At 44.4% G+C, this 57,671-nt stretch carries 52 protein-coding genes, 2 pseudogenes and 2 riboswitches (2 of these 56 running past the window's edge); of the genes and pseudogenes, 14 read left to right on the top strand and 40 right to left on the bottom strand.

Annotated features, from left to right (window positions below):
- Positions 1–770 carry the 5' end (the start) of a bifunctional GNAT family N-acetyltransferase/carbon-nitrogen hydrolase family protein gene (locus BCOA_RS25990; protein ID WP_014096991.1) on the bottom strand. Its footprint begins 772 nt before the window's first position, so 770 of the gene's 1,542 nt are visible here — the first part of the coding sequence; its start codon is at positions 768–770; its stop codon lies beyond the left edge, outside the window.
- A 484-nt stretch (positions 771–1,254) separates the two neighbouring features.
- Positions 1,255–1,361, top strand: a riboswitch (SAM riboswitch).
- A 115-nt stretch (positions 1,362–1,476) separates the two neighbouring features.
- Between BCOA_RS25990 and BCOA_RS25985 the strand changes: the two genes are divergently transcribed.
- Positions 1,477–1,656 carry a YezD family protein gene (locus BCOA_RS25985; RefSeq protein ID WP_014096990.1) on the top strand — a complete coding sequence of 60 codons (180 nt, stop codon included), beginning with the start codon at positions 1,477–1,479 and terminating at the stop codon, positions 1,654–1,656.
- A gap of 88 nt (positions 1,657–1,744) precedes the next feature.
- Here BCOA_RS25985 and ssuE read toward each other — a convergent pair whose 3' ends face one another.
- Genes ssuE through BCOA_RS25960 form a run of 5 tightly spaced genes read right to left on the bottom strand, consistent with a single transcriptional unit; the run spans position 1,745 to position 5,984 of the window.
- Positions 1,745–2,284, bottom strand: coding sequence for an NADPH-dependent FMN reductase (gene ssuE / locus BCOA_RS25980; RefSeq protein WP_014096989.1), 540 nt, complete (start codon positions 2,282–2,284; stop codon positions 1,745–1,747).
- 20 nt (positions 2,285–2,304) lie between these two features.
- Complete coding sequence (locus BCOA_RS25975; RefSeq protein ID WP_014096988.1) at positions 2,305–3,063, bottom strand: ATP-binding cassette domain-containing protein; 759 nt, start codon at positions 3,061–3,063, stop codon at positions 2,305–2,307.
- Positions 3,064–3,077: 14 nt separating this feature from the next.
- A complete protein-coding gene (ssuC, locus tag BCOA_RS25970; protein WP_014096987.1) occupies positions 3,078–3,836 on the bottom strand; it encodes an aliphatic sulfonate ABC transporter permease SsuC in 759 nt (252 codons plus the stop codon).
- A 13-nt stretch (positions 3,837–3,849) separates the two neighbouring features.
- A complete protein-coding gene (ssuD, locus tag BCOA_RS25965; protein WP_014096986.1) occupies positions 3,850–4,983 on the bottom strand; it encodes an FMNH2-dependent alkanesulfonate monooxygenase in 1,134 nt (377 codons plus the stop codon).
- Positions 4,984–4,997: 14 nt separating this feature from the next.
- The gene (locus tag BCOA_RS25960) at positions 4,998–5,984 is read right to left on the bottom strand and encodes a sulfonate ABC transporter substrate-binding protein (RefSeq protein WP_014096985.1); all 987 of its coding nucleotides are present in this window, start codon (positions 5,982–5,984) and stop codon (positions 4,998–5,000) included.
- A 408-nt stretch (positions 5,985–6,392) separates the two neighbouring features.
- On the opposite strand from BCOA_RS25960, the gene guaC reads away from it, so the two are divergent.
- Positions 6,393–7,376 carry a GMP reductase gene (guaC, locus tag BCOA_RS25955; RefSeq protein WP_014096984.1) on the top strand — a complete coding sequence of 328 codons (984 nt, stop codon included), beginning with the start codon at positions 6,393–6,395 and terminating at the stop codon, positions 7,374–7,376.
- 116 nt (positions 7,377–7,492) lie between these two features.
- Here guaC and BCOA_RS35330 read toward each other — a convergent pair whose 3' ends face one another.
- The 9 genes from BCOA_RS35330 to BCOA_RS25910 form a co-directional block, all read right to left on the bottom strand.
- Entirely contained in the window at positions 7,493–7,747 is a 255-nt protein-coding gene (locus tag BCOA_RS35330) for a hypothetical protein (RefSeq protein WP_017552292.1), read from the bottom strand.
- A gap of 294 nt (positions 7,748–8,041) precedes the next feature.
- Positions 8,042–8,428 (bottom strand): hypothetical protein, encoded by a 387-nt coding sequence (locus BCOA_RS25945; RefSeq protein WP_014096983.1) that lies wholly within the window; start codon positions 8,426–8,428, stop codon positions 8,042–8,044.
- A gap of 91 nt (positions 8,429–8,519) precedes the next feature.
- Positions 8,520–8,990 carry an SMI1/KNR4 family protein gene (locus BCOA_RS25940; protein WP_014096982.1) on the bottom strand — a complete coding sequence of 157 codons (471 nt, stop codon included), beginning with the start codon at positions 8,988–8,990 and terminating at the stop codon, positions 8,520–8,522.
- A gap of 953 nt (positions 8,991–9,943) precedes the next feature.
- Positions 9,944–12,241, bottom strand: a complete 2,298-nt coding sequence (gene metE / locus BCOA_RS25935; RefSeq protein WP_014096981.1) for a 5-methyltetrahydropteroyltriglutamate--homocysteine S-methyltransferase — start codon at positions 12,239–12,241, stop codon at positions 9,944–9,946.
- 329 nt (positions 12,242–12,570) lie between these two features.
- Complete coding sequence (locus tag BCOA_RS25930) at positions 12,571–12,963, bottom strand: cytidine deaminase (RefSeq protein WP_014096980.1); 393 nt, start codon at positions 12,961–12,963, stop codon at positions 12,571–12,573.
- A 70-nt stretch (positions 12,964–13,033) separates the two neighbouring features.
- Positions 13,034–13,681 (bottom strand): deoxyribose-phosphate aldolase, encoded by a 648-nt coding sequence (gene deoC, locus BCOA_RS25925; protein WP_014096979.1) that lies wholly within the window; start codon positions 13,679–13,681, stop codon positions 13,034–13,036.
- Between the two features lie 26 nt (positions 13,682–13,707).
- The gene (locus BCOA_RS25920; protein ID WP_041818016.1) at positions 13,708–15,009 is read right to left on the bottom strand and encodes a pyrimidine-nucleoside phosphorylase; all 1,302 of its coding nucleotides are present in this window, start codon (positions 15,007–15,009) and stop codon (positions 13,708–13,710) included.
- 18 nt (positions 15,010–15,027) lie between these two features.
- Positions 15,028–16,221, bottom strand: a complete 1,194-nt coding sequence (locus BCOA_RS25915) for a phosphopentomutase (RefSeq protein ID WP_014096977.1) — start codon at positions 16,219–16,221, stop codon at positions 15,028–15,030.
- A gap of 453 nt (positions 16,222–16,674) precedes the next feature.
- Positions 16,675–17,628, bottom strand: a complete 954-nt coding sequence (locus tag BCOA_RS25910; protein ID WP_014096976.1) for a sugar-binding transcriptional regulator — start codon at positions 17,626–17,628, stop codon at positions 16,675–16,677.
- Between the two features lie 328 nt (positions 17,629–17,956).
- Here BCOA_RS25910 and deoD point away from each other — a divergent pair, with 328 nt between their 5' ends.
- The 3 genes from deoD to BCOA_RS25895 all read left to right on the top strand — a co-directional run bounded on the left by deoD (position 17,957) and on the right by BCOA_RS25895 (position 21,835).
- Positions 17,957–18,658, top strand: coding sequence for a purine-nucleoside phosphorylase (deoD, locus tag BCOA_RS25905; protein WP_014096975.1), 702 nt, complete (start codon positions 17,957–17,959; stop codon positions 18,656–18,658).
- A 317-nt stretch (positions 18,659–18,975) separates the two neighbouring features.
- The gene (locus BCOA_RS25900; protein WP_014096974.1) at positions 18,976–20,175 is read left to right on the top strand and encodes a nucleoside transporter C-terminal domain-containing protein; all 1,200 of its coding nucleotides are present in this window, start codon (positions 18,976–18,978) and stop codon (positions 20,173–20,175) included.
- A gap of 337 nt (positions 20,176–20,512) precedes the next feature.
- Positions 20,513–21,835, top strand: coding sequence for an NCS2 family permease (locus tag BCOA_RS25895; RefSeq protein ID WP_014096973.1), 1,323 nt, complete (start codon positions 20,513–20,515; stop codon positions 21,833–21,835).
- A 332-nt stretch (positions 21,836–22,167) separates the two neighbouring features.
- Here the strand turns inward: BCOA_RS25895 and pcp are convergent, their stop codons facing one another.
- The 6 genes from pcp to pxpB form a co-directional block, all read right to left on the bottom strand.
- Positions 22,168–22,815, bottom strand: coding sequence for a pyroglutamyl-peptidase I (gene pcp, locus BCOA_RS25890; RefSeq protein WP_014096972.1), 648 nt, complete (start codon positions 22,813–22,815; stop codon positions 22,168–22,170).
- Positions 22,816–22,905: 90 nt separating this feature from the next.
- Positions 22,906–23,859 carry a DUF979 domain-containing protein gene (locus tag BCOA_RS25885; RefSeq protein ID WP_014096971.1) on the bottom strand — a complete coding sequence of 318 codons (954 nt, stop codon included), beginning with the start codon at positions 23,857–23,859 and terminating at the stop codon, positions 22,906–22,908.
- Positions 23,856–24,545, bottom strand: coding sequence for a DUF969 domain-containing protein (locus tag BCOA_RS25880; RefSeq protein WP_014096970.1), 690 nt, complete (start codon positions 24,543–24,545; stop codon positions 23,856–23,858). The genes BCOA_RS25885 and BCOA_RS25880 overlap by 4 nt, the downstream gene beginning before the upstream one ends.
- A gap of 367 nt (positions 24,546–24,912) precedes the next feature.
- Positions 24,913–25,680 (bottom strand): LamB/YcsF family protein, encoded by a 768-nt coding sequence (locus tag BCOA_RS25875; protein ID WP_014096969.1) that lies wholly within the window; start codon positions 25,678–25,680, stop codon positions 24,913–24,915.
- Complete coding sequence (locus BCOA_RS25870) at positions 25,667–26,668, bottom strand: 5-oxoprolinase subunit C family protein (RefSeq protein WP_014096968.1); 1,002 nt, start codon at positions 26,666–26,668, stop codon at positions 25,667–25,669. Before BCOA_RS25870 ends, BCOA_RS25875 begins: the two co-directional genes overlap by 14 nt.
- Positions 26,665–27,372, bottom strand: a complete 708-nt coding sequence (gene pxpB, locus BCOA_RS25865) for a 5-oxoprolinase subunit PxpB (RefSeq protein WP_014096967.1) — start codon at positions 27,370–27,372, stop codon at positions 26,665–26,667. The genes BCOA_RS25870 and pxpB overlap by 4 nt, the downstream gene beginning before the upstream one ends.
- Before the next feature lie 748 nt (positions 27,373–28,120).
- On the opposite strand from pxpB, the gene BCOA_RS25860 reads away from it, so the two are divergent.
- The gene (locus BCOA_RS25860) at positions 28,121–29,326 is read left to right on the top strand and encodes an MFS transporter (RefSeq protein ID WP_014096966.1); all 1,206 of its coding nucleotides are present in this window, start codon (positions 28,121–28,123) and stop codon (positions 29,324–29,326) included.
- A gap of 15 nt (positions 29,327–29,341) precedes the next feature.
- Positions 29,342–29,791, top strand: coding sequence for an OsmC family protein (locus BCOA_RS25855; RefSeq protein WP_014096965.1), 450 nt, complete (start codon positions 29,342–29,344; stop codon positions 29,789–29,791).
- A 668-nt stretch (positions 29,792–30,459) separates the two neighbouring features.
- On the opposite strand, the gene BCOA_RS25850 is transcribed toward BCOA_RS25855, so the two are convergent.
- The 5 genes from BCOA_RS25850 to htpG form a co-directional block, all read right to left on the bottom strand.
- The gene (locus tag BCOA_RS25850) at positions 30,460–31,182 is read right to left on the bottom strand and encodes an amino acid ABC transporter ATP-binding protein (RefSeq protein ID WP_014096964.1); all 723 of its coding nucleotides are present in this window, start codon (positions 31,180–31,182) and stop codon (positions 30,460–30,462) included.
- The gene (locus BCOA_RS25845; RefSeq protein ID WP_014096963.1) at positions 31,175–31,834 is read right to left on the bottom strand and encodes an amino acid ABC transporter permease; all 660 of its coding nucleotides are present in this window, start codon (positions 31,832–31,834) and stop codon (positions 31,175–31,177) included. Before BCOA_RS25845 ends, BCOA_RS25850 begins: the two co-directional genes overlap by 8 nt.
- Positions 31,835–31,899: 65 nt before the next feature.
- A complete protein-coding gene (locus BCOA_RS25840) occupies positions 31,900–32,667 on the bottom strand; it encodes a transporter substrate-binding domain-containing protein (RefSeq protein ID WP_014096962.1) in 768 nt (255 codons plus the stop codon).
- Positions 32,668–32,784: 117 nt separating this feature from the next.
- The gene (locus tag BCOA_RS25835; RefSeq protein ID WP_014096961.1) at positions 32,785–33,966 is read right to left on the bottom strand and encodes a M20 family metallopeptidase; all 1,182 of its coding nucleotides are present in this window, start codon (positions 33,964–33,966) and stop codon (positions 32,785–32,787) included.
- Positions 33,967–34,270: 304 nt separating this feature from the next.
- On the bottom strand, positions 34,271–36,148 hold the full coding sequence (gene htpG, locus BCOA_RS25830; RefSeq protein ID WP_014096960.1) for a molecular chaperone HtpG: 1,878 nt from the start codon (positions 36,146–36,148) through the stop codon (positions 34,271–34,273).
- 165 nt (positions 36,149–36,313) lie between these two features.
- A riboswitch (adenosylcobalamin (AdoCbl) riboswitch) is annotated at positions 36,314–36,461 on the top strand.
- 101 nt (positions 36,462–36,562) lie between these two features.
- Here htpG and BCOA_RS25825 point away from each other — a divergent pair.
- The 3 genes from BCOA_RS25825 to BCOA_RS25815 are packed head-to-tail and all read left to right on the top strand — an operon-like array spanning position 36,563 to position 39,279.
- Positions 36,563–37,942 (top strand): terpene cyclase, encoded by a 1,380-nt coding sequence (locus tag BCOA_RS25825; protein ID WP_258434435.1) that lies wholly within the window; start codon positions 36,563–36,565, stop codon positions 37,940–37,942.
- 6 nt (positions 37,943–37,948) lie between these two features.
- A complete protein-coding gene (locus tag BCOA_RS25820; RefSeq protein WP_014096958.1) occupies positions 37,949–38,704 on the top strand; it encodes a DUF4430 domain-containing protein in 756 nt (251 codons plus the stop codon).
- Positions 38,705–38,715: 11 nt separating this feature from the next.
- Complete coding sequence (locus tag BCOA_RS25815; protein ID WP_014096957.1) at positions 38,716–39,279, top strand: ECF transporter S component; 564 nt, start codon at positions 38,716–38,718, stop codon at positions 39,277–39,279.
- A 249-nt stretch (positions 39,280–39,528) separates the two neighbouring features.
- Here the strand turns inward: BCOA_RS25815 and BCOA_RS25810 are convergent, their stop codons facing one another.
- The 6 genes and pseudogenes from BCOA_RS25810 to adhP all read right to left on the bottom strand — a co-directional run bounded on the left by BCOA_RS25810 (position 39,529) and on the right by adhP (position 44,496).
- The gene (locus BCOA_RS25810) at positions 39,529–40,146 is read right to left on the bottom strand and encodes a bifunctional 2-keto-4-hydroxyglutarate aldolase/2-keto-3-deoxy-6-phosphogluconate aldolase (protein WP_014096956.1); all 618 of its coding nucleotides are present in this window, start codon (positions 40,144–40,146) and stop codon (positions 39,529–39,531) included.
- Positions 40,147–40,775: 629 nt separating this feature from the next.
- Positions 40,776–41,381 (bottom strand): class I SAM-dependent methyltransferase, encoded by a 606-nt coding sequence (locus BCOA_RS25805; protein WP_014096955.1) that lies wholly within the window; start codon positions 41,379–41,381, stop codon positions 40,776–40,778.
- Positions 41,382–41,423: 42 nt separating this feature from the next.
- On the bottom strand, positions 41,424–42,545 hold the full coding sequence (locus tag BCOA_RS25800) for an NAD(P)/FAD-dependent oxidoreductase (protein WP_014096954.1): 1,122 nt from the start codon (positions 42,543–42,545) through the stop codon (positions 41,424–41,426).
- A gap of 3 nt (positions 42,546–42,548) precedes the next feature.
- Positions 42,549–42,965, bottom strand: a pseudogene (gene hepT / locus BCOA_RS25795) (type VII toxin-antitoxin system HepT family RNase toxin).
- Positions 42,955–43,350 carry a type VII toxin-antitoxin system MntA family adenylyltransferase antitoxin gene (gene mntA / locus BCOA_RS25790; protein ID WP_014096952.1) on the bottom strand — a complete coding sequence of 132 codons (396 nt, stop codon included), beginning with the start codon at positions 43,348–43,350 and terminating at the stop codon, positions 42,955–42,957. The pseudogene hepT and the gene mntA overlap by 11 nt, the downstream one beginning before the upstream one ends.
- 123 nt (positions 43,351–43,473) lie before the next feature.
- Positions 43,474–44,496: an alcohol dehydrogenase AdhP gene (gene adhP / locus BCOA_RS25785; protein WP_014096951.1), complete on the bottom strand. Its 1,023-nt coding sequence runs from the start codon at positions 44,494–44,496 to the stop codon at positions 43,474–43,476.
- Between the two features lie 200 nt (positions 44,497–44,696).
- Here adhP and BCOA_RS25780 point away from each other — a divergent pair, with 200 nt between their 5' ends.
- Positions 44,697–45,062, top strand: a complete 366-nt coding sequence (locus BCOA_RS25780) for a hypothetical protein (protein WP_014096950.1) — start codon at positions 44,697–44,699, stop codon at positions 45,060–45,062.
- 1,132 nt (positions 45,063–46,194) lie between these two features.
- Here the strand turns inward: BCOA_RS25780 and BCOA_RS25775 are convergent.
- Positions 46,195–46,567 (bottom strand): annotated as a pseudogene (locus BCOA_RS25775) (DUF2750 domain-containing protein).
- Between the two features lie 480 nt (positions 46,568–47,047).
- On the opposite strand from BCOA_RS25775, the gene BCOA_RS25770 reads away from it, so the two are divergent.
- The gene (locus BCOA_RS25770; RefSeq protein WP_014096948.1) at positions 47,048–47,821 is read left to right on the top strand and encodes an acetoin reductase; all 774 of its coding nucleotides are present in this window, start codon (positions 47,048–47,050) and stop codon (positions 47,819–47,821) included.
- A 521-nt stretch (positions 47,822–48,342) separates the two neighbouring features.
- Entirely contained in the window at positions 48,343–49,173 is an 831-nt protein-coding gene (locus BCOA_RS25765) for a DUF1835 domain-containing protein (protein WP_014096947.1), read from the top strand.
- A gap of 270 nt (positions 49,174–49,443) precedes the next feature.
- Here the strand turns inward: BCOA_RS25765 and BCOA_RS25760 are convergent, their stop codons facing one another.
- Complete coding sequence (locus BCOA_RS25760; RefSeq protein ID WP_014096946.1) at positions 49,444–50,148, bottom strand: glycoside hydrolase family 172 protein; 705 nt, start codon at positions 50,146–50,148, stop codon at positions 49,444–49,446.
- An 82-nt stretch (positions 50,149–50,230) separates the two neighbouring features.
- On the opposite strand from BCOA_RS25760, the gene BCOA_RS25755 reads away from it, so the two are divergent.
- The gene (locus tag BCOA_RS25755; protein WP_014096945.1) at positions 50,231–51,916 is read left to right on the top strand and encodes an IS1634 family transposase; all 1,686 of its coding nucleotides are present in this window, start codon (positions 50,231–50,233) and stop codon (positions 51,914–51,916) included.
- A gap of 111 nt (positions 51,917–52,027) precedes the next feature.
- On the opposite strand, the gene BCOA_RS25750 is transcribed toward BCOA_RS25755, so the two are convergent.
- From BCOA_RS25750 to BCOA_RS25725, 6 genes are all read right to left on the bottom strand, one after another.
- On the bottom strand, positions 52,028–52,519 hold the full coding sequence (locus tag BCOA_RS25750; RefSeq protein WP_225620946.1) for a DUF2961 domain-containing protein: 492 nt from the start codon (positions 52,517–52,519) through the stop codon (positions 52,028–52,030).
- A 44-nt stretch (positions 52,520–52,563) separates the two neighbouring features.
- Positions 52,564–54,183 (bottom strand): hypothetical protein, encoded by a 1,620-nt coding sequence (locus BCOA_RS25745; protein WP_014096943.1) that lies wholly within the window; start codon positions 54,181–54,183, stop codon positions 52,564–52,566.
- Between the two features lie 174 nt (positions 54,184–54,357).
- Positions 54,358–55,668 (bottom strand): transposase family protein, encoded by a 1,311-nt coding sequence (locus tag BCOA_RS25740; RefSeq protein ID WP_014096942.1) that lies wholly within the window; start codon positions 55,666–55,668, stop codon positions 54,358–54,360.
- Between the two features lie 185 nt (positions 55,669–55,853).
- Positions 55,854–56,531, bottom strand: a complete 678-nt coding sequence (locus BCOA_RS25735; protein ID WP_014096941.1) for a hypothetical protein — start codon at positions 56,529–56,531, stop codon at positions 55,854–55,856.
- Positions 56,532–56,552: 21 nt separating this feature from the next.
- Complete coding sequence (locus BCOA_RS25730; protein WP_014096940.1) at positions 56,553–57,374, bottom strand: PTS system mannose/fructose/sorbose family transporter subunit IID; 822 nt, start codon at positions 57,372–57,374, stop codon at positions 56,553–56,555.
- Positions 57,371–57,671, bottom strand: the end of a protein-coding gene (locus BCOA_RS25725) for a PTS mannose/fructose/sorbose/N-acetylgalactosamine transporter subunit IIC (protein WP_014096939.1). 500 nt of this gene lie beyond the right edge of the window; 301 of the gene's 801 nt are visible here — the last part of the coding sequence; the start codon falls outside the window, past its right edge; its stop codon occupies positions 57,371–57,373. The genes BCOA_RS25730 and BCOA_RS25725 overlap by 4 nt, the downstream gene beginning before the upstream one ends.

The raw sequence follows: 57,671 nt of genomic DNA, 5'->3' as shown, positions 1-57,671 counted from the left end.
GCTGCCACATCGACATAATATTCCACCTGTCTGACAAAATCATCGAAGGAATCAATTTTTTTCATCATATATTGGATTGCTGTAATCCTAACCGGGAACGAAGCATGATAGACACGGCGGGACTTCGGCAAATAATCAACGTTATGCCATTCCATAAGCGTTGCAAATGAAGCGGATGCTGTATCATCCGGCAAATACTGCCTGTTGATCCGCATAATCTGGAACCCTTCAAGCAGCTGGAAGGAAAGAACCGGGTCATATATATTGTGCATCTCAACCTCTTCCACGTATTCGCGCGGGGTCATTTTGTCTTTATATTTGCTGTAATTCGGAATCCGGCCGCCAATGATGATGCTTTGAAGGTTCATTTTCCGGCAAAGCTCTTTCCGTGCCTCATACAATCGATGCCCGAACTTCATGCGCCGGTATTCCGGGTCGATCATCACTTCAATGCCGTACAGGTTGAGCCCGTGCGGATTATGGTTGGTAATATAGCCGTTCGCGGTGATCGTATCCCATGTATGCTGATCCTCGTATTCATCGAAATTGACAATTAAGCTGGAGCAGGAACCGACAACTTTCCCTTCGTATTCCACGCAAAACTGCCCTTCCGGAAAAATCCGGATATGGCTCTCGAGCTGCTCGCGTTTCCACGGCTCCATCCCCGGAAAACATTTTTTCGACAATGCCATAATATCATCAATGTCTTCGAACCGGATGTTCCGCACCTCGATTTTCTTCTCAAACTTGGATACATCTGTCTCTGGCACAATCTCACACCCTTAACACACTTTTTCTTTTTATCATACCCTATCCGGAACGGTTTTGCTCAAAAAAACTCTATGTAGGGCTTGCTAAGTCAGTAATATTCCTAGATTTAGCAAGGCTGCTGACAGCTTTCCGCACCTATTAAAAGGATTTTACAACAAATCCAGGGAAAAGCTTGCACTCGAAAGCCGATTCAACATATGGAGAAGAAAAAATCGCCCATTTTCCCTTGAGAGAGCTGCAGACAAATTAGGTACAAACTCAGAATCGGATTCGTTCAGCAAGCCCTCTGTATCCTTTCATCATCCAGCAATTGGAATACCTCTCTCTAGATGTTCATTTCACCGTGTACAATGAGATGATGGAGTGTCTTCCCATTTTTTCACTTACCTGCCCTTCGAGTAAACCGAAATGTTGAAAATATAAGTTGACAAATCGGAATAATATTATTTATCATAGTTTTAACAAATTATTTTCTTGCTATACAACTTATCAAGAGAGGGGGAGGGACTGGCCCGAGGAAACCTCAGCAACAGATTCTTTTTGGGAATACTGTGCTAATTCCAGCAAGCGTCAAGCTTGGAAGATAAGTTAAGGAGTGCGCCCTCTTCTTAACTTTCTTGAAGGGGGCCTTTCTTTTTTGGATCATCCGAATTGCCGGCCGGACCACCAGGCACACACGAAATTTATTTTTGGGGGTAGTGAAAAATGGCTCATATTGATGAAACAAAAATCGCCCGCATTATGGAATCATTGCAAAAACTGGAGTTTGGAACAGTGGTCATTTCGATCCATGAAGGGAACATCACACAGATCGAAACAACCGAGAAAGTCCGGTTTGCACTGGAAAAGAAAAAAGCGGCACTTCCCAACCAAAAGATGGGATGACGGGCGCCGGTACTCCGGTTATCGCTTTCCCCGTTTTTCGTACGACACGAATGCCGGCATTTGGATATCGTCCAAATGCCGGATTTGTTTATGAGTACAAAGATATTGAAGTTTGCGGAAACAATGTTTTTAAAGCAGCATTCAGGCGGTCAGCTGCTTGCCGGTCGAGTTCATAGAGTCCATCCCTTTTTTTCACTTGTTGGTCGAGAATAAACACCCCTTTTTCTATGCACGTTGTCCCGAGTGAGGCCAAAACCGGTTTCAAGGCGTAATCGAGCGCGAGCAAGTGGCCGAATGTACCGCCCATGGCGAGTGGCAGCACCTGCTTGCCGGATAAGCCATTTTGCGGCAAAAGATCCAGAAATGTCTTGAGCAATCCGGAATAAGACGCTTTATAGACCGGTGTCAAAATGATTACCGTATCGCCTTCTTCTACTTTTCTTAATGCCCTGGTGATGGGCGGGCTTTGCCGGGCATTCATTAAATCGCCGGCCGGAAGTTCCCGAATATTGATGAGCTCCGGTTCGTACCCGTGCCCCCTTAACCCGGCCCTGATATAATCACGGATCCCATTTAATCTCGTATACGCAGAAGGGCTCCCGTTCAGCAGTACCACTTTTTCCGCCATATGAATCCCCCAATTCTTCCTTAATTTTTCATTGCGTGCAACAGCTGATGGCCGTTGTTCCCTAAAATGCGGTTTAAAATATGATTGGTTGTTGCTGAAAAGAGGGCGTGGTCCCTTTTCCGTGGATAAGGAAGTTTTACCGGATAATCCATCGCAATTTCCCCCTCTTCGATTAACACAACCCGATCAGCGAGGGCGACTGCTTCTTCCACGTCATGTGTCACCAATATGGCCGTAAAATGTTTTTCAAGCCAAAGCGACTGGATCAGCGCATGCATTTCAATCCGGGTTAATGCATCGAGCGCCCCAAGCGGTTCATCGAGGAGAAGGATGTCCGGCTCATGGATTAATGCCCTCGCCAGTGCCACCCTTTGTTTCTGGCCGCCGGATAAAGACGAAGGCCAATCATTTGCACGCCCTTCCAGCCCGACTTTTCCAAGCATTTCAAGTGCCTTGTTCTTCCAGTCGCCCGCAAGGCCAAGCCCGACATTTTGAAGCACGGTTTTCCATGGGAGCAGGCGGCCGTCCTGAAACATCATTTTTGCCGATCCGTTTCTGCCGGATAAAGGCGCCCCGTTTATAAGGATTTTTCCGCCGCTTGCCGCTTCAAGTCCTGAAAGCAGCCTGAGAAGCGTACTTTTGCCGCATCCGCTCCTCCCAACAATCGCAACAAATTCCCCTTTTCTTATTTTTAAATGAAGATGGCGCAGGATGCGATGGCTGCCGAATGATTTCTCCAGCCCCTCAATCTCTACAGCAAACGCCTTTTCTTTCGGCATCGTTTCCTCCTCCTTTATTTTTGATATGACGGGTGCCACTTTAACAATCGTTGTTCTGCGATTTTTGCCAGCCAGTCGGACAGTTTTCCAAGAAGGGCATATAAGACAATACTCAAAACGACAACATCAAGCTGCATGAACTCGCGGGCGTTCATGGCCATATAGCCAATGCCGGAGTTGGATGCAATCGTTTCGGCCACAATCAAGGTTACCCATGTGACCCCGAGCGCATAGCGCACACCGACTAAGATGGAAGGAAGCGCCCCCGGCAGGATCATATGCCAAAAAAGTGCCGTCCCTTTCAGCCCGTAAACTTCTCCCATTTCGATTAGCGCTCTGTCCACCGAGCGGATGCCATGGAACGTATTTAAATAGATTGGAAAAAAGGTGCCGAGCGCAACGAGAAACAGCTTCGCTTCTTCCCCGATCCCGAACCATAAAATGACAATCGGAATCAGGGCAAGGTGGGGAACGTTCCGGATCATTTGCACGGTACTATCGAGCAGGCTTTCCGCTTTTTTGGACAGCCCGGTAAACAACCCAAGTCCAAATCCGATTCCGCCGCCAACCAAAAATCCGATCAGTGCCCGTTTTGTGCTTGCGCCGATATAATTGAAAAGCTGCCCGGATTGCGTGAGACCCCAAGCCGCTTTTACAACGGCAACAGGGCTTGGGAGCACATTGGGTGGCAAGATGCCAGCAGAACTTGCAAGCTGCCAGGCAAACAGCAGGCAAACCGGCACCACCCACGGCATGACGCGTTTTTTCAACATCAGATCGGCCTCCTTACTTTAATACTTTCGGCAGTGCATCGTTCGCCACAATCTCGCCGAACGGGCTGATGACATTGGAAACGGGGGCATCAGGCTGTTCAAGCGGCAGGTATGGGAACAACAGCTCAGCCGTCCGGTACGCTTCTTCAAGATGCGGATAACCGGATAAAATGAACGTTTCAATGCCAAGCTCCGCATATTCCTTCATTCTTTCTGCGACAATTTCCGGGCTCCCTACAAGTGCCGTTCCCGCACCGCCGCGCACGAGCCCAACGCCGGCCCAAAGGTTCGGGCTAATTTCAAGATTGTCCCGGCTGCCGTTGTGGAGAGATGTCATTCGTTGCTGGCCGACCGAGTCAAACCGTGAGAAAATCTTTTGGGACGCTTGGATGAGTTCATCATCGACATACCGGATCAAGTCATTGGCTGCATCCCATGCCTCGTCCTCTGTTTCCCTCACAATGACATGGAGCCGAATCCCAAAACGCACTGTCCTTCCTTGTGCTGACGCCAGTTTTTTGACATGATCGATTTTTTCCTTTACTTTTTCCGGCGGCTCGCCCCAAGTCAAATAGACATCGACATGTTTTGCCGCCACTTCCTGCCCGATTTCCGACGACCCGCCGAAATAAAGCGGCGGATAAGGCTGCTGCACCGTTGGATAAAGCAGTTTGCTCTCTTTTACGTTTAAATATTTGCCTGTAAAATCCGCTTCCCTGTTTTCGAGCAAGTTCCGCCAGATGGTCAGAAATTCATCGGTCAGTTCATAACGTTCGCGGTGGCTGAGGTGGAGACCGTCTCCGGCCAGCTCAACCGGATCTCCCCCTGTGACAACATTGATGAGTAGTCGCCCTTCAGAAAACCGGTCAAATGTTGCGGCCATTCTCGCTGCCTGCGATGGAGACATGATCCCGGGCCGGACCGCAACGAGAAACTTCATTTTTGAAGTAACCGGAATCAGGCTTGAGGCCGTCACCCATGCATCTTCGCAAGATCTTCCGGTTGGGAGCAAAGCCCCAGTGTAGCCGAGGTGGTCGACAGCCTGTGCCACTTGCTTTAAATAGTTGAAAGTGACGGCCCGCCCGCCGGTTGTTACCCCCAGGTAGCGCGAATCGCCATGTGTCGGTATAAACCAAAATACGTTCAACCTTTATTCCCCCTTTATTTGGATAAAAATGCTTCTTTCACTTTGATTGGTTTCGGAATTAACTTCAGTTTGTAAAATTCATTTGCGATTTGCTGCTGGTCTTTCAGCGTTTGAGTTGTGATTTTCTCAGTGCCGAAGTTTTTGCGGCTAAGCGTCAGTTCCAATGATTTCTTATCCATTCCAATCTGCGGTGCCAGGAATTCGGCCGCCTGCTTCGGATTTTTTTCCACCCATTGATCTGTTTTCTCAAGTTGCTTGAAAATTACATTGAGAACGTCCGTATGGTTTTGCGCAAACGGCTTTGCTGCCAGGAAGAATTCCCGGTTCGCGACAAGGCCGGTGCCATCCGCGATAGTGCGGGCTTTCGTTGCCAGCTGTGCATCAGCCAAAAACGGATCCCAGATCACCCACGCATCGACATCCCCTTTTTCAAATGCAGTGCGCGCATCGGCGGGCGCGAGAAAAACCGGATGGATGCTGCTATAGGGAATGCCGGCTTTCTCCAATGCCCGTACAAGCAAATAATGGACATTCGACCCTTTGTTCAACGCGATTTTCTTGCCTTTTAAATCTTTGAGGCTATGAATGTTGGAATTTTTCGGGACAATGATGGCTTCCCCTTTTGGATTGCTGGCCGAATCGGCAAAATATACGAGCGGCGCCCCTGCTGCCTGAGCAAAAATGGGCGGTGCTTCCCCCGTATGGCCAAAGTCTAGACTCCCCGCATTCAACGCTTCCAAAAGCTGCGGGCCGCCGGGAAATTCCGTCCATTTTACGGAATATCCGAGCGGTTTCAGTGCTTTTTCAAGTGTTCCTTTCGCTTTTAAAATGTTTAAGGTTCCGAATTTCTGATAGCCAATCCGGACCACTTTGCCGCCTTTTTCGCCCGATTTTGCCGCTGCTGTATCCTTTTTCCCACTGCTGCATCCGCTGATGAGTAAAAAAATGGCGGTGATCAGCAGCAAATGGACCGACACCAGTCGCTTTCGTTTCTTTAACATTTCCCTCTCTCCTTTCTTGTTTTATAGCATTATGTAGGAGGTACACATGGGCACCGCCCCCTTTCCTATCATTCCGATTTATTTAGTTGGTAAAAGGCCGCAAAAAAGGCCCCTCATCTTTTAAATAAAGTGAGGAGCCTTCGGTTGACCGGCCGGCTTCAAAATATTTCAATTGTCTTTCCACATCAGTATCCGCTTAAATGTTGCTTGCCCGTTTGAAAGGTTAAATTCATTTTAATTCCACTATTCCGACCTGTCAAGTAATATTTTATTTTTTTATCATTCATGCTGATCGCCGGTATCATGATGAAAACCTTTGACAATTGTAAAAAAATCAGGTAAAGTACCAATGTACGAACATTTATTGAGTTATATTCAAATAATATTCGTTTTTAGGAGTGTAAATCCATGGATACAGTGTTTGATTATGAAGATATTCAGCTAATTCCGGAAAAATGCATTGTAAATAGCCGCTCGGAATGTGATACAAGTGTGGAATTGGGCGGGCGGAAATTCAGATTGCCTGTTGTGCCGGCCAATATGCAAACCATCATAGATGAAAAAATCGCAGTCTACCTTGCGGAAAACGGATATTTTTACATCATGCACCGTTTTCAGCCGGAAAAACGGCTTTCGTTTGTGAAGGAGATGAAGGAGCGCGGGCTTTATGCTTCTATCAGCACAGGCGTCAAGCCGGAAGAATATGCGTTTATCGAAGAACTGGCCGCAAGAAATCTGGAGCCGGAATATATAACAATTGACATTGCACATGGCCATTCGAATGCCGTGATTGATATGATCCATCATATCAAAAAGCACTTGCCGGAAACCTTTGTCATTGCCGGAAATGTCGGCACGCCTGAAGCCGTCCGGGAATTGGAACATGCCGGGGCAGACGCCACAAAAGTCGGCATCGGGCCAGGAAAAGTATGCATTACAAAAATTAAAACCGGGTTCGGAACAGGGGGCTGGCAACTGGCGGCATTGCGCTGGTGTGCAAAGGCGGCAAGCAAACCGATTATTGCGGACGGCGGAATCCGCACGCACGGTGATATTGCCAAATCGGTCCGGTTCGGGGCGACAATGGTAATGATCGGCTCCCTTTTCGCCGGGCACGAAGAATCCCCGGGTGAAACGATTGAAATGGACGGAAAACTTTACAAAGAGTATTTCGGGTCGGCATCGGAGTTTCAAAAAGGGGAACGCAAAAACGTCGAAGGGAAAAAAATGTACGTGGAATACAGAGGTCCGCTTCAGGATACGCTGAAAGAAATGGAAGAGGACTTGCAATCTGCCATTTCCTATGCCGGCGGTAACAAACTGGCGGACATTCGGAAAGTGGACTATGTCGTTGTAAAAAGTTCCATTTTTAACGGAGACCGGGTGTATTAACGCCCGGTACAGTTGAACGTATCCCATTTAGGGCTTGCTGAACGAATCCGATTCTGATTTTCTCTGCAAGCTCTGTCTCAAAATATAGAGGAATTCTTTTGCGAAAATGGGTGATTTTATCTTCTCCATCCGTTGAATCGGCTTTCGAGTGCAAGCTTTTCCCTGAAATGGTTGTAAATCCCTTGCATTAAATGGTTGCCAAAGCTGTCAGCAACCTTGCCAAATCTAGGAATTTTGCTTATGCAGCAAGCCCTATTTCCGCCCCCGGCCTGCAATCCCAAAAAGGCAGCAAATACCCGCTGCCTTTTTTTAGTTTGTAAGTGATCTGCAGGTAGCCGCTGTATATAAGGGCCCACCAAATGATCATTCATTGCAATTATTCGCCCGATACCAGATCCAGGTTCTCTACATAGAAAGTATCGTTCATTTATACACACATCCACTAGAAAAAGGAAATAGCTAAAAGGATTTCCAGGGTATGAAAATCCTTTTCCTGCTTTTTAGTACCTCAATATAAAGAACGTTATAGAAAACATTAAAGCAAATCCGACAATAACAGTAATCATAACCTTGAATTTTGTCCATTTATAATGTTTTTTCCTAAGTGAAATAATTAGCAATAAAAACATCATCATCCAAATAAAAAGGGACATAATTTCTTCTCTTTATCTTGTTTTTACTGAAAAGATTAAAGCCCAAGTGACTGAGACTGTAACACCTTTCCCCTTATCATGAGCGTCCATCCTAGACGCCAATAATTGCCAGTAAGTTCCAGCTACAGCTCCAACAAATGCCCCTGGCACAAAGCCTAATGCACTCAGCCCACCTGCAGTACCACCTGCGGCTATGCTTGCTGAATAGGTCTTTAATATAAGATTTTGTTTGTGCGTGTGTATACCAGTTTTTATATCCCCACCAATATCTTTTCGTTTTTTCATATTTTTTAGAGGACGAACGAGACGCTGCAAGTAGACCTTATTATCAGAAGAAAAAAGCACGTTTATCCCAACCCTGTAAAAAGCTCTAAGTGGCAATATCAAACTAACCGTCATCCGCCATCTATTCCATCTGCACTGATAACAGTTTTATCTATAGAATTACTTCCAGCAACACCTTTTTTTGTCCGTCGAAAAAAGAGGGATTCTATATTTCTTGTTGGACGAGATCTAATAAGAAATCTCCAAAGTCATTTGCGATGATTTTGTATTGCTGATTTTCTAAACTTATTCCAGGAATAAACGATACCACTTTTGGCTCTTTATTATTTCCAACATGATTAAAGTCGAGACAAAAAAGCTCGTCCCCCCCAGTGTCATAAATAACAAGAAGATGCATAGGAAGGTCACTTTCCTTTCTTTCTGTTAAGGTATACCAAATTGCATCGGGCACTGAAGAGTTTTCAAAGTCCTCCTTAATGATTCCGTATATCTCTTGAGACCCGAAATTCCCTGCTCCAAAGGATAATAAAAAGTCCCTATATAAATTGGAAAATGTTAATCCAAGCTTTTTCTCAGCCATAAAAATTAAATGGTTATTCCGGCCACCTACAAAGTCTGCGATTTTTTCATTTTGATAGATTAGTTGTTTTGCCTTTTCGTAGTTTTCTATGCTCAAAATCTATTCCTCCATTTCCAAAATATAATCATTCGCCCTGTGTTTTCAATAGCCAGCTCTCCGTTTATTAGTCTACGTTAAGGAAGCGTGCGAAAATGGCGTTGTTCCTTTACATAGAGGCTATCTACGTTAAGGAAGCATGGAAAAATTGTCTTGTTCCTGAACATAGAGGGCGTCTACGTTAAGAAAGCATGAAAAATTGGCCTCATTCCTTCGCATGAAGCATGTCTACGTTAAGAAAGCGTGAAAAAATTGCCTCGTTCCTTTACATAGAGCATGTCTACGTTAAGGAAGCATGAAAAATTGGCCTCGTTCCTTCACATAGAGCATGTCTACGTTAAGGAAGCGTGCGAAATTGGCCTCGTTCCTTCACATAGAGCATGTCTATGTTAAGGAAGCGTGCGAAAATGGCATTGTTCCTTAACATAGAGGGCGTCTACGTTAAGAAAGCATGAAAAATTGGCCTTGTTCCTTCACATAGAGGCCGTCTACGTTAAGAAAGCATGCAAAATTGGCCTCGTTCCTTCACATAGAGCATGTCTACGTTAAGGAAGCGTGCGAAAATGGCATTGTTCCTTAACATAGAGGGCGTCTACGTTAAGAAAGCATGAAAAATTGGCCTTGTTCCTTCACATAGAGGCCGTCTACGTTAAGAAAGCATGCAAAATTGGCCTCGTTCCTTCACATAGAGCATGTCTACGTTAAGAAAGCATGAAAAATTGGCCTCGTTCCTTTACATAGAGGCTGTCTACGTTAAGAAAGCATGGAAAAATTGTCTTGTTCCTGAACATAGAGGGCGTCTACGTTAAGGAAGCGCGCAAAAATGGCCTTGTTCCTTCACATAGAGGGCGTCTACGTTAAGCAAGCATGAAAAATTGGCCTCGTTCCTTAACATAGAGCATGTCTATTTTAAAAAAGGATATGAGCCAATGATGGCCCATATCCTTTAGCTTTTACTTGAGCTGTAAATGTTTTTCCCTGACTTCTTTCGTCGCTTGGACAAGATTTTTAAGCGCAGGAATCGTTTCTTCCGGTTTTCTTGTTTTCAGGCCGCAGTCAGGATTGATCCAGAATAATTTAGGATCAATCACTCGAAGCGCACGTTCAATGCTCGTCTTGATTTCCTCGACACTTGGTATTCTCGGGCTGTGAATGTCATAGACACCGAGGCCGATCCCTTTGTCGTACTGATGGTCTTCAAAAGTGGAAATGATTTCCCCATGGCTTCTGGCAGCCTCGATTGAGATCACATCAGCATCCAGTTGGCCGATGGCATCAATGATTTCATCAAATTCCGAATAGCACATATGCGTATGGATTTGGGTGCTATTCTCCACATAGCTGGTTGCCAAACGGAAAGCATAAACAGCGGCATGAAGATACTTTTCTTTTTTCTCCTCTTTTAATGGCAACCCTTCGCGAATAGCCGGTTCATCTACCTGGATCATCCGAATCTCATTTTCCTCAAGGGCCTGAATTTCTTTTTTCAAGGCAAGCGCAATTTGATTGATGACATCAAATGGGCGAATATCATTTCGAACGAATGACCAATTATAAATCGTAACAGGGCCGGTGAGCATGCCTTTGACCGGCCGGGTTGTCAGACTTTGGGCATAGGTGCTTTCTTTTACGGTCATTGGAGCCTCCAGATCAACATCGCCAAAAATAATCGGCGGCTTGACACATCTGGAACCATACGATTGAACCCAGGCAAAACGGGTAAAAGCGAAGCCGCGAAGTTTTTCACCAAAATATTCGACCATGTCATTCCGCTCAAATTCACCATGGACGAGCACATCGATGTCCAAGTCTTCCTGAATTTTAATCCATTTTGCGATATTTTGCTGAATGAATTGTTCATATTGGCTTTCCGTCCATTCGCCCTTGCGCCATTTTTGTCTTGCTGAACGAATCTCTTTGGTTTGCGGCAGACTGCCAATTGTTGTCGTCGGCAGAAGCGGCAGTTTCCACTTCTTTTCTTGAATCGCTTGCCGCTCAGAAAATGGCAACGGCCGTTTTGGCATGTCATCCCCAAGCGATTGAATTTCTTTTTTAATTGAATCAATGTTTCGATGCGATGAGTGATTTAATGCCTGTATCGCTTCGTTGCTTTCTTTTATTTCTTCAAGGATGGCATCGCGCCCTTCATTCACGCCTTTTACAAGTGCCACGACTTCTTTCAGTTTTTCATCCGCAAAACTGATCGCATTTTTTAAAACTGGCTCCAGTTCGCTTTCTTGGCGGACCGTGACGGGAACATGCTGTAAACTGCAGGATGGCTGAATCCAAAGCCGTTCCTGATCCACAAAATGGAGGAGATCATTTACTTGTTGTAACGCTTCATCAAGATCGGTGCGCCAAATATTCCGGCCATCCACCACTCCCGCAGCAAGTACTTTATCTTCCGGGAATCCGTATTTTTCAAGTGATGCAAGATTAGCACCGTCATCATATACAAAATCAAGACCAATCCCTTGGACAGGGAGAGCTGCCACGTCCTGATAATGATCAACAGATTCAAAGTACGTTTGAAGTAAAAGATTTAAATTGGGAACAGCTTGATGAAAAGCTTCGTATGTTTCTTTGAAGTAGCCAAGCTCTTTCTTGTCAAGCGTTGTGGAAAGAATGGGTTCATCGACTTGAACCCATGTCGCTCCCGCTGTTTGAAGATCGGTAAAGACTTCAATATAAAGCGGGATAAGGGCGCGCAAAAGATTCGGAAAGTCCTTCTTTTCAAACCCCTTTGATAGTTTTAACAAGGTAACAGGGCCCACAATAACCGGCTTTCCATCGATATTCAGCTCTTTCTTCGCTTCAAGATAAAGATTGAGCAAACGATTTTCAGTAATATAAGGGGTAGTGCCGGCGTTTATTTCCGGGACGATGTAATGGTAATTGGTATTAAACCATTTTGTCATCTCGGAAGCGACCGCATTAGAATTGCCGCGGGCTATACTAAAATATGTATCTAAGCTGACAGCGCCGTTTTGATGGTGAAACCGTTCAGGGATAAAGCCGAAAAGAACTGAAGTATCGAGAATATGGTCATATAAGCTAAAATCACCGATAGGAATCAGATCGATCCCGCTATTTTTTTGCTTTTCCAAATAACTCAAACGCAATTCCTTTATCCGTTTTAAAAACGCTTCTTCAGAAAGCTTTTTTGACCAAAATTGCTCGAGCGCCTTTTTCCATTCCCTTTTTTCTCCGATTCTGGGGTAACCTAAGTTGGAACTTTTTACTTTTGACACATCGTTCTCCTCCTTGTTCGTGACCCTGTATAAGGGGTTCCGCTGCGAAGTTATGGAAAAATACCGAAGTTATGAAAAATACTGAAGTTATGTTTCTTATTGTATACAGGCTGGTGCCTGAATGCAAGGAAAAATTGGATTCGGTGAATACGTCGGGGGATTATTTTCGAGGGGAAATCGTTCGAAATGCCATCTTAAACGGTAAAACCGTACGAATTATCTTTATGCATTCCAAATAGGCGCGGGAATCCGCTGCATATAAGCGCATGCTGGTCCCGTATATCACCGCACAAAAACAGGCAGCAAGAATTTTGCTGCCTGTTTTCGGCTTACATATCGTCTTTGGAAAATGCGCCGGGGAGGAGTTCTCCGACGGTGGTTAGCCGTCTGTCGCCTTTTGTGTTCACGAGCAGGACCGGCATATCTTTCTCGCAAAATTCACTCATCACTTGGCGGCATGCCCCGCATGGCACAATGGGTTCATCCGTATCTCCGGCGATGACCATGTATTGAAATTCCCTTTCCCCTTCAGATACAGCTTTAAAAATAGCCGTTCTTTCCGCACAGTTGGATAATCCGTATGATGCATTTTCAATATTGCATCCTAAATATTCCTTCCCGCTTTTTGTAATAAGGCAGGCGCCGACCTCAAAGTGGGAATAAGGAACATAGGCGGCTTTACGAATTTCAATGGCATCTTTGACCCATTTTTCAACATCCATGTCTCGCACTCCCTTTCTTATTCGCTTACAATTTGCACCGATCCAGCTCTTTGAACGAGCGAATCCCCGATTACGATTCGCTCACAATTTTTACGCCGGAGCTGGCCCCGATTCTTGTTGCGCCGGCTTCAATCATGGCTTCCGCTTCTGCTTTTGTATGGATTCCGCCTGAAGCCTTGACACCGGCTTTGTCCCCGACTGTTTGCCGCATCAGTTTTACATCCTCTATCGTGGCGCCGCCTGTTGAAAATCCGGTTGACGTTTTTACGAAATGGGCGCCTGCCTTGACAGCCAGTCTGCAAGCCAGTTCTTTCTCTTCGTTTGTCAATAAGCAGGTCTCGATAATGACTTTGACCAATTTTCCTTGTGCCGCTTCCACGACCGCACGGATATCCGCCTCAACGGCTTCTATATCTCCGCTTTTTAATGCACCGATATTGATGACCATATCAATTTCATCCGCGCCGTCCTCGATTGCTTTTTTCGTTTCAAAGGCTTTTGTCTCGGACGTTGTGGCGCCAAGCGGGAAGCCAATGACGGTGCAGACTTTCACGCCTGTTCCAGCCAGCTCTTTGGCAGCCAATTTTACCCAGTAAGGATGAATGCAGACAGATGCAAAATGATATTGTGCAGCTTCTGCTGTTAAATTTAAAATGTCTTTTTCGGTTGCTTCTGGTTTTAATAAGGTATGATCAATATACGCTGCAAGGTTCGTCATAAAATTTCCCCTTTCAATAGGATCGATTATTCTGTAATGATTTTATGAATCAGTTTCGGTTCCTCACCGTGATCGGAGATGGTGATATTGTCGTATATTTTTTCTTTTACTTCTTCGACTGCTTCCCGGTTTGCATAAATCGTGGCGAGCGGTTCTCCGGCTTCTACCCGATCCCCGACTTTTTTCCGCAAAACGATTCCTACTGCAAAATCAATTTTATCTTCTTTCGTGGCGCGTCCTGCCCCCAGCATCATTGCCGCAACCCCGATCTGGTCTGCAACCATTTTGGAAACGTACCCGGAAGTTTTTGCCGGGAGATCGATCGCATATTTCGCTTGCGGCAGTTTTTCCGGATGGTCAATCACAGAAGGATCCCCGCCCTGGTTGGCGACAAATTTTTTAAACTTTTCAAGACCGGCGCCATTCGCGATGGCTTCTTTCAGCATTTTCCTTGCTTCTTCCAATGTCGTCGCTTTTCCGGCAAGCACCACCATCTGGCTGCCGAGTGCAAGCACCAGTTCCGTCAAATCGTCAGGGCCCTCTCCTTTTAGCGTGTCGATGGCTTCTTTTACCTCGAGGGCATTCCCGATGGCATATCCGAGCGGCTGGGACATATCGGAAATCACGGCCATGGTTTTGCGGCCGACATGGTTGCCGATCCGGACCATTGTTTCAGCAAGGCGGATGGCATCTTCTTCTTTTTTCATAAAAGCACCGGCGCCTGTTGTGACATCTAAAACAATGGCATCTGCACCCGCAGCAATTTTTTTGCTCATGATTGAACTTGCAATCAGCGGAATGGAGTCCACCGTTGCAGTGACATCTCTTAGTGCGTACAGCTTTTTATCAGCAGGTGCCAGGTCGGCGGTTTGTCCGATAACGGCAACTTTTTCCCGGTTCACCAAATCAATAAACTGGTCTGTCGTAATTTCAACATGAAACCCTTGAATGGATTCCAGTTTGTCAATGGTACCGCCTGTATGCCCCAAGCCCCGGCCCGACATTTTTGCTACCGGGACGCCAAGTGCGGCTACAAGAGGGGCGAGGACAAGTGTTGTTGTGTCACCGACACCGCCGGTTGAATGTTTGTCTACTTTGATGCCGTGGATGGCAGACAGATCAAGCGTTTCCCCGGAATGGACCATCGCCATGGTCAGATCCGCAATTTCCCGATCTGACATATCCTTAAAATAGATGGCCATGGCCAGGGCGCTTGCCTGGTAATCAGGAATGATGCCTTCTGTATACCCCTTCACAAAAAAGTTGATTTCTTCCGTTGCCAGTTCTCCGCCGTTCCGCTTTTTTTCAATAATGTCGATCATCCGCATGGCTCGTCACCTTTCTTTTCAGCGTAGTTCGTTCAAAAAGCTGGTCCCGATTTTAGGTGCACGGACACCGAAGTTCTCTGCGATCGTTGCGCCGAGATCGGCAAACGTCTGCCTTACAGGAAGGGCGCGACCTTCTTTAAAGCGCGGGGAGTAGACAAGCAGCGGCACGAATTCCCGTGTATGGTCCGTTCCTTTAAACGCCGGGTCGTTTCCGTGGTCAGCCGTAATAATCAGTAAATCTTCTTCCGACAGTTCCGGCAGCACTTCATCAAGCCGCTTGTCAAACGCTTCAATCGCTTGTCCGTAGCGGATCGGATCACGGCGGTGGCCGTATTTCGCGTCAAAATCGACAAGGTTCGTAAAACAGAGGCCGTGGAACGGTTTTTTCAGTTCGTCCACTAATTTATCCATGCCGTCCATATTGCTTTCGGTGTGGAATCCTTTTGTGATCCCGTGACCGCTGAATATGTCGTTGATTTTCCCGATGGCGATGGAATCCAGCCCGCTATCTTTGATAAAATCCATCACGGTTTCTTCCGTTGGTTCCAGCGTAAAGTCTTTCCGGTTGGACGTTCTTGTAAAATTATCGGCAGACGTTCCGACATACGGCCTTGCAATGACGCGCCCGATCCGGTAAGGCTCATCAATCGTCAGCCCCCGCGCATATTCGCAGATTTTGTACAATTCTTCAAGCGGGATGATTTCTTCATGGGCCGCAATCTGGAGAACAGAATCACCGGAAGTATACACAATCAGCTCCCCTGTCTCCATTTGCCTTTCACCGAACTGCTTAATGATTTCCGTGCCGCTTGCCGGTTTGTTCCAAAGCACTTTGCGGCCGCTGAAATCCTCGATTTTTTTTATCAATTCATCCGGGAAACCTTCCGGAAACGTGTGCAGCGGGCTTGTGACAGGAAGGCCCATCATTTCCCAGTGGCCGTCCATGCTGTCTTTTCCTGCAGAAATCTCCTGCATTTTGGTGAAGAAAGCTTTCGGATGTTCCTGCACCGGCACCCCAACGAGCGGTTTTTCCGGACGGATATTGGACAATCCCATCGCTGCCATATTCGGGACGTTAAGCCCGTTCATTTTTTCGGCAATGTGACCGAGTGTGTCGCATCCTTCATCGTCGTACTTTTTTGCATCGGGTGCTTCTCCTATTCCGACCGAATCCAGTACAATAATCGATACTCTTTTAAATTTTTCTGCCATCATTGTTCTCTCCTTTATGCCAAAACATGGTTTGAAGAATCACTTACTTTCATGCTGGTTACTGCGCAGGTACCCCGTTGTGAAACAGAAGGACAGCCACAGTGAAAGGTCTACCTGTAAAAACGGCTGGCCGGCAGGTAGCAAGGAAGCTCCGAAAAAACAGGTAAAAGTTTTCACCTGCTGTAATCGCTTCCTTTCGCCCCCATCATAGCCCTCTGTTTTTTCTTTGTCAATATCTGGGACACAGCGATATTGGGGATGCCTGTTTTTTCGCGCGTTGCGTCCATTCGGTATGGGTATTGCTAAAAAGCTGGCCGGTCTGGAACATTTGTCCAATTAGCATTCCTGTTTTTCCGTGAATTCAACGGGTGTGCTATATTGCCTGGCCATCACAACGCAGGAAACCGTTTTTTCCCACGCGTTCTTCTTTTACCGGAAATTGAAACCCTTATTTTATCCCTGTTCCATGCCCAGCAATTGTTTGGCGGTATGTTGATCGGTAATCAATACATTTGCATAGCCGGCTGTAAGTGCCGTATGGGCAGGAAGGACTTTTCGCCTGCCGCCCGCAACGAGGATGGACCATTCCTTTTTGCGCAGCTCCGCAAGTTCAATGCTCACCGTCCGCTTGTTAATCGCTGTGTCACATATTTCCCCGTTTCGGTCTATAAACCGTGAGCACACATCCCCGACAGCTTTTTCCATCAGTTTTTCTTTTTCCGCCTCGGTAAAATAACCGAGCTTAAACAGCAAGGCTTCTTCATCTGCAGCGCCGACCGTAAAAATGGCTGCCTGGGCTTCCCTGCCTTTCTCGATAATTTTTTGGATGGATTGATCTTGCATGACAATCTCCATGGCTTCTGCCTTTTCAAACAACAGCGGTAACGGAAAATAGACAGGGAGCGTCTGCAGGGCATTGCCGAAAAGCATTAACGTTTCCCACGCGTACGTGTTTACATGCGAAAAACTTGTCCCGCCTTTTAACTGTACCACTTCTGCCCCTTTTACATGCATTTTCGGAAGTTTTGCCGCGACCTCATAGATGGTCGATCCCCAGCTGATGCCGATGCTCATGCCGTTTCGGATCAATCCGCTTACATATTCGGCCGCCCGAATGCTCACATAATGCAAGATGGTTGCCGGATCTGATGCAGGTGAAAACGCGACACAGGCTTCTTTCAGGTGGTATTTTTCAGCCAATTGCTGCTCGAGTTGCTGCAAATCCACGAAAGGGTCCGCAATTTTGATTTGTACATATCCCTTTTCTCTCGCGTATTGTAGCAATCTGGAAACCGTCGGACGAGATATTTTTAAATGTTCAGATATTTGCTGCTGGCTGTAGTTTAGTTGATAATAGAGCTCTGCCACTTCAATGCTTAACTTGCTTTTCTCCATTTCTTTCTTCATCAGGTTCCCCTCCCCGGCCTGATACAAAAATGAGCACTTTGTATAAAATTTTTGTGGAAAATCGTGAAACGCGGCAGCACGGCTTGGAATGCAAACATGCAGCAGCTCTTTCTGCCTTTATTTTAACCGTTCTTCTTTACATTTGGCAATCGGGTTTGTGAAATTATTTTCATGTCTGCGTTTACAAACTTTCGCGAGCGTGTTATATTGGCACTAGTATTCAAGATACATCTTGGTTTGACCTTTTTTTCTCCTTTTTGTACAATTCAGACATGCTGCATCCGGTCATTTTGTACGGATGACAATTTCAGTAAAGGAGCATCATAAAATGAGCACACATATTGGCGCAAAACAAGGCGAGATTGCTGACACGATCCTGTTGCCGGGAGACCCGCTCAGGGCGAAGTATATTGCGGAAAATTTCCTTGAGAACGCAGTATGTTATAACGAAGTAAGAAATATGTTCGGATTTACGGGAACGTATAAAGGCAAAAAAGTATCGGTCCAAGGCACAGGCATGGGCATTCCTTCGATCTCGATTTATATCACAGAACTGATGAAGGATTATGGAGTGCAAAATTTGATTCGTGTCGGGACATGCGGCGGCATTCAAAAAGATGTTAAAATCCGTGATGTCATTTTGGCCATGGGGGCATCGACCGACTCCCAAATTAACCGGAAAATTTTCGGTGCAATGGATTACGCACCGCTGGCAAATTTTGACTTACTAAAAAGCGCATATGAAAGCGGCGTAGAAAAAGGATTGAATTTGAAAGCCGGCAATGTGTTCAGTGCGGATTTATTCTATGATGACTACGCTGATCACGAAAAATGGGCACAATACGGCATTTTGGCCGTTGAAATGGAAACTGCAGCCCTTTACACGCTGGCAGCCAAATATGGCAGAAAAGCACTGGCGATTTTAACGGTCAGCGACCACCTATTAACAGGGGAAGCGACAAGTGCTGAAGAACGCCAGACCACATTCAATGACATGATCCGCGTTGCTTTAGATGCTGCTGTAAAGTAAGCAAAAAATGTTGCCGGCCGGTTTATCGGCCGGCTCTTCTTTTTCCCAGAATCCATTGCCCTCCCTGGTTTTTCTTCCCTTTCCTGTAAACTGAAAATTTAATCTTTGAAAATAATTTTATGTTTGCGTTTACAACTGTTCAATTCGGTGTTATATTCACTTTGTGAAACAGAACACAGCCACCCTGCTTTTGTTTGAACTTTTTCCAAAAACATTTGAAGTTTCAGCATAAAAGGAAGTGTACAAACACACTTACGCCTCCATGTTGAAAGCTTCATAAACGTGTCGTTTATCTTAATGGAAAGAAGGTCTATGCCATGTTCGGATATTTGCTTCTCAACATCGTTGGCATTTTGGTATTTATTGGCGTCGCCTATTTATTATCTAAGGATAGAAAGCATATTCAATGGAAATCCATTTCTTTAATGGTTGTCCTCAATATTTTCCTGGCTTGGTTTTTAATCCGTTTTCCGGTGGGGCGCGCCATGGTACACGGGGCAGCATACGGTTTTAACTGGCTTGTGCAGACGGCTTACGACGGTATCGGGTTTGCCTTTTCAAGCTGGGTGCATGTCAAACAAATGGACTTTTTCGTCAGTGCGTTGCTTCCGATTTTGCTCGTCGTTCCTTTATTTGACATTTTAACTTATTTCAATGTATTGCCTTGGATCATCGGCAAACTCGGATGGATTTTGTCCAAAATTACTGGCCAGCCGAAATTCGAGTCGTTTTTCTCTGTTGAAATGATGTTTTTGGGCAATACGGAAGCGTTGGCGGTTTCCAGCCTGCAAATTAAAAAGAACAGCCCGAAGCGGAATTTAACGCTGGCGATGATGTCGATGAGCTGTATTACCGCAGCCATTGTCGGGGCCTATACACAAATGGTGCCGGGGCAGTTTGTGCTCTCTGCCATTCCGCTCAATATCATCAACGCTATTATTGTTGTCAACATCTTAAACCCTGTAAAGATCGATCGGGATGAAGATAAAGTAGTGGAAGTCAAAAAAGAAGAAAAAGAACCTTTCTTTTCTTTCCTTGGCGACTCCATTCTGGCAGCGGGCAAATTGATTTTGATCATTGCCGCTTCTGTTATCGCATTTGTCGCTCTTGCCGCATTGATTGACAAACTTCTGATGCTCATCGCACCTTGGCTGACAATGGAATCGATTTTGGGCATCATCTTGTTCCCATTCAGCTTTTTGCTCGGACTGCCGGCAGACCAGGCTTTCCAAATGGCACAATATATGGGGACGAAGCTGGTTACCAATGAGTTTGTTGTAATGGGTGAAATTGCGCCAAAAGTCAACACGTTCGCACCGCATTTCCGTGCCGTCCTTTGCACGTTCCTGATTTCTTTTGCGAACTTCTCGACACTGGGAATGGTGATCGGTGCGTTTAAAGATTTGTCGGACAAAGCAACTGTACACCATATTTCGAAAAATGCAGGCTATTTAATCCTTTCCGGTATCCTTGTCTCGCTTTTGAGCGCCGGCCTTGTCGGTTTGTTTGTATGGTGATAGGATGATCATGTGTAAAATTTTCCCTGAAACCAGGGGGGCTTCGTTCCGGAAGAACAAATTTTAAAAACTCCGTGCACCCTTCCTGTTCGCGGATGGGGTGTACGGCTCTTTAGATGGGGTCTCCTTCTCTATCTGATGCCTGGACAGATGGTGAAGAGATGTCGAAGAAGCCGCTCGTTTTCCGACTTGTTGCTGGCTTTTCATCTTTCCGCTGTTTGAAAAAACGGTTTCTGTCTGTTCATGCCGACTGGAGGTGTAGCAAACATCCCGTTCTAAACAGGCAGGAATCAGCGGTTGCCAATAGAACATACAAATAAAAAGGGAATGAATCAAAATGTCTCATCACCAGCTCTATCATGATCGTACGCTGTCTTCCGGCCGGCCATCCTTATGGCAGGCCTTTTCTGATAAATCCATTATAAAAAGAGAAATCACGGCCGGGATGACCGGTTTTTTCGCCATTTCGTATATCATCATTGTCAATCCGATGATTTTGGCGGATGCCGGGATCCCCGTCAATTTAAGTGTATTTGCCACCATCCTGTCTTCTGTAGCAGGCTGCCTGATGATGGGATTTTGGGCCAATGCCCCGATCATCCTGACGCCCGGAATGGGAGTCAATGCCTTTTTTACGTATACGATTGTCGTCAATATGGGATTGTCGTGGCAACAAGCGCTTGCGATTTCCATGATGGCCAGTGTGCTGTACATGCTCGTGGCTTTTACAAAACTGAGCACGGTGTTATCGGCTGCCATCCCGGCTTCCTTAAAAACCGGCATTACAGTCGGAATCGGGTTGTTTCTTGTTGAAATCGGGCTGGAAAAGGCGGCGCTGATCCAGCCGGGGAAAGCTTCATTAATCGAGCTCGGTTCTCTCACCAATCCGAATGTCCTTCTTTTCTTGTTCGGCCTTTTTGTCAACTTGATGCTTTTTATCAAAAAAGTAAACGGCGGATTTTTGATTGGCATTGCAGTGACGACGATTACCGGCATCCTGTTTGGCATCCACGGCAGCCAGTCCGCACATGTGTCCTTAGCCGATTTTACGAGCTATGGCGCAATTGTTGGGAAAGGAGATTTCTCACACCTGCTTTCTCTCCCGTTTTTGCTCGCAGTCTTTTCCATGTCAATGATCCTCATTTTTGAGTCGATGGGCATGTTGGAGGGCATCCTCCCCGATAAAAGGAACTTTAAACGGACTTTCGAAGGGAGTGCTGCGACAAGCTTGATTTCGGGGATATTGGGCACAAGCCCGACCGTTGCCGCTGCAGAAAGCGCGGCCGGAATCGAAAGCGGCGGCAGAACGGGGATCATGGCGGTAACAGCCGGCATTCTGTTTGCCTTATCGCTTTTCTTTACGCCGCTGTTGGGTTATATTCCGCAGGCTGCCATTGCGCCAATTATCGTCATTACCGGCGCCATCATGATGCAGCAGTTAAAAGACCTTCATTTCGATGATTTCAGCAGCTGGTTTCCGGCATTTTTGATCATCGTGCTGATCCCTTTTACATCCAGTATTTCTACCGGCCTTTCTTTTGGCTTTGTAGCTTGGCCCGTTCTGAAAATCCTGGAAGGGAAGGCAAAAACATTACACCCTGTGATGATCTTGTTAGGGGCTTTATTTCTGATCAACTTGATCTGCAGCGCTTTATTATAATTAGGAAGAAAAGCGAAAAACCCGTCTGGAAATGAACTTTCCAGACGGGTTTTTTTGAGGGGTTTTGTGCCACCGGCGAATTTCTTTTTGCTTCATTGACTCCGTGAAAGACATTTCACGCTACAGGCAACAGTCTTTTGTCCTTGATAACCCCGATGAAAGACATTCCCAGACGTGGGCAAATCCGTTTTGTCCTTCATTGACTCTCTGAAGGACATTTCCGGACCCAACCAATCTCCTTTTGTCCTTCATAGCCTTTATGAAAGACACTTCATACAGCGGCCAACTCCGGTTTGTCCTTCATCCGCGCCGGCCACAATTTTTCATATCCCTTAATGCAATGCTCCGCCTGTTTCCACCAGATCTTTTTCGGTCGTGGCGGAGACGGAAACAGCAATTTCAAGCGCTTTGACGATCGTTTCAAGGGACATGCTTGGAGCGCCTGTTTCGGTTGTTTGTTCCGGAATATAAGGCACATGGATAAAACCTGCGCGGGCCGATATGTTGTTTTTTGCCAGATGGTGCATGACGCCGTAAAACAGGTGGTTACAGACAAATGTGCCTGCTGTGTTGGAGACAGCAGCCGGGATTCCCGCCTCCCGCAGCTGCCTCGTGATCGTTTTAATCGGCAGCGTTGACCAATAAGCCGCGGGGCCGTCCGCTGCAATCGGGACGTCAATGGGCTGATGATGCTGATTGTCCGGGATACGGGCATCATCAATATTAATCGCCACACGTTCCGGCGTGATTTGCGTGCGCCCGCCTGCCTGTCCCACACAAATGACAACATCGGGCTTTTCGCGTTCAATGGCCTCAGCAGCGGTCCGGATCGATTCGTGAAATACGGTCGGCACTTGCTGCGTGACGATGCGAATGCCTTCCATATTTTTTCCGTCCAATTGCTTTACCGCTTCCAGGGCAGGGTTTACTTTATCCCCGCCAAAAGGATCAAAACCGGTTAAGAGTACTTTTTTCTCCATTTTCCTCTCCTCCTTCAATAAAGTGCCATGATCTCTCATTTACTCACGAATAGGTATTGATTTACCCCATACCTCTAAATGGATCTCATCCTATTTGACTAACAGATACATCAATACAATGTTAAATGCAAGTGTCAGCAGCGCGGTTGGCACTTGTACACGGATGACATGGTTTTTATCTTTTAAATCCAATAGCGCAGCCGGCACAATATTAAAATTCGCTGCCATCGGGGTCATGAGCGTGCCACAGTAACCGGCGAACATCGAAAGGGCTGCAATCTGGTCCGCATTGGCACCGAACCGCTCGATCAAAAACGGAATCGCAATCCCGGCCGCCATCACCGGAAAAGCAGCGAACGCATTGCCCATAATCATCGTAAAAAGCGCCATCCCAACACAGAAAACGAACACGATCCAGAAAACCGAATTTTCCGGAATCACTTTTGTAATCAGGCCTGACACCACTGTGCCGACCCCTGCTTTTGTAAAAATGGTACCGAGTGTCGCCAGCATTTGCGGAAGGACAACAGCCCAGCCGATTGCTTCCAAAAGACGCCGTGATTCTTTAAACGTGGTTTGCGGACGGCTTTTTGTCAGCATCATTGCGGTAAGGATGGCAATGATACACGCCACTCCAAGCGCGACAAGCGTCGGATTGGATGGGTCCAGCAAAAGACGCGAGCCGATTTTCACATTGACAAGCAATTTTGAGCCCAATACGGTTAAAACCGGGATGAGAATTGCCGGCAGAAAAAGCCGGTTTCCCAACCGCTTGCGGCTTTTTTCCCGCTCATCCGCACTCACCCCGTTGTAGCTTCCCTTTTGCAGGCCGCCAAATGCGACAATTGCCACCATGGCAAGTACCATCAACCCGGTGTAAAAAGGCGGGATCACTTTTCCAAATAAGAGCGTAACGGCATAAATCAGGTAAAAAAGGCCGGACGGGATGCGCCTACTGTTTGCCTGATCAAAAAAAGTGTAGGCAGAGCAGAAAAAGCAAACGATTCCCATGATGATATAAATCCACTCAGTTGAAATGATCATTTTTCCACATCCTTGCTTCCGGTTTTTCCAAGCTTGCGGTCCAGTTTCCGGTCAAAGAGGCGGAGCCGGATGGAATGGACGATAAATACAAATATGGCTGTCGGCAACCCCCAAAGCGCCATCGAAATCGGATCCGCTTTAATGCCGTTTTGGTCAAAAAATCCTTTCATTAAAAGAATGGCGCCGACCGCAACAAAGATATCTTCTCCGAAAAACAGGCCGATATTATCGGCAGCAGCCGCCTGGGCACGGATTTCTTCTCTGTCTTCTTCCGGAACATCGCCGTAATTTGCTTCCGCCGCCCCTTCAGCCATCGGTGCAATGAGCGGCCGCACTGTCTGCGGGTGCCCGCCGAGGCTGTTCAGGCCGAGCGCTGCGGCAATTTCACGGATCAGCAGATAAAACGTGAGGATTTTACCGGCCGTTGCTGCTTTGATTTTGGAAACGAGATGTTTCGCCTGTTCCTGCAACCCGCTTCTTTCCAAAAGGCCGATCACCGGCAAGGTAATAATTAAGATGGACATATAGCGGTTTGTTGTAAAAGCTTCCCCGAATTGCGTAATCAGTTGTTTCAGCGGGAGGCCCGCGATCAATCCGGTGACAAGGCCCGAAACGGTCACAACGACCAGCGGGTTAAATCTGAGTGCAAATCCAATGATAATCAGTGCAACACCGATCAATACCATACCCGTTCACTCCTTTTCTATATACAGATAACCCCCGCCCGTACTTTTTGTTCTGTAATCTTTAAGGCGGGGGAATTCACGTGTGATAGGAAAATGTATAATTTCAATCTGCAGCAGTTCCGCGGTGATTTGTTAAACCAATCGGGCATATGCCGCTGTGCTGCTTGTTTTCTGCCAGCAGTTGGTTGGGCCCGGCTTTGCGAGTGATGGTTATGAATGTTTAACCCTTGCAGACTCACAAATATATTGGCCATATGCATTGGACCGGTTTTACGTGGAGAGACTGCGATTTTTCGGGATAAGCCGTTGTGCTGCTTTCCTCCCATTCCAAGGGTGGCGGTCGGAATTCCAGTTGGCGCCACCCTGTTCAGCTCAAATGGCTGATTTTTTCTATCTTGATTCCTTCCCGTTCAAGCGACTGGCGGATAAATTCCGCGAATGCAAGCGCCTGTCTGCCGTCGCCGTGGATACAGATTGTATCCGCACGGACGCTGACATCTTCTCCTTGCACGGAGGTGACCACGCCTTCTTTGATCATCCGGATCACCTGTTTTGCCGCCGTTTCACGGTCTTCAATCAAGGCATTCGGTTCACGCCGCGGTGTCAAAGCGCCGTCTTGTTGATAAGTCCGGTCGGCAAAAACTTCGCTCGCCGTCTTTAAGCCGGCTTTTTCCCCGGCTTTCACAAGTTCCGAGCCGGCAAGCCCGAATAAAATCAGGTCGGGGCTGACATCATAGACCGCCTCCGCAATGGCTTCGGCGAGTCTCGCATCTTTGGCTGCCATATTGTAAAGTGCGCCGTGCGGTTTTACATGCCGGACGGTGCTTCCTTCTGCTTTTGCAAACGCAGCAAGGGCACCGATCTGGTAGACGGTCATGTCATAAGCCTCTTGCGGGGAAATCTGTATATTCCGGCGCCCGAACCCCATCAGATCCGGAAGTCCGGGGTGCGCGCCGATCCCAACCCCTTTCTCAGCTGCCATCCGGACCGTTTTCCGCATCACAGTAGGATCACCGGCGTGAAAACCGCACGCAATATTGGCGGAAGTGATCAAATCCAGTATTTCTTCATCTCTCCCAATGGTATAGGCACCAAAACTTTCGCCCATATCACAGTTCAGATCAATGCTCGGCATGTGTGCCCCTCCTTTTCGCCTGGTAGGCAATCGTTCCCTTCAACATGCGAATTTGTTTTTCTCTTTCTATATAAAGCAACTGTGCTTCCTGCAACGTTATTTTTTTAAACCGGAGCTTGTCACCCGGCTTCAGCTGGGCTAATAGCGGCAAATCCACAGAAGCAACCTGGGCGATTTTCGGATATCCCCCTGTCGTTTGCCGGTCTGCCAACAGGACAATCGGCTCCCCGCCGGACGGCACCTGGATGGTTCCGAAGCCGACACTTTCAGATAACATCTCCTGCGTCGCTTTTACCGTCAGTTTCGGACCTTCGAGGCGATACCCCATCCGGTCGGAATTTTGCGAAAGGCGGTATGGTTCACGGAAAAACGTTTCAATACTTTCTGCGGTAAATAAGCCCTCATGGCGGCCCGGAACGACCCGGATCGTTGGAAACGGACCGTAATCCGGCAGCATGTTTTTCGAAACAGACCATGCCGGCTGGTATTCAATAGATGCGGTCAGCTGCCTGGACACTTCCCCGGGGGTCCCGGTTTCAAGCACATCGCCCGCCTGGAGTGCCCGGCCGTTGAAACCGCCTATCTTCGCACGCAAGTAGGTTGACTTGCTTTTCAGCACTTCCGGGACGGATATCCCGCCGGAAACCGCCAAATAGACCCGGCAGCCGGTCCCGTCCTGCCTGAGTCTGAGTTCACTGCCGCTTTTCACTTTCATGGGCCGCCATAGCCCGACCGGTTTCCCGTCCAAAACAGCATGGAACCCGCTGCCGCAAATGGCAATCAATGTATCGTTCTGAAACTCCAGCACCGGCCCTGTGAGCGTAATTTCCAGTGTGGCTTCATTTTCCGGATTACCGGCAAGCAAGTTTGCGACTCTGTGGGCAAAAGCATCCATTGCCCCGCTTTGGACAACCCCGTATTTTTGGTAGCCGGACCGCCCGAGATCCTGCACCGTTGTCAGCATGCCCGGTTTGATAATTTTAATCATGATGGCATCTTCTCCAGTTCCCGGTATTCTTCAAGGCTCACCGGCCGGAAGCGGATTTTGTCGCCCGCTTGAAGGAGGCTTGGCCCATCCCGATCCGGCCGGAACAGTTTGACGGGAGTCCGACCGATGATTTGCCAACCACCCGGTGTTTCGATCGGATAAATCCCGGTTTGTTTTCCGGCGATTCCAACCGATCTTTCCGGAATTTTGAGCCGCGGCGTTTTTTTCCTGGGCGCTGCAATTTTTTCAGGCATGCCGCCGATATAAGGAAAACCGGGTGCGAATCCGATCATGTATACGGTGTAGTCGCCGGAAGCATGGATCCGGATCACTTCTTCTGGCGTAAGGTCGTTGATGCGGGCAACATTTTCGAGATCCGGCCCGAATTCGCCGCCGTAGCATACCGGGATATCGACTGTGCGCGGTTCCGGGATGAATGCAGGCTGTGCTTTTTCAAGAAGCCGGGTGAAATAGCGGGATACATATCTGTAGGGATATTCGCCAAATTTTGCATAAACTTTGAATGGGTCATACAGAACGGTGACAGTTGTGTAGGCGGGAATATATTCAATCATCCACGCAGGCGCCGCATTTTCGATTAATGAAACGATCGCCCGGACTTTCCTGTGGTTTGCAAGGTTGATTTCTTTCCCTGCTTCAATCAGGATTGCGCCGTCGCCTTCCGGAAACAATTGAAAATCCATATAGACGCCTCCATCCTCGTATTCATTTAAAGATTATTATCATATAATAACAAATGTTTTCTATTTTGTCACTGGAAAAAACCTGTCCGGCAATGCACACCGTTTCGTTTTGATTTGCCGCAAAGAAATAATAGCAGTTGGCAGCTTTAACGATCCCATTGCTTGAATCACACGACTGTATCCGTTTTCAATATCGTTTGTTAAAAATGCATCTTGAATCCAATACGGGAAGTTTGCAGATTGAATAGACGTGCTGATCGGGTTTTGTCCTACGAGAATGCTATTTTAAGATAATTTGGGAAAATCTTTCTATTTTTAACAATTCACTTTGTAAACTTTTATATTTTTAAATATACACCGGAATAAAAAGATAAGGCAACAATTGTGTATGTTTCGTTTCCCGCCATGTTGAAGCAGCGGGCTGCATGCCTTGTTCTGAACATGCACTGTTGTTCGGATGGCGCTGCGTTAAAAATGCACGAGGACTGCTATCCTGCGTTCTCTGCTGCATAGGCGTCTGGGCTGAAAAATTGCGCCGGTAGATTTTCAGACTTTTATGCGTGCTGCATTCTTTGCAGCATGGTGGTGCGCGGGGCACCCTATAGCGTGCATCATGTCAGGTGTAAGATGCGGAGGGACGTGAACGGCTCCCTTTATTTCTGGTATAGAAACACATTGAATATTTTTGCTAAAACGTTCTATAATGAAGTTACCTGCTTTTTACGTTAGAAACGAGGGGGTACTTCCTTTGGATAAACCGAAATTGTGGACGAAAGACTTTATTATGATTTCTTCCACAAATTTTTTTACGCACGTTGTATTTTATTTGTTAATGACCAGTATTGCCATGTACGTCATAACCGCCTACCATGCAAGTCAGGGAATGGCAGGGCTTGCAGCAGGAATATTCGTGCTGGCTTCACTCATTGCACGGTTATTTGCCGGGAAATATCTCGACAAAATCGGCCGCAAGCAGATGCTGGTCGGCGGATTAATTGTTTTTCTGGCTGTGATGTTGCTTCATTTTAAAGCTGATAGTCTCCTATATTTGATGGTCTTGCGTTTTATCCAGGGAGCGATGCACGGCGTGATTACGACAGCCGCCGGCGCCATTGTCGCGGATATCATCCCAAATGAACGGCGCGGAGAGGGTACTGGCTATTATGCGACAAGTATGAATTTGGCGATGGCTATCGGGCCGTTTTTAGGGATTCTGATTACCCGATTTGCCGATTTTCATATGATCGTGCTCGTGTCAAGCATCATTGCGTTCATTGATCTGATTTCTGGCATTTTGTTATCCGTTCCAAAACCGGCTGCTGGCCATGCAAAAGTTACGGAAATGGCTCGTTTTAAAGTAATAGATTACTTCGAACCGGCTGCCGTGCCGATTTCAGGTGCGGTTTTTGCCGTTACGCTTGCCTATTCCAGTGTGCTATCTTTCTTATCTTTGTATGCAAAGGACATTGGACTAACCGGCGCCGCCACTTATTTTTTCCTTGTTTATGCAGCAGCGCTCGTCATCACAAGGCCTTTTACAGGCAGATGGTTTGATGAACGCGGGGCAAATGTTGTCGTTTACCCGCTGTTTATTTTGTTAATTGCCGGTTTCGTCCTGCTCAGCCAGGCGCACAGCGGATGGATGCTGCTTACAGCCGGGGCTTTGATCGGGATCGGTTACGGCACCGTACAGTCCAGCTTCCAGGCAATTGCCATTCAGCTTTCGCCACCAAACCGGAAAGCACTAGCAACTTCGACGTTTTTCATTTTTCTTGACCTGGCAAGCGGATCCGGTCCTTATCTTTTAGGAACAGTTGCCGGTTTGATGGATTTCCGGATGCTGTATCTTGCGGTTTCGGGCTGGGTTGTCCTGTGTATTGCCGTTTATTATGCCGTCCATGGGAGAAGAGCAGCAGCCGGCAAAAACAAAACAGCAGCAGAAAGCAAATTTTAACAGGAGGGGTCACACATGACAGAACATCATTTTCATTTAAAAGCAGACTGGCCGGGGCTTCGCAATGATACAGGGAACATTGCATGCGGAAACCTGGTAACGAAAATTTCTATTCCTCCGGAGATGGGCGGTCCGGGTGTCGGCACAAATCCGGACGAAATGTTGCTCGGGGCTGCCGCAACATGTTATATCATTACGCTGGCGGCGATGATGGAACGCAGCAGCCTGGAGAAAGACAGTTTGACAATGGCATCAGAAGGGATCGTCGATGTGACCGACGGCGTATTTACGTATAAAAAGATCATCCACCGACCAGAAATTGTGCTGAAACCGGACGCATCCGAAAGCGATGTCCGGCTCGCGCGGAAGCTTGCAGAAAAAGCCGAAAAATCATGCATGATCAGCCGGGCCATTCAGGGAAATGTGGAAATGGAGCTTGAAGTTATGGTAAAAACAGCCGGCTAACTGGAGCGGCGGGAGGCTTTGCTTTATTCCCGCTTCCGATTTGCCTTTTTAAAATGTATTACAGAACCCTTCGTGTGAAGAAAGACATTGTTTTTTGCCGGGTATCTTCACGTAGACGTGCTCTATGTGAAGATACCCGGCAATTTTTCTTGCTTTCTTAACAGGGACGCCTTCTATGTTAAGAAAGAGCTGTGATTTTTCTCGCTTCCTTAACGTAGACGCCTTCTAGGTTAAGATAGAGCCGCAATTTCCTTCGCTTCCTTTACATAGACGCACTCTATGTTAAGAAAGAACCCCGATTTGCTTTGCTTCCTTTACATAGACGGCTTCTATGTTAAGATATAGCTGCGATTTTTCTCGCTTCCTTAACGTAGACGCCTTCTATGTTAAGATAGAACCACAGTTTTTCTCGCTTCCTTAACGTAGACGCACTCTACGTTAAGAAAGACCTGCAATTTTTCTCGCTTCCTTCACATAGACGCGCTCTATGCGGAGATAGGCCCCCAGTTTCCCACCGGTTTCTTAACGTAAAGGCCGGCTGTTTCGTCTGGGGTAGCGGGAGGACGGAAGCGGGAACGGTGAAAATGTCTCTTTGGGCTTCCAAAAGGATTTCATTAACAGGCCGGCATTCCCATGTAAAAAAGCAGCTGCCTTGTGCAGCTGCTTTTTTACAACACTTTGTCCAAAAAATCCTGTGCCCGGGTTGTTTTCGGGCGCGAAAAGAATTCATCCGGTGTGCTGTCTTCCAAAATTTTGCCGCCGTCAAGAAACAGGACGCGGTCAGCCACTTCGCGGGCAAAGCCCATTTCGTGTGTGACGATAACCATTGTCATGCCGGTTTGGGCAAGATCTTTCATGACGTTCAGCACTTCTTTGACCATCTCCGGATCAAGCGCGGATGTCGGTTCGTCAAACAGCATCAGTTTCGGTTCCATTGCCAGCGCGCGCGCAATCGCGACACGCTGCTTCTGCCCGCCGGAAAGGCTGTCCGGATATGCCTCTTCTTTTTCGGTCAGGCCGACTTTTCTCAACAATTCCCGGGCTTTTTCTTCGGCGGTTTGGCGGTTCATCTTTTTTACTTTCATCGGCGCGTAAGTCAAATTGTCCAGGACCCTTTTATGCGGAAAAAGATGAAAGTGCTGGAACACCATGCCGATTTCTGAACGGACTTTCATCACATTCGTTTTCTTATCGGTGATTTCTTCCCCGTCAATCCAAATCCGCCCTTTTGTCGGCTCCTCCAGGAAATTCAGGCAGCGTAAAAAGGTCGATTTTCCGGATCCGGACGGGCCGATGACAACGACGACTTCCCCTTTTCCGACCTCTGTTGAAATGTCTTTTAAAACTTCATTATGCCCGAACTGCTTATGGAGATGTTCGACTTTAATCACTGTATTTCATCTTCCTTTCTACTTGTTTGCCAAGCATGGTGAGGATAAAGACAAGCACCCAGTAAATCGCAGCGACAAACAGCAGCGGTTCAAAATTGTGATACGTTTGCGCGCCGACAACCTGGGCACGGCGCATCAAATCGAGATAACCGATGGTCGATACAAGGGCGGACTCTTTTGTCAGAGAAACAAATTCATTCATCAACGCCGGCAAAATATTTTTCATCGCCTGCGGTAAAATCAAGTCTTTCATCATTAAATAATACGGTACGCCGAGCGCCTGAGCAGCTTCGGTCTGGCCTTTGTCCACCGCCTGGATCCCGGCCCGAATGATCTCCGATACATATGCCGCAGAGTTTAAGCCGAATGCGAGAATAGCGGACGGAAACGGCTGGATATCGTAACCGGTCAGCTGTGGAATGGCAAAATAAATGAGCATCAGCTGCACAATGAGCGGCGTGCCCCGGAAAATTGATGTATAAATATCGCCTATCCATTTCAATGTTTTAATATGAGAAATTTTAAAAAGGGCAAAAATCGTGCCGAGCACAAACCCGAAAAGGATCGCAAAAAATACAAATTTTAAAGTTACCCATATTCCTTTTAAAATAAAAGGAATATAAGGCACAATTTGGCTGAAATCCAAATTCATGCCTTACACCTCACTTTGTTTGTTTTGAAAAAACAGCGCCCTGCTCAGCAAGGCGCCTGCATGCATTACTGTTTGTCAAGTTTCCATTTCTTTCTCAGCTCGTCCAGTTTCCCGTTCTTTTCCGCTTTTGCCAGCACTTTGTTGACTTTCGCCGTCAATTTGCTGCCTTTTGGCAAAGCAACGGCCATACCTGGCGAGCTCGAGGTCGGGTCGTCAAAGCCAACCAGGTTTTGCTTCTTGATATAGCCTTCTGCGACTGATTTATCAAGATAGGCTACTTGAATCCGTTTTGAAAGCAATTCTTCAATTAAGTTTGTGGAGTTGTCCAGCTTTTTGACCGTAAAATTGTACTTTCCTTTCAGCTTGTCCGCGCCCTCTTCCTGAATGGTGCCGAGCTGGACGCCGACGGTTTTGCCTTTCAAGTCATCCAGTGTCTTGACGGGGGAACCTTTTAGCGTAACAAACATTTCCCCTGAATGATGGTACGGGGTGGAGAAGTCAACGTTTTTGGCACGTTCTTTCGTTGCGGACATCCCGGAAAGGACCATGTCAACACGGTGCGATTGCAGCGCCCCGATCAGTCCGTCAAATTTCATATCTTTAATTTCAAGTTTGTATCCCAGTTCTTTTGCAATATACTTGGCGAGATCCGCGTCAAATCCGACCACATTTCCTGCTGTGTCTCTTGTTTCAAACGGGGCAAAGTCGGCTGAAGTGCCCATGATGAGCGTTTTTTCTTTTTTCGTATTACTTTTGCTGCTGTTTGTTTGGCCGCAAGCTGCCGCAATCACCATTGAAAATACAATTGCGATGCCTAACACGATCTTTTTCACAATGTTTCCCCCTATGAATATATCAGTCTTGGTAAGTATCTTTATTCAACAAAATGTATTTTAACACGTTGTGCAATGTTTGAAAAGATCCCTATTTTAAAAAATAAATGTCATTTTTTAGCTGTTTACCGGTATTTTTTTAACGTTTTCCGCAAACTCGCTTTTTACTTTTTCCAAAAGTTCCTGGTTTGTGAGAAGGTCAAACCCGGTCATAGCCAAAGCCAGTGCGCCGCTCGATAAGATCTGATGTGCATTGTCCGTAACCGTCATATCGGCAAATGCTTTTGTATGCGCGACAAGCCCCGGGGCATCTAGGCCGATATACGGGTGGATCGCCGGCACGACATGGCTGACATTGCCCATATCAATGGATCCGTATGAGGTTTTTGGCGGATTGACTTTTTTCACTTTTGTTTGTAAAAGGTTTTCCGTGAACCTTTTCGACAATGTCTCGTTTGTGATCATATTGTCATAACTTAGTTCGTAATTGGAGATTTGCACGGTGGCACCGGTCATCATTGCAGCTCCCTGTGCGATTCTTTTCACCTTTTCAACCACTTCGTTTAAAACCGCACGGGCCTTGGCGCGGACATAAAACTGGGCCACCGCCTTATCAGGGACAATGTTTGCGGCAATGCCACCTTCTTTGATAATGCCGTGGATACGGACATCGGAGGTGACATGCTGGCGGAGTGCATTCACGCCGTTAAACAGCTGGATCACTGCGTCGAGTGCGTTAATGCCGTCTTCCGGGTTCGATGCCGCATGGGCTGATTTCCCACGAAAGTCAAACTGGATCGCATCCATGGCAAGCGACTCACCGCTTTCATACGACTCATCGGCCGGGTGGACAATCATCGCGGCATCGATCCCATCGAAAATACCCTGTTCCGCCATCGCAACTTTCGCACCGTTCGTTTCTTCTGCAGGTGTCCCGAGCACCACCACGCGGCCGCCGGTTTCGTCAACCATTTTGCTTAAAAGCACACCCGCACCCGCGCTCATCGTTCCGATCATATTGTGGCCGCAGCCGTGGCCGACACCCGGAAGCGCATCATATTCGCATAAAAAGGCAACTGCCGGCCCTGTTTTTCCGCTGTCATAAACTGCTTTAAAAGCGGTCGGCCTGCCGACAATTCCTTTTTCCACTGAAAAGCCGTGTGACGCAAGGAAGTCCGTGAGTAATTTCATAGACTGGTATTCCTGGTCGCCAAGTTCGGGATGATGATATAAGTAGTCGCTCATTTCCCAGAGCTTGGACTCGATTTGACTCAAATGGTGTCTAAGCTGTTCCTTCATTGGATGGCCCCCTTGTATTGTTCGTGTGCGCCAAAGTTAATATTTATAAATAATATGTTATAAATATACATCACCTTTCCCATTCGGGCAACCCTTTTTTATAAAAAATACAAAAAGACCCCATCTTGCTTTCAGATGGAGCCTTCTTCGTCATATAAACTACTGCTATTCATGAAATGTTCCAGCCATACGGTTTGCAAATGTCCCGGTGCTCACCGGCACGGGCACAGCAACCATGCCGGCCGTCGCGGGGGCCGTAGATTTGCTGGATGTCCCGTGGCTTTTTTGCAATATGCGGGCTTCCTTATGCCATCATTTTGCAAATATCATTTGAAAATGCAACCGGGTCTTCAATCTCGAGCCCTTCAATCAGCCGCGCCTGGTTATACAACAGGTTTGTATAAAGCTTGCATTTGTCCTTGTCATGGGCGAACGCCTCTTTTAATGCGTTAAATACATCATGATGGATGTTAATTTCGAGCACTTTATCGGCTTTTACATTTTGTCCGTTCGGCATTGCGCTCAACACTTTTTCCATTTCAATCGACACTTCGCCGTCCGTTGTAAAGCAGACCGGATGCGATTTTAAGCGGTGCGAGGCACGGACATTTTTCACTTTTCCGTCCAGTGTCTCTTTCATAAATGCAAAGAGCTCTTTGTTTTCTTTTTCCTCGGCATCGGTTTCTTTTTTGTCTTCCGTTTCAAAACCGAGATCGCCGCTTGATACGGACCTGAATTCTTTTTCCTTATAATTCATGAGCATCTTGATCGCAAATTCATCGATGTCTTCCGTAAAGTAAAGGATTTCGTATCCTTTATCAAGCACAAGTTCCGTCTGCGGCAATTTTTCAATCCGGTCAATCGACTCACCGGTTGCGTAATAAATGTATTTTTGGTCTTCCGGCATGCGGCTTACGTATTCATCAAGCGTAACAAGCTTTTTCTCTTTTGAAGAATAAAACATCAGGAGATCCTGCAAATCTTCTTTGTGCGCGCCAAATTCATTGTATACCCCGAATTTCAACTGACGCCCGAATGATTTGAAAAATGCTTCGTACTGCTCACGGTTTTCTTTTAAAAGGTTAGCTAGTTCACGCTTGATTTTGTTTTTGATATTTTTCGCAATCAGTTTTAGCTGACGGTCGTGCTGGAGCATTTCCCGCGAAATGTTCAGAGACAGGTCTTCGGAGTCGACCATCCCTTTGACAAAACTGAAATAATCCGGTAAAAGATCCGGGCATTTTTCCATAATCAGAACGCCATTCGCATACAGTTCCAGCCCTTTTTCATATTCCGGCGTATAATAATCGAACGGAATTTTTTCCGGAATGTAAAGAATTGCATTGTAACGCACGGTGCCGTCAACTTTGATGTGAATATGCTTGACCGGTTTGTCAAAGCCGTAATGCTTTTCCATATAAAATTGCTCATAATCTTCATCTGTCAGCTCACTCTTGTTTTTGCGCCAGATCGGGACCATGCTGTTGAGCGTTTGTTCTTCTTTGACCTCTTCGTATTCATCATCGCTGCCCTCTTTCAGGCGCCTTTCCGTTACATCCATTTTAATCGGGTAGCGGATAAAATCGGAATATTTTTTCACAATGGCCCGCAGCCGGTACTCTTCCAAATACTGATCGTAGTCTTCATCCTCTGTGTTTTCTTTCAGCTTCAATATAATATCCGTACCGTTGCCGTTTTTTTCGCACGGCTCAATCGTATAGCCTTCCGCACCTTTCGACTGCCATTTATAAGCCTGATCGCTCCCCGCAGCCTTGGAAATGACGGTAATTTCATCTGCCACCATGAACGCCGAGTAGAAGCCGACGCCGAACTGGCCGATAAGATCATACCCGTCTTTCATTTCATTGTCATGTTTAAAAGCGAGCGAACCGCTTTGCGCGATCGTGCCGAGGTTTTCTTCCATTTCCGTCTCCGTCATGCCGATCCCGGTATCAGAAACAGTCAGCGTCCGGTTTTCTTTATCCGGGGTAATTTTAATGTAGTAGCTGTCTTTATCAAATGTTAAATTTTCATCTGTCAAAGCTTTGTAATAAATTTTATCAATCGCGTCGCTGGCGTTGGATATCAGCTCACGCAAGAAAATTTCTTTTTGCGTGTAAATCGAGTGGATCATCATGTCGAGAAGCCGTTTGGATTCTGCTTTAAATTCCTTTACCGCCACTTCGATCTCTCCTTTATATGTATAGATGATGGCAATGTCCCTTTAGCACTCCTAACACCAGAGTGCTAACATCTTATTTTTTAGCACAGCACCGCTTGTTTGTCAATGAAATAGTGGCAGAAATTGTCCTTTCCAACAGGCAGGGGTTGTTCTATAATTAATTACTGACATCTAAATACGGGCTTGGGCGATGGAAACAGGTGAAATTCCTGTACGGTCCCGCCACTGTGATGGAAAACATTTTCCTAAGTCAGATCTTTCTCCCAAGCTGTCGGTTTATTTGAAGCCTACGAGGTATAGGCGAAAAAAATTTTGCCCTTGTATACCTCTTTTGTACAAGGGGTTTTTTATGAAAGGAGAGCGGTAATGGTGGGGAAAAGCGCAAGAAGACTCTTTCTGGGAATTGTTTTTGTTTTGGCATTTGCAGTTCCAATCCACAGTTTTGCAGCAGTATCTGTCTGCAAAGATATAAAGGATACGGCATCATATTTTAAATCTTCCGCTTTAAACTCGGATTTTGCAGTAGCCGCACTGGCAAAGGAGAATTTGCTAACAGCCCATGAGATAAAGCAGTACCGGAAAGTTTTAATAAACCGGGTGAGAGCCAAAGGCAAAGAGTTAACCGGTACGGAACTCGTTAAGACCATCATTGCTCTAAAAGCGATTGGAGAGGATCCGGAAAACTTTCAAGGAGAGAATTTGATCAAACGCGTATACGATACGGCGGCAGAAAGCTCGGTAACCGGATATGCCTATGATTTAATCGCTTTGAATACGGATAATTATGAGATTCCGAGTGATGCACCGAATACTCCTGCTAAAATTGCAGCAAAACTGGTTGATGCGGAACTTCCGGACGGCGGTTGGAGCTGGAGTTTGACCGCCAAAAATTCGGATGTTGACTCAACCGGCATGGTACTGACCGCGCTTGGCACTTATCAGGATAAACATGATAAAGATGTGAACACGGCAATCCGGGATGGCATTAAATACTTGAAGGCAGCAGAAAAAGAAAACGCCAGCTTTGACAATTCGTGCACAACCGCCCAGGCCATCATCGGTCTTGTCTCTGTCGGCGTTGACCCGTCAACCGATGATTTTGTTAAAAAAGGCATGAATCCAATTTCTGCGCTCAGCACCTATAAAGATGCCAAAAACGGCGGGTACAAGTGGCAAACGGCAAGCGAATCTTCAGATAGCTTTTCAACAGAACAGGTTTTCCAGGCCCTTGTCGCCTATGACCTTTTTCTCAAGGGGGATACCCTGTATAACTTCCGGAAAGTAAGCAGCTCCTATTCTGCCTGTACAGACGCAACCGATTCGGGTGCCGGGGACAAGGATTCGAGCAGTAGCAATACCGGGAGTAAAGGTAGCGGCAATTCTCCAAATAATAATGGGACTGGCAAAACCACCAGCCAAAGTCCAGCTGCTGCCGCTGCAAAAGTGGTTGAAAAGCATGCGAAAGAAGTCGTCACCAAAACGAATACGATTACGAAAGATCATACAATTACAAACAACAACACCATCACAAAAACCAACACGGTAGAAAAGCCAGCTGCAACTAAAAATCAAACGCCGGCAAAAGCAGAAAAAGTTTCACATGCAAAAAAAGAGGACAAGCCTGCAGCTGCAACTGACCAGGCAACCCCTGCAGAAGATGTGCAGCAAGAGCCGAAAAAAGTCGTTATTACCAAAACAACGGGTATTTCTCCTGTGCACGGCTGGGTCGGTTCCCTATCTGCGGGTGCAGGCGTCATCCTGCTAATCATCAGTAAAAAATTTCTGGGGGTATGAGCAGGAATGAAATATAAAAGCATGATCATTGATAGTATTGCCGTCTTATTGATTGCATTCGGCGCCTGGTTTTTGATCGACGGTTTCCATTTTGAATCGAAAACCGTTAAAACCTATTCAGAAACAACACAAGTTGCAAACACTGCAGCAAAGGAAAAGAGTACGGCAGCAAAAGAAAATACATCCGGAAAGAAAACGGACGACGCTGGCAGTATCAAAACGGATGAAAAAAGCAATACGGGCGGATCCGGAAGCAACGTGAAAGATTCAGCCGCTCGTTCCAAAAATACTGAGGCTAAAGCTTCGACAGACAGCAAAACGGATGAAACACCTGCCACAAATACAAAAACGGCGGTCACATCCAGCACATCAACAAAAACGACAACTGGGGCTTCTTCGTCCGGTTCCAATGACAGCCGTGCTTCCGACAACACGGGAGCCTCATCTAAAGCAAAGGCCGAAACGGTTTCTTTAACGGTAAAGGGCTATAAAGGGCCAGTTTTCGGCGGCAAATACAGTTATAAAAGCGGAGACACAGCATTTTCCGTTTTAAAAACAGCTACCGCTTCTGAAGGTGTAAGCGTCGATTATTCCGGATCCGGTGCAACGGCCTATGTAAAAGGCATTGACGGCCAGTATGAAGGGGATCAAGGCGGCATGAGCGGCTGGAAATATAAAGTAAACGGAAAAGAGCCAAACGTTTCCGCAGGGACGTATAAATTAAAAGCCGGCGATCAGGTTGTCTGGTTCTATTCTAAATAGGAGTGCATAATATGGGGAATCAGCCGCTTGAAAAAAAGAAGTCAGCGAAGAACGCTTCACGGCTGACAAGGAGAATGGCGCTTCTTGCCATGCTAGCCGCACTGAGCGTGGCCGGACGGATTTTGATGGCGTCAATCCCGAATGTCCAGCCATGCACGGTGATCATCATTTGCAGTTCTTTTGTTTTCGGCATCCGCTTCGGTTTGGCGCTTGCGTTTTTAATCGTTTTCGGTTCCGATATGTTTCTTGGCATGGGGTTGTTTGCGATCATGCAATTTCTTGCGTGGGGGAGTATCGCGGTGCTTTCCGGTCTGCTCGGCAAGAAAGAGTTATACAAAAAAATCCCGCATCTCGTGTTATGTTTGTATGCAGCTTTTACCGGCTTCCTGTTTGGCTTTATGGTTTCATTAAATTATTTGTTTATCGGCGGGCCGTTTGCATTTTGGACATACTACCTCGGCGGGCTGTTGTTTGACAGCTACCATGCCGCGGGAAACTTCTTCTTTTATTTGATCTTAGGGCCGATTTTGATCAAACTGATTACAAAAGAAAAAGCACGGATAGATCGTATTTAGCCCAAGGCTGCCTGTTTCATGCAGGCAGCCTTGTTTGGGTGTTGTGATAGGGATGGATAAAATTGGCAACAAAATGACATAGTAAATTACTTGAAGATTGGCAACGTTTTTAAGATTATACGATTTCATTTATATATTGCATTAATTGTCTTATACTGCGAGTCTTTCGAGCTTCCATTGAATTGCACAATAAACACTAGCACCTCCTTAGTATCCATCAAAGGAGGTGCTGTCCTGTACTTATCAAAATTATACGTACTGATTACCCAGTTCTTCAATCTGTAATTGATATTCCCGCACAAAAGCCCTGGCCATCTTGGTAACTCCCGTAAAATCATTGTTTTCCGCAGGCTTCAACAAGCTTCCGCCAACGCCAATCATTCTGCATCCTACCTTTATCCAATCCCCCATATTATCCAGGTTTATGCCGCCCGAGGGCATAATTTCCAGTTGCGGCAAAGGGGCTTTAACATTTTTCACAAAAGCCGGGCCGACAATGTTACTTGGAAACAATTTAATTATTTCCGCACCTGCCTGCATCGCTTCTTTCATTTCATTAACAGTCATACACCCTGGGATATAAGGAATTTGATAAAGATTACATAGCAAGGCAGTTCCCTTATCGAAAGTTGGTGAAACGATAAATTCTGCTCCAGAAAGATGTGCAATTTGGGCAGTGGTGGAATCAAGAACAGTGCCAGCCCCTATCAATATATCACGTCGATCTTTATATTTCTCTGTAATTTTTCTTATTGCGATATCCGCGTTAGGGACTGTAAATGTTAATTCAATATTTTTGATCCCGCCTTCAATCAAAGCATCTGTAATTGGGGCTTGCTGAATAAGCAAAATTTCTAGATTTGGCAAGGATGCTCACGGCTTTTGCTTAAATTGAATGCAAGGGTTTTATAAAAAATACAGGGAAAAACTTGCACTTGAAACGCACCCTATGTGAAGGAAGGCCTTCATTTTTCTGCGCTTCCTTAACATAGACACCCTCTATGTGAAGAAAGACCTTCGTTTTTTCGTGCTTCCTTAACGTAGACGCGCCCTATGTGAAGAAAGATCGTCCATTTTCCTCGCTTCCTTCACCTAGGGATTGCTGAGAATAAGCAAAATTCCTAGACTTAGCAAAAATTTAAGTTTGCACTTGAAAGCTGATTCAAAGTATAGAGCAGACAGAATCGCATTTTCAAAGATGGTTTCTTCTATATTTTTAGATAAATCTTGTTGACAAATTGGGTACAAACTCAGAGTCGGATTCGTTCAGCAAGTCCTAATTAGGGTTTGCTGAATAAACAAAAATTCCAGATTTGACAAGGATTTTTCCGTCTCCCCTTATGCCCCGGCAGTTTCCTCCGCGTTCCGGTTAATAACTTCAATGATGCCGGGTCGTCCATATTGTCTTCAAAAATCCCGGCAATGCTGACGACGGTTTTGAACGGTTCCTGCCATCGCTGCCTCTCTTATTCGCACCGTAAAAATGTCCATCATAATCACGCAAGCCGGTACACGACAAATTTTTCGTATGGATTATGCTCATATAAAAGTGTTAGCGGGACTTCGAGCTTTTTTTCAAATGGCGTATGGTCTTCAAGGAAGTAAATATAGTCCTGTGACGGATAATATAAAATAATGTCTGTTTCCCGGTGTGCTTCTTCCACCGAGCGTAAAATATTTTGCACAACCTTCATAAAGATTTTTACGGAAAACGGATTAAAAAAGTAAAAACGGTTGTCTTCCGGCAGTATCTTATAATTTTCGGCAAGGCAGCATTTAAAACGAATACAGGCAGGCTGGACCGGGAATTTTCTCTCATAGCGTTTCTTGTTTTCGAGGGCTTCCCGGTACAACCCTTCATTCATTTCAATGCCGGTCACAGTTGCACGAAACAAATGATGGATATAAAAATTGAGCCGCCCTTTGCCACAACCGAAGTCTACCACATGATCGCTTTTGTCCAGTTCATAATGATCGAACAGTTCACAAAGCGCATGATAGGGCGTCGGCTCATAACGATTGTAATGTAGTGATGCATTAAATCCTTTCTGCTCACCGGTTGTTTTAATATGCAAAATTCCGTCAAAGTAGGAATCGTTCATTGTTTCGCTCCTGTTTTTTCTTGATAAAAACCAGCCTGCCGTTTATAAAGGGGCAATTGCCTGTTTCAGCCCGTACGGTGACAAATCCAGATCGGTTTTCCGGCCGAGTGCAAGCCTTGCAAGCTCTGCGCCGAGAAAAGGGCCGACCGTTAAACCGGATGCCCCGAGGCCGTTTGCACAAAGAAGCCCTTCGTAACCGGGCCAGGCACCGATCACCGGCAAAAATCCCGGCGTGAACGGCCGGAATCCGACTTTCACATCCATAAGGGACGCTTCAGCCAAGCCCGGTGCAACCGGCAGCACCTTACTTAAAACTTCGTGGATCCCGCCGGCTGTTGTGCGCAAATCAAAAGCTTCCGTGTTTTCATGGGTGGCGCCGGCAATGATACGGCCGCCATCGAATGCCAGCAAATACTGATCATTCGGCGGCATGACGACCGGCCAGCTGCTTGTGTCCCTACCTTGCAGTTTTAAATGGAGAATCTGCGCTTTTTGGTGGCTGACTTGAAATGCCGCACCGAGCGGTTGGAACAAATCTTTTGCCCATGCACCCGCTGCCACAATCGTTTTGTCCGCATGCAGCGTATGGCTGCCGGCTTCAACCCCGATGACTTTTCTGCCTTCCACAAGCAGCCTGGCACTGCCTTGAATGACTTTGGCCCCGCGTTTGCAAGCAGCATTTAACAGGCAATTGCGCAATGCCTTCCCGTTTACGCGCGCGGCACCGCCTGCATAGACCGCACTGAACCGTTCGTCCAGAATCGGGAACATGTCATGCGTTTCGGCCGCAGACAGGCGTTTCACTTCCCCGATTTCAGGCGCATCTTCCCTTCGCTTTAACGCGCGTTCCTGCATTTTATCGAGCTTTTCTTCATCTGTATGTATGCTGAGGGCGCCGGTCCGTTTATAACCGGTTTCCGTTTCCCCGTCTTTTTCCAATTGGGCAATTAAATCAGGGTAGTATTTTGCACCTGCTTTTGCGAGCCGGTACCAGTTTTTGTTGCGTCGCTGCGACAGCCATGGGCAAATGATTCCGGCAGCCGCCTCTGTTGCCTGCCCTGGGTCAGCCCTGTCAACCAGTGTAACAGCTGCGCCCGCTTTTGCAAGATGATATGCAGCAGAAGCACCGAGCACTCCGCCGCCAATTACAACATAAGATGGCATAAGTCACGCCTGCTTTCTGTAAAATAAGATTTGCTTTGTATATGAAGTAAAATCCTCAAGATGTTTCTCTATGATTTGCTTTAAAATATCCAAATCAATAGCCTGGTCATCGTGAACAGCGATATTCCGAAACCCAACCATTGCCTTTCATTTTGCGGCCGTTTCTTCATTGATTACTCCGTTCGCTTTCAGCAGATCAAAAGCCTCCCTGCCCGTCTGCGGAAGCCCGAGCTGTTCTTTTGCAGCAATGTGCATGGCCAAGTCAATCGATGCTTCACAAGCACGCTGGATATTGAGAATGATGGAGTCCTGTTTCGTAAAGTCCTCTAAACTTGCAGGAGAGCCGCTATACACTTCCCGGACACGTTTCAGGCAGCGCTCAATGGTACTTATCTTGTTCAAGACCACTTCATCTTCCATACACAGCCCCGCTTTCTGCAATGTTTTTTAATATTTCGGCACGTTCCTCATTTAGCTTTGCATACAAACAATACGCCAGCATTCGTTTTACATTCAGGGCATTTTCATTTTTTATATCCATAACGATGCCGGTTGCAAAAATCTGCGCCTGAAATACAGTAGACGCATGGTTCAGGTCAATAAGATCCACGTCCTTATTTAATCTATCTGCAAGTTCCTGAGCATACAAAAAACATTCATAGGGTGTCAGCATACCGCCTTCTTTGTAAAAAGCGATGTCAACATCACTATCCGGCCGGGCATATCCTTTTGCATACGAACCGAACAAAATGATAAAATCCGGATCTATTTTCTCTTTTAAAAAAGCAATGATTTCCCTCCGCAAGTTTGGCGCCCCCCTGTACACGGTACTCATCCTTATTATACGAACAAACCGGCAAAAAAGCGAAAAATCCCCGTGCAAACAGGGATTTTCATTTTCGCTTACTTTATGATGTTTTGCCTGCACTTATTTCAACGACATATCCAGAACCATCCTGCCTTGTATTCTGCCTTCTTCCATTTCCTTAAAAACATCTCCAACTTCTTCCAGTCTGCGCGTTTGCACAACCGGGACGACTTTTCCTTCCGCACCGAACATAAAAGCTTCCTCAAGGTCTTTTCTCGTGCCTACCAAAGAGCCGACGACTTCTATTCCGTCAAGAACCGTCTTCACAATTTCAAGATCCATTGTTTCCGGAGGGAGCCCGACAGCAACGACTTTTGAAACCGGCCGTACAGAGTGGACAGCCTGGTTAAAAGCCTGTTTTGAAACAGCCGTTACCACTGCAGCATGCGCGCCGCCAACTTCTTTTTGGATCCATTCAGCCGGATCGCCTTTCATTTTGGAATTAAAGGTGAGATCAGCACCGACTTCTTTTGCCAGTGAAAGTTTGTCGTCATTGATATCGATCGCAATGACTTTCGCATTAAATACATGTTTGGCGTACTGGACAGCAAGGTTACCAAGACCGCCGGCTCCATAAATGGCAATCCATTCGCCCGGCTTCACATCTGCGACTTTAATGGCTTTATAAGTGGTGACACCTGCGCAAGTAATGCTCGTCGCCTGCCTTGGATCCAGCCCTTCCGGCACTTTTACGGCGTAATCCGCTTTGACGATGCACTGCTCTGCCATTGCTCCGTCGATACTGTAGCCTGCATTTTTCACATCACGGCAAAATGTTTCATTTCCCGTTAAACAGTACTCACAATGCCCGCAGCCTTCAAAAAACCAGGCAACGCTTACACGATCGCCCACTTTAAGAGAAGTGACACCATCCGCGACTTCCCTGACAATGCCGACTCCTTCATGGCCGAGAATGCGTCCCGGCACATCGCCAAAGTCGCCCTTTGCCACATGCAGATCCGTATGGCAGACACCGCAGTATTCGATATCCACCAAAGCTTCCCCATATTCAAGTGGACGCAACTGCACATCTTTGACCTCTACCAGTTTTTGCTTATCAGAACTGACGACTGCTGCTCTCATGCGCATCCCTCCAAAACATATTCGTTGGATATTTCGCAATCTTGGTTTTATTATAATGGCCTCTCTCCGGGCAATCAAGATTTTTTTGAAAAATTTTCCGGTTTTTCCACCCGGTATATGTCTGGCTTACCTTCTTTGAAACAGGGTATAAATATAGAAACCTTTCTGCCATACTGCGATGAGAAAATAGGTGAGTACGTATGAATATGGACAAGCTGAGTCAAGTGACACCTGGTGTTTACAAGATTGAAGAAAATTATGTTGGCGAAGCCATGAAGAACCTTCGGGAAAACCAATTGATCATTCAAGGCGATATTTTTTGGCACAGCCATGAAACAAAAAAAGTGAAACTGTTGAAGCGTGCCAGTTATTTAGTCGGATACAACCCGTTCATGAAAATGGATTACGACTATTTAATAGAATTAAAAAGTTTGCTGGAAATTTTGCTTGAAGACAAAGATCCTGACCTCGTCCACTGCATAATTAAAAATGCCAGATGGATTACAAAAGATTATATATACACGATCACGGATAACAAAATCAATATTGAAGTGAACCTGGCTTAGGTTTCAAGGCAGGACCTTTGTGAAGGTTTTTACAAAGCAGGGGGCCGGGAACTTCTGCACCCCACGTCGAATGACAGATCATGAAAGGGAACGCAGGCAAGACAGGTCGTAATTTAAACATACTTGAATGAACAGACAGGCTTGGTGGTTTAACTCCGGGCCTGTTTTCATTATATAAAGTGAAGTAAGCTTCGGACTTTTAAAACACTGAAACAAAAAATTTATCATTTTTTTGTTTGCTTGCCGCTATACCCTTTGACCAAATGTTCAGCTTTGAACTTACTTTAGACAAAACCTACAGGCCTGGCGGTTTAACCCCAGGCCTGCTTTTCATTATTATAAAGTGAAATAAGCTTTGCGCTTTTAAAACACTGAAGCAAAAAACTTTTCATTTTTTCCATGCTTGTCGTTGTACCCTTTGACTACGTGCTCAGCTTTGAACTTACTTTAGCCACATCCCACTGGCTTGGCAGTTTAACCCCAGGCCTGTTTTTAGGATATAAAGTGAATCAGATTTTGGATTTTTAAACCACCGAAACAAAAAATCATCATTTTTTTATGCTTGCCGTGTACCCTTTGACCAAACACTCAGATTTGAACTTACTTTAGCCAAAACCCACAAGCTTGGCAGTTTAACCCCAGGACTATCTTCATGATATAAAGTGAAATAAGCTTCGAACTTTTAAAACACTGAAACAAAAAATTTATCATTTTTTGCATCTTTGCCGTTGTACCCTTTGACCAAATGTTCAGCTTTGAACTTACTTTAGCCAAAACCAACAGGCCTGGCGGTTTAACCCTGGCCTGTTTTTAGAATATAAAGTGAAACAGGTTTCGGTTTTTTAAACCAACAAAACAAAAAAATTTATCATTTTGTTACGCCTCTTTTTAAGGTCTTGCAGATACAATAGGCCTTATTTTTTTAGTGTGGGAACGATGTCATCCTGCATAAGCTTTCCTGATTGTGATTTTGGCATCTTCCAGTATAGATCCAACTGTATGCAGTTTTTCTCAGGGAAGGTAAGATGTTGTCCGAATAAAAGGTTCATGGATATAGCCGCTCGGATCTGGTTCAAAGGCGGTTCGATCTTTAAAAATCCTGATAAAAAAAGGAAAAACGGTTTTGGTTCACCTAATAATTCTCAAGTTCTTCATCCAAGTCTTTTTTTAGTCTTTCTGTATCTACTACGACTGAATCAACGTTATTCCAAAATATGGATGGCTTAATACCGTCTGATTTCATCCCAGGTAACCATTCGTTCATAAATTCATAAAGGTCAATTTTTTTTGCATGGTACTCTTTCCATTCTTCTACTGCACATTTTTGTGCAATTTTTTTTGGGCCAAAAATTTACAAGCGGACATCCGTTATCATCCTTAGACATCGCCCAGCCATGGTGGTATAGTCCCCAAATTTCTTCATAATCAACACTCTTTTTAATAAAATATTCATATCTTTTAAACACTTGGAGTGTAAAAACTGCTTCAACTTCTTTTGAATTCATAGATTCCACTCCTTGTTAATTTTCATATATCTGATCCAAAGTTATTCCTTTCTGGTTCTTTCTATTGTTTCAATCGTTTCGATATTAATATCAGTCTTCATTTCGAAAGCCGTATTAGCTAAGAATTTATAGGAGAGCTCAAGGTTTTCCCTGTTAGCTCAACAATGTATGTACAACCTGCTACTTGATGACGTTGTGAGTTGCTGCGATGCATGTTGAACGAATCTTAACCGAGTATAAAGCATTATAGGAATGGGGGGAAGCTATAGAACCGGGTGGGAAGGCATAAAATAATGAGGAACTCGATTGTTGGAATAGTCTTCTAGGTAATCACCGGATTACAAGGTTCGATGTGGAGATTGGTTCAAGCTCCACTTTGGATATGGAAGAAGGCTGGAGAGACTTTGGTTGCACATGCTTCATAGAAACTGTTATTCTATATTATGAATAATTTAAATTATTGTAAAGGAGATCTTTTTTATGTCTAAAGTTGCAATTGTAACAGGATCAGCTGGTGGGTTAGGAAAAGGCATTGCAGAAAGATTATGCTCAGATGGTTTTAGTGTTGTTGTTCATGATATTAACGAACAACTATTAAATGAAACCGTCAACGAATTTAAAAATAAAGGTTATGATGTTATTGGCGTCAAAGGTGACGTGTCTAAACGAAATGACCAATTTAATCTTGTTAAAAAAGGTGTTGAGAAGTTTGGCCATTTAGATGTATTTGTAAATAATGCTGGAATTGATGCAGTATCCCCATTCTTAGAAATTACAGAGGAACAGCTGAATAAGCTCTTTAGTATTAATGTAAATGGCGTTGTTTTTGGAACACAAGCAGCAGCCGAACAATTTATAAGCCAGAAATCAAAAGGGAAAATTATCAACGCATGCAGTATAGCTGGACATGAATCCTACGAAATGTTGGGTACATACTCAGCTACGAAACACGCAGTTAAATCCTTTACTCATTCCGCTGCCAAAGAATTAGCCAAATATCAAATTACAGTGAATGCATACTGCCCTGGTGTCGCTAAGACGAAAATGTGGGATCGAATTGATGAAGAAATGGTCAAATATAGTGATGATTTAAAACCTGGTGAAGCATTTGAAAAGTTTTCTTCTGAAATAGCATTAGGAAGATATCAAACCCCGGAAGATGTAGCAAACTTAGTTTCATTCTTAGCATCAGATGACGCTGATTATATAACAGGACAAGCAATTTTAACAGATGGTGGACTTGTATATAGATAATAAAGGTAAGCTATTACTTCTTTTTTATATTAAAGTCATAGGGGAAGCCGCGGTATTACAAGATGGCTTCCCCTATGAGTGACAATAATGCCGTCAACGTTCGGACAAATGATCCCATCAGTTTCTCGCCATTTTAAAGTGTCAGTGACAATATGAGATTTTTCCTACCTTTGCTTGTGTTGTTAACTTATTTTTTAATGTTGCACCTCAAAAGGGTACCCGTTATACAGTAACAGGTACCCTTTTCTTCTCAGCTAATTTCGGTGATGCAAGGATACCAGCGTTTGGTAAGCTTTCAAATGGTAACCTGTGAATGGGGTATGAGGAAATGTAAATGGGTGAATGATTGACCCAACTTACCTGAAGACTAATCTTTCTATCTCATTATCATGATGCAGCGATTACATATACGACGCATGAGGGATTGGGCGGGTTTTCTATTCAATCCGTGTCGCATAGAACGTGATCGACTGGTTTGGATTTGGTGGAGGGAGGAAAACGAAACTAAAGGGGATGGATAAATGATACATATTCTATTTGGTGCAACAGCTTCGGGCAGCTTGAAACATACATTAAGGAAAATGGGACTTGATAAGAAGGATACGGTCATCTCTTTTTGGGATATATTTTCCGTTGGCCCCATTTATAAGTTAAATGAAGAAATCGGAGTTAAATCCAGATTGAAGTGGATGGAAAAGTGCATGAGTGATGAATTTGATGAAATTCCGGATTATCTCAAAGAATTTAAAAGATCACTCGATCAGATCAACTCAGTAGCTGATGAGGAGCATGTAACAATTTGGACCTCTGATAATGCGCACGAACAAGTAGGATTGCGATTCGCTGTGTATCTATTAAAAGATAAAAATATGGATATAACCGTTATAAACACGACAAAGGAGTATGAAAAACGATTCCCGGTAAAAAATGTAAAATATACATTGCTTCATTCAGGCGAAATGATCCCTGAAAAGTTCCAACACATATATGAACATGGCGCTGGAAATCTGTTGACGGACCATGATAGAACAGGTTTGAAAAAAGAATGGCTTAGTCTTGCAGAAACCCGGGAGACTTTAAGGATCTGGCAGAACGGAAAAATATTTAGCGTTTCTGAAGACTATTTCGATGAATTTATTATCGACAAAGTAAAAAAGCTGCATGGTAAAGGCAATGCAAGGAAGTTTATAAATTCAGCCAGGGTCATTGGCGAGGTAATCGGGCATTTAGACCAATACGTGGGGGATACATTTCTTGAATATCGCATCAGAAAGCTAATTGAAGCTGGCGTATTCGAAACGAAAGGCCGTCTTGAAGCGATGCGGTTTTACAGCATAAGACTTAAATGCTGACATGATGGATGCAAAGTATAAGCTGCTTTCTGAACGGAACCCAGACTAGGAACGCCGCAGAATCATAACATAAAAATGTTCCCCGTGATCTTGCACAAAAACTGCATTAGAGAATCGGATTCTAAAAGGGCAGGATGGATTACCAGCAATAGAGGAAACAGAGATCTTTTTTCCTCTTTCCAAACTGGCCTTTATCCTCTAATGATTCCATGAAAACCCCTTCCCCGGTTTTTCCGAGGAAGGGGCTTTCGTATACCCAACTTTTGTGAATTAACGCGGCAGCCTTGCCCGCCTGTCCGGAATCGGGTCCATTGCTCCTTCTGCACTATTTTGATACCAATACGCAACGGTTGACACGTCATCTTCCCTTTCAAATAATTGAATGTCATCATTTCCTATTTGCTGTAATGTTACTTTCAAATTTTCTTTAAACGCAATGGGATCCAGGAGATGCCACCGGTATAATCCATGCCGGGGCAATCCGTCGTCACCAAATGCATGAACCGCATTCAGTTTGCCGGTTTCAAAACGGTCTCTTGTAGCATCCCGATTGGAATGGAATGGATAGCCCAAGAATAATGTTGAGTAATTTTTTGCAGAAGGTCTGCCATATAGATCCTTCTGATGAAAAGCCCAGGCTCCCCCGAAATAATCTTCTGTTCCTGTAGAAGAGATGGTGGGATACTGTTCGTCGCCATCAATATAAAATTTAAATTCACCTTCTCCCCACCAATATCTTTCCAAAGCAGTCAGAGCAAGAAAAGTTCCCACATAATATCCATGTCCATGAATATTGTCAATTACCACATAATCTTTTTGTAATTTGGTTTGTCTTTCCCGATTCCAATATGCATGGAAGTAAAGTACATCATTATCCAATTCATCTACTAAATTATAATTAATGGTATAAAAGAAGGATGAAATATCTTTAGGATGCTCATTTGTAACGCATATTCCGCACGTAAATTTTTCCATTTTAAGATTTTTTTAAAGGAATTTTCTCCTTCTTTGTAGAATTGAATGATTATCTAAACTAGGGGAAGACGAGGAAATTTTTATGTCAGATCAAATTTTAACCTTACATGTGGGGCCGTCTCAACTTTTATCTAAACTGTGTGATGAAATAGAACTCGAAAAAACCATTAATGATTTAGTCAAATGGGATTCTGTCCGTTGTCATATCTCACCCGGAACAAGGATTAAAGCCCTTGTCTTAAACATTTTATGCAGTGGCAAGCCCCTTTATAAGGTTCATGAATTCTATCAAAACCTAGATTCTGAGATGCTTTTCGATACATCGGTTTCACCCGATCAATTAAATGATGATGCATTAGGAAGAGCATTAGATTACTTGTATGAAGCCGAAGCATGGAAAGTCTATTCCACCCTTGCATTAAAAGCACTAAAAAAATTGAATCTTCCTATTGGTATACTGCATAACGATACAACCTCAATTTCTGTTTACGGCGAATATAAGCAACCGAAGGAAGATGGACTGCAAATTACGTACGGGTATAGTAAGGCCCATAGGCCTGACTTAAAACAAATCGTTCTGGGGATGGGGGTCACACCTGAACGAATTCCTATCCTTGCAAAAGTAGAAAATGGGAATACTTCGGATAAATCTTGGAATGTGGAATTCATTCAAAAGATGAGAAAAATCCTTTCCCATGAAGATTGGAAAAATCTCATTTATCAAGCCGATTCTGCATTAATCACAACGGAAAATCTAGCGGAAATTCAACAACAAAATTTATCGTTTATTTCCCGTTTACCTGATACATTCGGTTTAAGCACAGAACTAAAGAAAGAGGCATGGTTGCTCAATAACTGGGAAAGGGTAGGCTCACTTAGCAATAAAAAAGACGCAGCTATTTACCAAATTCAAGCTTTTGAAAGACAAATTCAAAACCTTCCTTACCGGTTTCTTGTTGTCCACTCAAACAATTTAGATCAACGAAAAGAGAAAACCCTAAATCGGGCGATCGAAAAGGAAGAAATACAATTAAAAAAAGAGATAGAAAAACTGAGTAAAGTTATCTTTCATTGTAAAGAGGACGCACTAGAAGCAATTCAATCTTTTAAGAAAAAACAAAAGGCTTCATATTTCTGTTATAAACTAAACGTCCAGATGAGTGATCAACCTATCAAACGAAAAAAGAGAGGAAGACCTAAAAAGGACGAACAGACAAAACGAGAACAAATCTATCAGATACAACTGGAATCGTTTGAAAAAGATCATGATTTTATCGAAAATAAGAAAAAAATGCTCAGCACTTTTGTTTTAATCACAAATAAATTAGATGAGGAGACACTATCCAATCAAGAAGTTTTGAGGGTTTATAAAGGACAGTCGGCCGCTGAGACCCGTTTCCGATTAATCAAAGATTCACAAATGATTGATGCCATTTACTTGAAAACCCCAGAAAGGGTTGAGGCCTTAGGTATTGTGTATGTGATGGCTTTATTAATCTATGGAATTTTAGAATATCGAGTTAGAAAAGAACTGAAAGAAAAGAACCTATCTCTAATCTTGAAAGGAAAAAGGAAACTCTCTCAACCCACAGGCCAAGCATTGTTAGAGCAATTAGAAGATATTACCGTGATCCTTATAAATCAAAATCAACAAAAAATAAGGCTCTTACCCGATAATATTGATTCACAAGCCAAAAAAATCATTGAATTATGCGGGTATGATCTATCAATATACGCGTCAAAAAATGTCGAAAACCAAGGCAAATAACACACAACAGGAGGAATTCATGAAAAGAATGTCGAATTGAAAAGAACTTTATCGAAAATTCCTCAAAAATAAGAAGATATCATCCCACTAAAATGTTTAAATATAGTTCATTCAAAAATTAAAATGAATTTTATTTAAGACGTGCGAAATGTGGGTTGTAATGGTGATTTTTGCTTTTTTTCTAAAAGGCATTTCAAAATAAGAATTCATCCCACCATTTGGATTGACGACGATTGGCAAAGAATTTACATCGTATCTTTCGCCGAATCCGTTACAAAAGAAGTCTCCGAGCGGTGTTTCTACAGCTGGTGTTCGAGCCCCATCCCAATATATTCTTAAAATTACATCCCTGAGCACAAAGCTGCCTTTTTCAGTATTTTCCCGAATGGTCATCCACATATGTTTGATGATGCCTGTGCCGGATATCTCAGCAATGACTGTTTCTTTCCCTTGCGGCAGTGATATGCTTCCTCTTCCTTTTCTGCCCGGGCCAAGTTTACTGTCAAACATGCATGCCTTCCCTTTTTCTCCAGTAGGATTCTCCGGAGAGATGGTTCTGGACTGTTCTCCTTTGAATCTGGTTACATTATTTAAGATATTCATATTTCACACCCCAATACACATTTTGGCACAGCGTAAATGTAAATTTAGTCTTTCGTTATCATTTCAAAGGTTTCATGAGGCGGTATTTTTACTTTGACCAGCACGGTTTTTTGGTTAAGAAAGCTGGATTCTTGAAATGGCAAAAGCATCTTTTTCGTTTGATCATAAGGCTTTTTCTCGGTAATGATTTCAACGAAAGCTTCGACCAAGTCTTCATTCTTGTTTGTAATACGAATAGAAACCTCATCGTCTTTTTCAAATGACAAGTCGAATTTAGAATAGCCATACATCAAATTTTCCCATTTAAAACTGCCGGATGGTGAAAAAGGCCTGAAATACAGCGTTTTAGCAAGCGCGTTATATTGAATGCCTAATATTTGTGTTACAAATAACGTGGCAAATGTGCCAGATGCCCAGCTGCACTTTCCGCAGCTGTTCATTCTTACCACATCCCCCCGCTTACAATTTAGCTGGTACGGCCACCACCACCATGATCCATCTAAGTCGGCAAGACGTTTTAGCTCACGTAAATATCCTTCTTCTCCATTCATACTTTCCTCATCTGTAATGCCTAACATGGCAGTAATGTAACCCGGAAAAGTTGCACCGGATTCATTTCCCCATTTAATCCCTTTATTTTCCGGATTATAAGTCGGATTTTCATGACTCATGCTGAAGGCTATATAGTTCCTTAATATGGGATCACTATAGGATTTATATCCGTAGTAGGGCATTAAGGTCGTGTCCGTTTCTTCCCCGTCATGCATGACAAGATTTATACTTCCATTTTCAATGACATCCGTAAGAAAAATTAATCCTTGTTTCGTAATGTCGTCCTGGTAGGGTTGCAGAGGATAAACAGTTTTTGTATCATTTGTTAATCCGCCAATGCCTTCTAGATACTGTTTCCCGTGAGTTCCATCTATTGTCATGTATTTTTCTATATCTTCTTTAATGAAGTTTGCTATATTTTTTAATTCATTCGCTTTTTCCATGTCATGGTATACGAACGCTGCGATTGTTGATAATGACTGGCAACCTTTCCAGACACAAATATTTGTACCAAGGTGATATTTTCCCAGTGAGTAAGCATCTGACAGCCAAAGTGAGTGAAACAAGTAAGGTTCGGATGCTTGTCTGCTGTTTAGGATTTCCTCTAATATATTTAACATTTTCGGATACACCTCTGGATGCTCCAGGAAAAATGTTCGGTCACCGGTTGCTTCGAAATACATCCCTGCCATCATAATCGAAGACAGTGAATTGCTAAGGGAATGAAATAATCCCCCTCTAAATTTGCTTCCAGGAAATTTAATTCCGTATTGCAGGAACCATAAGATGCCTTTTTTATACAAATGGGGTTCAAAAATCGAGAACGGAAGATAAGCGTAATACATATCCTTATTCCATATCCTATTCGTTACCGGTGTTGTTCCCCAATTCGCCCCGACAATCTCATCCTTCGAATTCATCGTTAAAGCACCCAAACTTTGATACAACGCCCTTTGCAAAAGATATGCTGCCATTGGATCATGCTTTATGGAAAGCGTTCCAAAGCGTTCTTTATAATATGAATAGGTTTCATATATTCCGTATTCCTCATTGGCGTTTTCTGCTTTGTCAAGATCTTCATAAGCATTCGCAGTTCTGAAGAGTAAATTCATCAATTTTTAGATGTTTTATGATAAAATGACTTATCCACATTTAGAAAATTTTTCCATCTATTTTTTCTGCTTTCAAAGTCAAAAAGAGCCGAATTTGCAAATTTCTTTTTTAAAATTGTGGACAACTTCAAAAAAACCTTTTTTTACATCACATCCTTTGCTATAATATAACCATTAAGTAAACCTTACTTGTATTGGCTTACTTAAATGGGTGAAATCCTCGTCTGTTAAAATGCGTGTCCGAAACGATTCCAACAGATTTGAGGATTTTTCTTTTGCCGTTTTTTTGAGTGCTTTTAAGATTGACGAACCTTTTTCAAACAGCTGTCTAATAATATCTGTTATTTGAACTAATAAATAATGATTTTTCATGGCTGTGTAGTTTTGGCTATTGGCATGTTCTATATTGTAACGATTATTTTTTTGTTCGTTAAATCCTTGATTTTCAATCTTCCAGCGGCTTCTTCCTGCAGCGATGAGTCGTTCCACGTTCTTTTTCGTGATTTTAATATCCGTTATAAATACATACTCTTTCGATTTCCCATCCTCTGTTTTCATTGTGGCCTCCATCAGATTGACCGTTCTGTCTTTGTAGGCAATATCATTCACCCAAACTAATGAATTCTGATCCTTACTTTGTTCCAGCTCTTTTATTGCCTTAAACTCCGTCGAGATACTTTTAATTCTCCCTTCCTTAAATCTGCATATATATTTCCATTTGTGCGCCCTGCACAGATTAAATACCGTTTCACATGCATAGAGACTATCTCCCAAGATACAAATCGGTAGTCTTTTAAATATTTTTTTTATTTTCTTTGCCAGCCTGTCGAAGGCTTTTAATTCACAATCTTGCTTAGAAACATTTTCTGATTCATTTTCGATAAATTCGGAGGCAATACTGAAGACCATATCCCCCACGACAAGCTTGGCTTCAAGTACATGGTGCATATAAAGTACGTTCGTTTCTCCTGTTTCTTTATTTGTATATGCCCGTCTCAGGCAGTGTTTACAATGTTTCTTATGAAAGGTGTGTAATCCAGTTCCATCAATGATGACACCCCAGTACTTTCCTTCAATTCGATAAGACTCGAGAGACCTTTTTTTCAATAATTCTTTAATCATATACGTTCTAATTTTTTCTAATTCATTTACATCTAAGCCAGATAAAAAGTCGTTAATTGTATCATAATGTGGAAGTTCTTCAAGAAAATCTAAGCCTAACACCTTCCCTACATTTTTAATACATTCTTCTTTATTAAAACGCTCACTCATGTTTCTCATGGATTTTAGGCCGGTCATATTTTTCAACATCATCGTAAATAAAAGGACCTCTGGACCATAAGTGATATAGCTTTGATGTCGGTGGTCTGCTACCTTTTTTAGGTTATTCATCAGGTCTTTGAAAAAATGCTTCTGAATTTTAAGGAACTCGAAAAAATAATTTGCTTCTTTTTCACGATTTCTTTTTTCTTTTCTAGTAACCAAAATAAAAACCCCCTCAAAACAGCCAAGTTTAATTAGGGCTTGCTGAACGAATCAAATTTTAGCTTGTATTCGACTTGTCACTAAGCCATGCCAAAATATTCGTCCAGCAAGCTCTAATTATTTAAATTATTACATATTTAGCCGCATTTTTGGGGGGGGAATAGTTAAATTATCACGAAAAATTTTTACTCCTCAGAGCTGTAAGCATTCGGATCACATAAGATGAATGGTATGAACTTTGCTTTACCCGGACTTATAGAAAAATGGACTGTTTTTTTATCCGCGCTTTGCGGGCAATGCATTAAAATATTGCGCCGATCCGAGTATTTCTTTTCATACAACTTTGGCAATATGAGTTCGCCTGTAAGATTTGTTGGCTTCAAATTTTCAATATAGATCCCATAGACAAGGCAGCTTAGTCTTGCACCCGTTCTTCCGACGGGTGCATACACAATGATGGTGCATTTTAAATCTTTTAAGTCGTGTTTAATTCTTGGAAACAAATTAAACACCAGGTCTGCCTCAACCCTGTTTTTGGAATTTTTAAAGTCATAAAGTTTATCATCATAACGTATTTTAAATGATAAGTCATTTTCCTGAACAAAATCCTTTGATACCCATACCCCGGGTTTGTCTTCCGTTAAATAATTACCATGATAAAACGATATGCTTTTAATGGTTCCAAACTCATCTATACTGGATGTCACTTTATTATTTGTAACATCAAAAGAAAAAGATTGATCCGGCAGTTGCTTGAGATAATAACTTTCTTTATTTGTACTAAAATATTTTCCGTTCTCAATTGTTAAATTGAAATAGGGATTGACCGATTCATCGATAAATTGAGTTATGTTTTTTGCCATATTATTTTCTCCCGAATTTTTTTAGACAATGCCCAAGACAGACAACAGTACGCCTAAAACCATGATCCCGAAGATAATTGCGATAACATTTACTTTTTTCTTCAATAAATAGAAGCAAAGAAAAGTGATCAGCAAAGGAATGATTCCTACAAAAATACTATCCAATACATTTTGGACGTTCATGATTTCTTTTCCATGCATATGAAAAGCTAAGACTGTTTTAAATTTAACCATTTGGACAGCCATCGCACCAACCATGATCAGCCCTAAAATACTGGCAGCTTTTGTTAAAACTGCGATAATGCCTTCTGAATACATTTTTTCAATATACTTGGACCCAAGTGAATATCCTAAAAATGCGCCGTAATACCGGATTAAATAGTTGGGTATATTAAACGCCAATAAAAAGATAAGCGGTGCCAGGAAATTCCCCGCATTTGCAAGCCCGATTGCCAGTCCGGCACATACAACACGCCATACACCCCAAAAAAGGGAATCACCAATGCCGGCTAACGGCCCCATCAAACTTAATTTAATGGCATTAATACTTTTCGGATCAAAGTTAGGTTTCTCACTGTTTTCCTTTTCCATTGAACCGGCAATTCCCATCACAAAAGAAGCAAAGGGGATAGTTGTACTAAAATAAGCTGTATGCCTTTCAAGCGCTAATTTCCGGTCTTCTTTATTTTTATAGAAATGGTGAATAAACGGTATCATAGAGTAGCAAAAACCGCCTCCTCCCATCGTAATCGGATTGACCGAAATATACATGGTAGCGGAACGCCAAAACATTTTTCTAATCATTTTCTTTTCGTCTTTACTAAGGTTCTGTGTTAGTTTCATTTGAAAAAGTCCTCCTCTTCATCCGAGATGGCGGCATTTACATCCGGGGCACTTGCCGTTGCCATCTTTTTCAATTGAAGATCTCTTGGAGAAACAACGACAGCAATGATAAACGCGATTGTAGCGACAGCAATTAAAGGAAGTTTTAAATATGCAACCAATACAACGCCTAAAAAGAAGTAAGCAGCAATTTTATTATCCCATAGCATCATTAACAGCATTGCCATCCCTACGGCAGGCAACATGTTCCCGGCAACTGTTAAACCATTCATAATCACTTTCGGAATACTGTTTAAT

This window comes from Heyndrickxia coagulans 36D1, from assembly GCF_000169195.2.
GTDB classification, from domain to species: Bacteria; Bacillota; Bacilli; order Bacillales; family Bacillaceae_C; genus Weizmannia; species Weizmannia faecalis.
The sequence above is the reverse complement of the archived record's forward strand: the minus strand, read 5'-3'. Positions and strand labels throughout refer to the sequence as shown.

Excerpts from the sequence above, each read along its gene's own strand:
- BCOA_RS25910 (WP_014096976.1), bottom strand. The coding sequence starts at position 17,628 with ATGAAGAAAGAAATGGAGAAAAGCAAGTTAAGCATTGAAGTGGCAGAG.
- BCOA_RS25815 (WP_014096957.1), top strand. The coding sequence starts at position 38,716 with ATGGGGAATCAGCCGCTTGAAAAAAAGAAGTCAGCGAAGAACGCTTCA.
- ssuE (WP_014096989.1), bottom strand. The coding sequence starts at position 2,284 with ATGGCGGAAAAAGTGGTACTGCTGAACGGGAGCCCTTCTGCGTATACG.
- BCOA_RS25835 (WP_014096961.1), bottom strand. The coding sequence starts at position 33,966 with ATGAAGGAACAGCTTAGACACCATTTGAGTCAAATCGAGTCCAAGCTC.
- BCOA_RS25875 (WP_014096969.1), bottom strand. The coding sequence starts at position 25,680 with ATGCCGAGCATTGATCTGAACTGTGATATGGGCGAAAGTTTTGGTGCC.
- BCOA_RS25730 (WP_014096940.1), bottom strand. The coding sequence starts at position 57,374 with ATGAAACTAACACAGAACCTTAGTAAAGACGAAAAGAAAATGATTAGA.
- BCOA_RS35330 (WP_017552292.1), bottom strand. The coding sequence starts at position 7,747 with ATGAATGATCATTTGGTGGGCCCTTATATACAGCGGCTACCTGCAGAT.
- BCOA_RS25750 (WP_225620946.1), bottom strand. The coding sequence starts at position 52,519 with ATGAATATCTTAAATAATGTAACCAGATTCAAAGGAGAACAGTCCAGA.
- BCOA_RS25845 (WP_014096963.1), bottom strand. The coding sequence starts at position 31,834 with ATGAATTTGGATTTCAGCCAAATTGTGCCTTATATTCCTTTTATTTTA.
- BCOA_RS25930 (WP_014096980.1), bottom strand. The coding sequence starts at position 12,963 with ATGGATGTTGAAAAATGGGTCAAAGATGCCATTGAAATTCGTAAAGCC.
- deoC (WP_014096979.1), bottom strand. The coding sequence starts at position 13,681 with ATGACGAACCTTGCAGCGTATATTGATCATACCTTATTAAAACCAGAA.
- pxpB (WP_014096967.1), bottom strand. The coding sequence starts at position 27,372 with ATGGATTTTCAATTGTTTCCGGAAGGCGACGGCGCAATCCTGATTGAA.
- pcp (WP_014096972.1), bottom strand. The coding sequence starts at position 22,815 with ATGGAGAAAAAAGTACTCTTAACCGGTTTTGATCCTTTTGGCGGGGAT.
- BCOA_RS25765 (WP_014096947.1), top strand. The coding sequence starts at position 48,343 with ATGATACATATTCTATTTGGTGCAACAGCTTCGGGCAGCTTGAAACAT.
- adhP (WP_014096951.1), bottom strand. The coding sequence starts at position 44,496 with ATGAGAGCAGCAGTCGTCAGTTCTGATAAGCAAAAACTGGTAGAGGTC.
- BCOA_RS25915 (WP_014096977.1), bottom strand. The coding sequence starts at position 16,221 with ATGGCAGAAAAATTTAAAAGAGTATCGATTATTGTACTGGATTCGGTC.
- BCOA_RS25885 (WP_014096971.1), bottom strand. The coding sequence starts at position 23,859 with ATGATCATTTCAACTGAGTGGATTTATATCATCATGGGAATCGTTTGC.
- BCOA_RS25770 (WP_014096948.1), top strand. The coding sequence starts at position 47,048 with ATGTCTAAAGTTGCAATTGTAACAGGATCAGCTGGTGGGTTAGGAAAA.
- BCOA_RS25985 (WP_014096990.1), top strand. The coding sequence starts at position 1,477 with ATGGCTCATATTGATGAAACAAAAATCGCCCGCATTATGGAATCATTG.
- BCOA_RS25780 (WP_014096950.1), top strand. The coding sequence starts at position 44,697 with ATGAATATGGACAAGCTGAGTCAAGTGACACCTGGTGTTTACAAGATT.
- BCOA_RS25745 (WP_014096943.1), bottom strand. The coding sequence starts at position 54,183 with ATGAATTTACTCTTCAGAACTGCGAATGCTTATGAAGATCTTGACAAA.
- ssuC (WP_014096987.1), bottom strand. The coding sequence starts at position 3,836 with ATGTTGAAAAAACGCGTCATGCCGTGGGTGGTGCCGGTTTGCCTGCTG.
- deoD (WP_014096975.1), top strand. The coding sequence starts at position 17,957 with ATGAGCACACATATTGGCGCAAAACAAGGCGAGATTGCTGACACGATC.
- BCOA_RS25805 (WP_014096955.1), bottom strand. The coding sequence starts at position 41,381 with ATGAACGATTCCTACTTTGACGGAATTTTGCATATTAAAACAACCGGT.
- BCOA_RS25760 (WP_014096946.1), bottom strand. The coding sequence starts at position 50,148 with ATGGAAAAATTTACGTGCGGAATATGCGTTACAAATGAGCATCCTAAA.
- BCOA_RS25945 (WP_014096983.1), bottom strand. The coding sequence starts at position 8,428 with ATGACGGTTAGTTTGATATTGCCACTTAGAGCTTTTTACAGGGTTGGG.
- BCOA_RS25855 (WP_014096965.1), top strand. The coding sequence starts at position 29,342 with ATGACAGAACATCATTTTCATTTAAAAGCAGACTGGCCGGGGCTTCGC.
- BCOA_RS25960 (WP_014096985.1), bottom strand. The coding sequence starts at position 5,984 with ATGTTAAAGAAACGAAAGCGACTGGTGTCGGTCCATTTGCTGCTGATC.
- guaC (WP_014096984.1), top strand. The coding sequence starts at position 6,393 with ATGGATACAGTGTTTGATTATGAAGATATTCAGCTAATTCCGGAAAAA.
- BCOA_RS25755 (WP_014096945.1), top strand. The coding sequence starts at position 50,231 with ATGTCAGATCAAATTTTAACCTTACATGTGGGGCCGTCTCAACTTTTA.
- BCOA_RS25920 (WP_041818016.1), bottom strand. The coding sequence starts at position 15,009 with ATGCGGATGATCGACATTATTGAAAAAAAGCGGAACGGCGGAGAACTG.
- BCOA_RS25870 (WP_014096968.1), bottom strand. The coding sequence starts at position 26,668 with ATGATTAAAATTATCAAACCGGGCATGCTGACAACGGTGCAGGATCTC.
- BCOA_RS25800 (WP_014096954.1), bottom strand. The coding sequence starts at position 42,545 with ATGCCATCTTATGTTGTAATTGGCGGCGGAGTGCTCGGTGCTTCTGCT.
- BCOA_RS25880 (WP_014096970.1), bottom strand. The coding sequence starts at position 24,545 with ATGGTATTGATCGGTGTTGCACTGATTATCATTGGATTTGCACTCAGA.
- BCOA_RS25895 (WP_014096973.1), top strand. The coding sequence starts at position 20,513 with ATGTCTCATCACCAGCTCTATCATGATCGTACGCTGTCTTCCGGCCGG.
- BCOA_RS25735 (WP_014096941.1), bottom strand. The coding sequence starts at position 56,531 with ATGGCAAAAAACATAACTCAATTTATCGATGAATCGGTCAATCCCTAT.
- BCOA_RS25820 (WP_014096958.1), top strand. The coding sequence starts at position 37,949 with ATGAAATATAAAAGCATGATCATTGATAGTATTGCCGTCTTATTGATT.
- BCOA_RS25900 (WP_014096974.1), top strand. The coding sequence starts at position 18,976 with ATGTTCGGATATTTGCTTCTCAACATCGTTGGCATTTTGGTATTTATT.
- BCOA_RS25975 (WP_014096988.1), bottom strand. The coding sequence starts at position 3,063 with ATGCCGAAAGAAAAGGCGTTTGCTGTAGAGATTGAGGGGCTGGAGAAA.